Origin of the sequence: Pusillimonas caeni (genome assembly GCF_003545815.1) — a bacterium.
Taxonomy (GTDB): Bacteria; Pseudomonadota; Gammaproteobacteria; order Burkholderiales; family Burkholderiaceae_B; genus Pusillimonas; species Pusillimonas caeni.
This window is the reverse complement of record NZ_PDUW01000013.1, coordinates 1-56,292: the sequence shown is the minus strand read 5'-3', so window position 1 is coordinate 56,292 and position 56,292 is coordinate 1. Positions and strand designations below refer to the sequence as shown.

52 protein-coding genes and 2 pseudogenes (1 of these 54 only partly in view) are annotated in these 56,292 nt (G+C 63.7%); 22 read left to right on the top strand and 32 right to left on the bottom strand.

Translation table 11 applies throughout. The features are described 5' to 3' along the window. Together CSC67_RS20135 and CSC67_RS20130 are read left to right on the top strand one after the other, a co-directional pair. A protein-coding gene (locus tag CSC67_RS20135) for an ABC transporter permease (protein ID WP_245220314.1) crosses the window boundary here: on the top strand, positions 1-282 show its 3' portion. Its footprint begins 837 nt before the window's first position; 282 of the gene's 1,119 nt are visible here — the last part of the coding sequence; its start codon lies off the left edge, out of view; it ends in the stop codon at positions 280-282. A gap of 15 nt (positions 283-297) precedes the next feature. Beyond that, on the top strand, positions 298-1,809 hold the full coding sequence (locus tag CSC67_RS20130; protein WP_118996251.1) for an efflux transporter outer membrane subunit: 1,512 nt from the start codon (positions 298-300) through the stop codon (positions 1,807-1,809). Here CSC67_RS20130 and CSC67_RS20125 read toward each other — a convergent pair. The 4 genes from CSC67_RS20125 to glnE all read right to left on the bottom strand — a co-directional run bounded on the left by CSC67_RS20125 (position 1,791) and on the right by glnE (position 7,487). Then, entirely contained in the window at positions 1,791-2,444 is a 654-nt protein-coding gene (locus tag CSC67_RS20125; protein ID WP_118996250.1) for an epoxyqueuosine reductase QueH, read from the bottom strand. The genes CSC67_RS20130 and CSC67_RS20125 overlap by 19 nt on opposite strands. Positions 2,445-2,976: 532 nt before the next feature. Then, on the bottom strand, positions 2,977-4,344 hold the full coding sequence (gene gorA, locus CSC67_RS20120; protein ID WP_209304358.1) for a glutathione-disulfide reductase: 1,368 nt from the start codon (positions 4,342-4,344) through the stop codon (positions 2,977-2,979). Positions 4,345-4,347: 3 nt separating this feature from the next. Next, positions 4,348-4,608: a DUF2789 domain-containing protein gene (locus CSC67_RS20115; protein ID WP_118996249.1), complete on the bottom strand. Its 261-nt coding sequence runs from the start codon at positions 4,606-4,608 to the stop codon at positions 4,348-4,350. Between the two features lie 101 nt (positions 4,609-4,709). Beyond that, the gene (gene glnE / locus CSC67_RS20110) at positions 4,710-7,487 is read right to left on the bottom strand and encodes a bifunctional [glutamate--ammonia ligase]-adenylyl-L-tyrosine phosphorylase/[glutamate--ammonia-ligase] adenylyltransferase (RefSeq protein ID WP_118996248.1); all 2,778 of its coding nucleotides are present in this window, start codon (positions 7,485-7,487) and stop codon (positions 4,710-4,712) included. A gap of 89 nt (positions 7,488-7,576) precedes the next feature. Between glnE and CSC67_RS20105 the strand changes: the two genes are divergently transcribed. Next, positions 7,577-11,461 (top strand): YhdP family protein, encoded by a 3,885-nt coding sequence (locus tag CSC67_RS20105; RefSeq protein ID WP_118996247.1) that lies wholly within the window; start codon positions 7,577-7,579, stop codon positions 11,459-11,461. A gap of 53 nt (positions 11,462-11,514) precedes the next feature. On the opposite strand, the gene gdhA is transcribed toward CSC67_RS20105, so the two are convergent. The 3 genes from gdhA to trxA all read right to left on the bottom strand — a co-directional run bounded on the left by gdhA (position 11,515) and on the right by trxA (position 14,587). Then, entirely contained in the window at positions 11,515-12,861 is a 1,347-nt protein-coding gene (gene gdhA, locus CSC67_RS20100) for an NADP-specific glutamate dehydrogenase (protein WP_118996246.1), read from the bottom strand. Positions 12,862-12,928: 67 nt separating this feature from the next. Beyond that, positions 12,929-14,185 carry a transcription termination factor Rho gene (gene rho, locus CSC67_RS20095; protein WP_118996245.1) on the bottom strand — a complete coding sequence of 419 codons (1,257 nt, stop codon included), beginning with the start codon at positions 14,183-14,185 and terminating at the stop codon, positions 12,929-12,931. A gap of 75 nt (positions 14,186-14,260) precedes the next feature. Continuing rightward, positions 14,261-14,587, bottom strand: coding sequence for a thioredoxin TrxA (gene trxA / locus CSC67_RS20090; protein ID WP_118996244.1), 327 nt, complete (start codon positions 14,585-14,587; stop codon positions 14,261-14,263). Between the two features lie 392 nt (positions 14,588-14,979). On the opposite strand from trxA, the gene CSC67_RS20085 reads away from it, so the two are divergent. Genes CSC67_RS20085 through CSC67_RS20060 form a run of 6 tightly spaced genes read left to right on the top strand, consistent with a single transcriptional unit; the run spans position 14,980 to position 23,677 of the window. After that, positions 14,980-16,941 carry a DNA topoisomerase IV subunit B gene (locus CSC67_RS20085; RefSeq protein ID WP_118996243.1) on the top strand — a complete coding sequence of 654 codons (1,962 nt, stop codon included), beginning with the start codon at positions 14,980-14,982 and terminating at the stop codon, positions 16,939-16,941. Positions 16,942-16,950: 9 nt separating this feature from the next. Beyond that, the gene (gene parC, locus CSC67_RS20080; RefSeq protein WP_425337675.1) at positions 16,951-19,254 is read left to right on the top strand and encodes a DNA topoisomerase IV subunit A; all 2,304 of its coding nucleotides are present in this window, start codon (positions 16,951-16,953) and stop codon (positions 19,252-19,254) included. 30 nt (positions 19,255-19,284) lie between these two features. Further along, complete coding sequence (locus CSC67_RS20075; RefSeq protein WP_118996241.1) at positions 19,285-20,319, top strand: CDP-6-deoxy-delta-3,4-glucoseen reductase; 1,035 nt, start codon at positions 19,285-19,287, stop codon at positions 20,317-20,319. A 51-nt stretch (positions 20,320-20,370) separates the two neighbouring features. Next, on the top strand, positions 20,371-21,624 hold the full coding sequence (locus tag CSC67_RS20070; RefSeq protein WP_118996240.1) for a D-amino acid dehydrogenase: 1,254 nt from the start codon (positions 20,371-20,373) through the stop codon (positions 21,622-21,624). 9 nt (positions 21,625-21,633) lie between these two features. Further along, the gene (locus CSC67_RS20065) at positions 21,634-22,956 is read left to right on the top strand and encodes an extracellular solute-binding protein (protein WP_118996239.1); all 1,323 of its coding nucleotides are present in this window, start codon (positions 21,634-21,636) and stop codon (positions 22,954-22,956) included. Positions 22,957-22,963: 7 nt separating this feature from the next. After that, on the top strand, positions 22,964-23,677 hold the full coding sequence (locus CSC67_RS20060; protein WP_118996238.1) for a glutathione S-transferase N-terminal domain-containing protein: 714 nt from the start codon (positions 22,964-22,966) through the stop codon (positions 23,675-23,677). A gap of 147 nt (positions 23,678-23,824) precedes the next feature. Here the strand turns inward: CSC67_RS20060 and CSC67_RS20055 are convergent, their stop codons facing one another. Then, entirely contained in the window at positions 23,825-25,384 is a 1,560-nt protein-coding gene (locus CSC67_RS20055; RefSeq protein ID WP_118996237.1) for an alpha/beta fold hydrolase, read from the bottom strand. Positions 25,385-25,602: 218 nt separating this feature from the next. Between CSC67_RS20055 and CSC67_RS20050 the strand changes: the two genes are divergently transcribed. Together CSC67_RS20050 and CSC67_RS20045 are read left to right on the top strand one after the other, a co-directional pair. After that, complete coding sequence (locus CSC67_RS20050) at positions 25,603-27,171, top strand: phytoene desaturase family protein (RefSeq protein ID WP_118996236.1); 1,569 nt, start codon at positions 25,603-25,605, stop codon at positions 27,169-27,171. Between the two features lie 22 nt (positions 27,172-27,193). Continuing rightward, on the top strand, positions 27,194-27,415 hold the full coding sequence (locus tag CSC67_RS20045) for a SlyX family protein (RefSeq protein ID WP_245220313.1): 222 nt from the start codon (positions 27,194-27,196) through the stop codon (positions 27,413-27,415). Between the two features lie 107 nt (positions 27,416-27,522). Here the strand turns inward: CSC67_RS20045 and CSC67_RS20040 are convergent. Continuing rightward, positions 27,523-27,882: pseudogene (locus tag CSC67_RS20040) on the bottom strand (DUF2784 domain-containing protein); the annotation flags it as partial. Positions 27,883-27,932: 50 nt separating this feature from the next. On the opposite strand from CSC67_RS20040, the gene mnmH reads away from it, so the two are divergent. After that, positions 27,933-29,063 carry a tRNA 2-selenouridine(34) synthase MnmH gene (mnmH, locus tag CSC67_RS20035; protein ID WP_118996234.1) on the top strand — a complete coding sequence of 377 codons (1,131 nt, stop codon included), beginning with the start codon at positions 27,933-27,935 and terminating at the stop codon, positions 29,061-29,063. On the opposite strand, the gene CSC67_RS20030 is transcribed toward mnmH, so the two are convergent. The 8 genes from CSC67_RS20030 to CSC67_RS19995 form a co-directional block, all read right to left on the bottom strand. Next, positions 29,039-29,959 (bottom strand): ketopantoate reductase family protein, encoded by a 921-nt coding sequence (locus tag CSC67_RS20030; RefSeq protein WP_118996233.1) that lies wholly within the window; start codon positions 29,957-29,959, stop codon positions 29,039-29,041. The two genes, mnmH and CSC67_RS20030, sit on opposite strands and share 25 nt — an antisense overlap. A gap of 39 nt (positions 29,960-29,998) precedes the next feature. Continuing rightward, positions 29,999-30,544, bottom strand: a complete 546-nt coding sequence (locus tag CSC67_RS20025) for a TetR/AcrR family transcriptional regulator (protein WP_118996232.1) — start codon at positions 30,542-30,544, stop codon at positions 29,999-30,001. Positions 30,545-30,665: 121 nt separating this feature from the next. Further along, positions 30,666-31,613: a hypothetical protein gene (locus CSC67_RS20020; protein WP_118996231.1), complete on the bottom strand. Its 948-nt coding sequence runs from the start codon at positions 31,611-31,613 to the stop codon at positions 30,666-30,668. 131 nt (positions 31,614-31,744) lie between these two features. Further along, on the bottom strand, positions 31,745-33,901 hold the full coding sequence (locus CSC67_RS20015) for a xanthine dehydrogenase family protein molybdopterin-binding subunit (protein WP_118996230.1): 2,157 nt from the start codon (positions 33,899-33,901) through the stop codon (positions 31,745-31,747). Between the two features lie 60 nt (positions 33,902-33,961). After that, complete coding sequence (locus tag CSC67_RS20010) at positions 33,962-34,975, bottom strand: FAD binding domain-containing protein (protein ID WP_118996229.1); 1,014 nt, start codon at positions 34,973-34,975, stop codon at positions 33,962-33,964. Beyond that, positions 34,972-35,463 (bottom strand): (2Fe-2S)-binding protein, encoded by a 492-nt coding sequence (locus tag CSC67_RS20005; RefSeq protein WP_118996228.1) that lies wholly within the window; start codon positions 35,461-35,463, stop codon positions 34,972-34,974. Before CSC67_RS20005 ends, CSC67_RS20010 begins: the two co-directional genes overlap by 4 nt. A 199-nt stretch (positions 35,464-35,662) precedes the next feature. Continuing rightward, complete coding sequence (locus tag CSC67_RS20000; protein ID WP_118996227.1) at positions 35,663-37,669, bottom strand: BCCT family transporter; 2,007 nt, start codon at positions 37,667-37,669, stop codon at positions 35,663-35,665. Positions 37,670-37,841: 172 nt separating this feature from the next. Beyond that, positions 37,842-38,675: an alpha/beta hydrolase gene (locus tag CSC67_RS19995; protein WP_118996226.1), complete on the bottom strand. Its 834-nt coding sequence runs from the start codon at positions 38,673-38,675 to the stop codon at positions 37,842-37,844. Positions 38,676-38,900: 225 nt separating this feature from the next. On the opposite strand from CSC67_RS19995, the gene CSC67_RS19990 reads away from it, so the two are divergent. Beyond that, a complete protein-coding gene (locus CSC67_RS19990; RefSeq protein WP_118996225.1) occupies positions 38,901-39,476 on the top strand; it encodes a TetR/AcrR family transcriptional regulator in 576 nt (191 codons plus the stop codon). 57 nt (positions 39,477-39,533) lie between these two features. Here CSC67_RS19990 and CSC67_RS19985 read toward each other — a convergent pair whose 3' ends face one another. The 5 genes from CSC67_RS19985 to CSC67_RS19965 all read right to left on the bottom strand — a co-directional run bounded on the left by CSC67_RS19985 (position 39,534) and on the right by CSC67_RS19965 (position 44,055). Then, positions 39,534-40,685, bottom strand: a complete 1,152-nt coding sequence (locus tag CSC67_RS19985; protein WP_118996224.1) for an ABC transporter substrate-binding protein — start codon at positions 40,683-40,685, stop codon at positions 39,534-39,536. A 71-nt stretch (positions 40,686-40,756) separates the two neighbouring features. After that, a complete protein-coding gene (locus CSC67_RS19980) occupies positions 40,757-41,083 on the bottom strand; it encodes a non-heme iron oxygenase ferredoxin subunit (RefSeq protein WP_118996223.1) in 327 nt (108 codons plus the stop codon). An 8-nt stretch (positions 41,084-41,091) separates the two neighbouring features. Next, positions 41,092-41,589 carry an aromatic-ring-hydroxylating dioxygenase subunit beta gene (locus tag CSC67_RS19975; RefSeq protein ID WP_245220312.1) on the bottom strand — a complete coding sequence of 166 codons (498 nt, stop codon included), beginning with the start codon at positions 41,587-41,589 and terminating at the stop codon, positions 41,092-41,094. A gap of 2 nt (positions 41,590-41,591) precedes the next feature. Next, positions 41,592-42,842: an aromatic ring-hydroxylating oxygenase subunit alpha gene (locus tag CSC67_RS19970; RefSeq protein WP_118996222.1), complete on the bottom strand. Its 1,251-nt coding sequence runs from the start codon at positions 42,840-42,842 to the stop codon at positions 41,592-41,594. 67 nt (positions 42,843-42,909) lie between these two features. Further along, entirely contained in the window at positions 42,910-44,055 is a 1,146-nt protein-coding gene (locus CSC67_RS19965) for an FAD-dependent oxidoreductase (RefSeq protein ID WP_118996221.1), read from the bottom strand. A 111-nt stretch (positions 44,056-44,166) separates the two neighbouring features. Here CSC67_RS19965 and CSC67_RS19960 point away from each other — a divergent pair, with 111 nt between their 5' ends. Next, positions 44,167-45,111, top strand: coding sequence for a LysR family transcriptional regulator (locus CSC67_RS19960; protein ID WP_118996220.1), 945 nt, complete (start codon positions 44,167-44,169; stop codon positions 45,109-45,111). A 188-nt stretch (positions 45,112-45,299) separates the two neighbouring features. Here CSC67_RS19960 and CSC67_RS19950 read toward each other — a convergent pair whose 3' ends face one another. The 3 genes from CSC67_RS19950 to CSC67_RS19940 form a co-directional block, all read right to left on the bottom strand. Continuing rightward, positions 45,300-45,692: a CBS domain-containing protein gene (locus CSC67_RS19950; protein WP_167752979.1), complete on the bottom strand. Its 393-nt coding sequence runs from the start codon at positions 45,690-45,692 to the stop codon at positions 45,300-45,302. 193 nt (positions 45,693-45,885) lie between these two features. Further along, positions 45,886-46,287 carry a type II toxin-antitoxin system HicB family antitoxin gene (locus CSC67_RS19945; protein ID WP_118996218.1) on the bottom strand — a complete coding sequence of 134 codons (402 nt, stop codon included), beginning with the start codon at positions 46,285-46,287 and terminating at the stop codon, positions 45,886-45,888. A gap of 7 nt (positions 46,288-46,294) precedes the next feature. Continuing rightward, on the bottom strand, positions 46,295-46,477 hold the full coding sequence (locus tag CSC67_RS19940; RefSeq protein ID WP_118996217.1) for a type II toxin-antitoxin system HicA family toxin: 183 nt from the start codon (positions 46,475-46,477) through the stop codon (positions 46,295-46,297). A 192-nt stretch (positions 46,478-46,669) separates the two neighbouring features. On the opposite strand from CSC67_RS19940, the gene CSC67_RS19935 reads away from it, so the two are divergent. The 4 genes from CSC67_RS19935 to CSC67_RS19920 all read left to right on the top strand — a co-directional run bounded on the left by CSC67_RS19935 (position 46,670) and on the right by CSC67_RS19920 (position 49,791). Beyond that, entirely contained in the window at positions 46,670-47,059 is a 390-nt protein-coding gene (locus CSC67_RS19935) for a hypothetical protein (protein ID WP_118996216.1), read from the top strand. 372 nt (positions 47,060-47,431) lie between these two features. Continuing rightward, entirely contained in the window at positions 47,432-48,757 is a 1,326-nt protein-coding gene (locus CSC67_RS19930) for a FliC/FljB family flagellin (RefSeq protein WP_118996215.1), read from the top strand. Between the two features lie 481 nt (positions 48,758-49,238). After that, entirely contained in the window at positions 49,239-49,484 is a 246-nt protein-coding gene (locus CSC67_RS19925) for a type II toxin-antitoxin system RelE/ParE family toxin (RefSeq protein ID WP_245220311.1), read from the top strand. Beyond that, positions 49,477-49,791: a helix-turn-helix domain-containing protein gene (locus CSC67_RS19920; protein WP_425337674.1), complete on the top strand. Its 315-nt coding sequence runs from the start codon at positions 49,477-49,479 to the stop codon at positions 49,789-49,791. Before CSC67_RS19925 ends, CSC67_RS19920 begins: the two co-directional genes overlap by 8 nt. A gap of 40 nt (positions 49,792-49,831) precedes the next feature. Here CSC67_RS19920 and CSC67_RS19915 read toward each other — a convergent pair whose 3' ends face one another. Further along, the gene (locus CSC67_RS19915; protein WP_118996214.1) at positions 49,832-50,104 is read right to left on the bottom strand and encodes a BrnA antitoxin family protein; all 273 of its coding nucleotides are present in this window, start codon (positions 50,102-50,104) and stop codon (positions 49,832-49,834) included. Then, positions 50,076-50,366, bottom strand: coding sequence for a BrnT family toxin (locus CSC67_RS19910; protein ID WP_245220310.1), 291 nt, complete (start codon positions 50,364-50,366; stop codon positions 50,076-50,078). The genes CSC67_RS19915 and CSC67_RS19910 overlap by 29 nt, the downstream gene beginning before the upstream one ends. Positions 50,367-50,545: 179 nt before the next feature. Between CSC67_RS19910 and CSC67_RS19905 the strand changes: the two genes are divergently transcribed. Next, a complete protein-coding gene (locus CSC67_RS19905; RefSeq protein ID WP_245220309.1) occupies positions 50,546-50,806 on the top strand; it encodes a helix-turn-helix domain-containing protein in 261 nt (86 codons plus the stop codon). A 25-nt stretch (positions 50,807-50,831) separates the two neighbouring features. Here the strand turns inward: CSC67_RS19905 and CSC67_RS21790 are convergent, their stop codons facing one another. Continuing rightward, the gene (locus tag CSC67_RS21790) at positions 50,832-51,023 is read right to left on the bottom strand and encodes a HigA family addiction module antitoxin (protein WP_118996213.1); all 192 of its coding nucleotides are present in this window, start codon (positions 51,021-51,023) and stop codon (positions 50,832-50,834) included. A gap of 296 nt (positions 51,024-51,319) precedes the next feature. Here CSC67_RS21790 and CSC67_RS19895 point away from each other — a divergent pair, with 296 nt between their 5' ends. After that, entirely contained in the window at positions 51,320-51,697 is a 378-nt protein-coding gene (locus tag CSC67_RS19895) for an HVO_A0114 family putative DNA-binding protein (protein WP_118996212.1), read from the top strand. A gap of 10 nt (positions 51,698-51,707) precedes the next feature. Here CSC67_RS19895 and CSC67_RS19890 read toward each other — a convergent pair whose 3' ends face one another. The 3 genes and pseudogenes from CSC67_RS19890 to CSC67_RS21620 form a co-directional block, all read right to left on the bottom strand. Continuing rightward, positions 51,708-52,025 carry a helix-turn-helix domain-containing protein gene (locus CSC67_RS19890; RefSeq protein WP_118996211.1) on the bottom strand — a complete coding sequence of 106 codons (318 nt, stop codon included), beginning with the start codon at positions 52,023-52,025 and terminating at the stop codon, positions 51,708-51,710. Then, complete coding sequence (locus CSC67_RS19885) at positions 52,022-52,486, bottom strand: type II toxin-antitoxin system RelE/ParE family toxin (RefSeq protein ID WP_245220308.1); 465 nt, start codon at positions 52,484-52,486, stop codon at positions 52,022-52,024. Before CSC67_RS19885 ends, CSC67_RS19890 begins: the two co-directional genes overlap by 4 nt. Before the next feature lie 94 nt (positions 52,487-52,580). Next, positions 52,581-52,682 (bottom strand): annotated as a pseudogene (locus tag CSC67_RS21620) (GNAT family N-acetyltransferase); the annotation flags it as partial. A gap of 207 nt (positions 52,683-52,889) precedes the next feature. Here CSC67_RS21620 and CSC67_RS19875 point away from each other — a divergent pair. Next, positions 52,890-53,549, top strand: a complete 660-nt coding sequence (locus tag CSC67_RS19875; protein WP_118996210.1) for a carbonic anhydrase — start codon at positions 52,890-52,892, stop codon at positions 53,547-53,549. Between the two features lie 127 nt (positions 53,550-53,676). Here CSC67_RS19875 and CSC67_RS19870 read toward each other — a convergent pair whose 3' ends face one another. Beyond that, positions 53,677-54,147, bottom strand: a complete 471-nt coding sequence (locus tag CSC67_RS19870) for a CBS domain-containing protein (protein WP_118996209.1) — start codon at positions 54,145-54,147, stop codon at positions 53,677-53,679. A gap of 159 nt (positions 54,148-54,306) precedes the next feature. Between CSC67_RS19870 and CSC67_RS19865 the strand changes: the two genes are divergently transcribed. Then, positions 54,307-56,001, top strand: a complete 1,695-nt coding sequence (locus CSC67_RS19865; protein WP_118996208.1) for a class I adenylate-forming enzyme family protein — start codon at positions 54,307-54,309, stop codon at positions 55,999-56,001. The last annotated feature ends 291 nt before the right edge of the window (positions 56,002-56,292 follow it).

The following is a 56,292-nucleotide window of genomic DNA, read 5'->3' as shown; positions in this document are numbered from 1 at the left end:
GCGCTCTCCCTCACCATGCAGCAGGCCATGCTCTACACGTTTTTATTGATCATGCCACTGATGCTGTTGTCGGGCCTGCTGACCCCGGTGCGCAACATGCCCGAGGCGCTGCAGATCGCGACCTATGCCAACCCCTTGCGCTTCGGCATGAATATCGTGCGCCGCGTCTATCTCGAGGGCGCCACCCTGCGGGATGTGTGGCGCGACTTCATTCCCTTGCTGGCGCTGGCCTGCGTCACGCTGCCCATGGCGGCCTGGCTGTTTCGCCACCGTCTTTCCTGAGTCGGGAAATTTGACATGTCTGATTTGCATTTTCGTCGTAGAGCAAGCTCGTATGCCGGCCTGGCGCTGGTACTGGTGTTGGCCGGATGCACGGCGGGACCGGATTTCGCCAGGCCGGCTCCGCAGGCCCCGGACGACTGGACGAGCTGGCGCAGCGCGGATGAATCGCTTCGAACGCCTGTCGATACCGAAGGGACGCTTCCGGCGGAATGGTGGCGCGCGTTCGGCGACCCGGTGCTGGACACGCTGCAGGAGCGCGCCTTTCGGGCCGGCCCCGACCTGCAGACCGCCGCGCTGCATTTCGCCCAGGCGCGTGTCCAGCGCAGCACGGTCGCCGCCCAGCGGGGCCCGGACATTGGCGCAAGCGGCAGCGTCACCCGCCAGCGCCAAAGCGAATATGGCGCCGGCGTGCGCATGATCGATGCCATCGGCGGCGACCGCTCGGCGCTGGTGGATGTGCTGAGCGAACCCTTCACGCTTTACCAGGCGGGCTTCGATGCCTCATGGGAGCCCGACCTATGGGGGCGCGTGCGGCGCTCCGTCGAAGCCGCGGACGCCGACGTGGCCCAGCAGGCCGCGCTGTACGACCTGGCGCGGCTGAGCCTGGCCAGCGAAGTGGCGCGCAACTACATCGAGCTGCGCACCACGCAGCGCCAGATTCGATTGCTGCGGGAGGACGTGTCCGCCCTGGAGGGGCGCCTGCGGATACTGGAAGCCTGGGTGCGGGGCGGTGTCGCCGACCATCTCGATCTGGAGCGCCAGCGCACGGAGGTGGCGGCGAACAAGGCGCAGCTACCCGACCTGCTGGCCCGGGAAGGCGCAGGCATCAATCAGATCGCGCTTCTGCTGGGCGAACCGCCCGGCGCGCTGCGTGACCTGCTTGTGCCGCAGCCGGAGCGAGGCCAGGCGGCGGCATCGGCGCTGCCCGATCTATCCCTGGGGCTGCCTTCGGAGATTGCGCTGCGCCGTCCCGACATCAGGGCGGCGGAAGCCCGTCTGCATCGGGCCACGGCGAGCATCGGCGTTGCGCAGGCGGAGCTGTATCCCAGCATACGCCTGGGAGCGCGCTTCGGCTATGAATCCTATCTGAGCGGAGAGTTCGCCGACTGGGGCAGCCGAAGCTGGTCGGTCGGACCCAGCCTGAACCTGCCGCTCTTCGATCGCGGCCGGCGCCGCAGCGTCGTACGGCTGCGCGAACTGGAGCAGCAGGAGGCGGCGGTGAATTATCAGCGGACAGTGCTCGGGGCGTGGCAGGAAATCGACGACGCGCTCAGCGCCTATACCGCCGAGCAGCAGCGGGCGCGCCAGCTGGCGTCACGCGAGCGAAGCGCGCGCGAGGCCTATGAACTGGCCCAGGCGCGCTACGAGGGCGGCATGGTCGACTTCATGGCGGTGCTGGACAGCCAGCGCGGCTACCTGCAGGCGCGCCGCGACCTGGCGGTCAGCGAAGGGCGGCTCGCCACGCGCTATGTGATGATCAACAAGGCGGTAGGCAATGCGCCGGCCGTTCAGTCGTCTTTGCCGTAGAACTTCACGCCGATCTCGATCGCCTCGCGCCCCTGCGAGCGCCGGTGGCGATTGGTGTCGCGCAGCGAATAGATGCAGCCGCAGTACTCTTGCTGGTAGAACTCTTCGCGCTTGCTGATCTCGATCATGCGCGCCGAGCCGCCGCCCTTGCGCCAGTTGTAGGTCCAGTACACCAGGTCGGGGTAGCGCGCCGCGGCGCGTTCGCCGCAGCCGTTGATCTGGTTCATGTCCTTCCAGCGCGAGATGCCCAGCGAGCTGGTGATGGTATCGAAGCCGTGCTCGTGGGCATAGAGGGCGGTGCGCTCGAAGCGCATGTCGAAGCAGACGGTGCAGCGGGCCCCGCGTTCGGGTTCGTTCTCGAGGCCCTTGACGCGCTCGAACCAGTTGTCGCGGTCGTAGTCGGCATCGATGAACTCGATGCCATGCTCTTCGGCAAAACGGATGTTCTCGTTCTTGCGGATCTCGTATTCGCGGTCGGGGTGGATGTTGGGGTTGTAGAAGTAGATGGAGTAATCGATGCCGGATGCCGTCATGGCCTCCATGACTTCGCCCGAGCAGGGCGCGCAGCAGGAGTGCAGCAGCACTTTCTTGCGGGAGTCCGGCAGTTCGAGGGTGGGGCGTTTTAATTCGGTCATGGTGTTCGAAGCAGGCGATGCGGTCGGCACGCACAGTGAGCCTGGCGATGCCATTTATTTAGGGAGTATTAAGCGATTTTAGTCTGTTGTCGGGTTATACCCAAATGCGCGAGTGCAGCTTTGATCGGGTTTTTTCGGACGTGACTCTTGGGTCGGGACTTGGCGTTTGGGTTCTTGAGACGCCGCTGAAGGCGGGCATGCCCAGGCCGGGCGGTCGGGCGGTCCGAGGCAGCGCCCTCCAACGCCCGGCCTGGGCATGCCCGCCTCCAGCGGCTTACGTCTGAGAAAATAACGCGAGTAGGCAAATGACGCGAGTCTGGCAAATGACGCAAGCCGTTGAAGGAGCCCCGGGTTGTCCCCGGACGTTGGAGGGCGCTGCCTCGGACCGCCCGACCGTCCGGGGAAAACCCGGGGCTCCTTCAGCGGCGCTCAAGAACCCAATAACAGCATCGCAACAATCCCCAGCGGCGCTCAAGAACCCAATAGCAACATCGCAACAATCCCCAACGGCCCTCAAGAACCCAATTTAGCTCTACCGCATCGTCACGAACTCTTCAGAGGCGGTGGGATGTATCGCCACGGTGTCGTCGAAGTCCTTCTTGGTGGCGCCCATCTTCAGCGCCACCGCGAAGCCCTGCAGCATTTCGTCCATGCCGAAGCCGATGCCGTGTATGCCGACGATCTTCTCTTCCGGCCCGGCGCAGACGAGCTTCATGCGCGCGGGCTGGCGGCGCCGCGTCACCGCGGTGTACATGGCGGTGAAAGAAGACCGGTACACCTTCACCGCATCGTCGCCGTATTTGGCCCGCGCCTCGGGTTCGCTGAGGCCGACCGTGCCTATCGGCGGGTGGCTGAACACCACCGTGGGGACATTGCTGTAATCGAGGTGTTCGTCGGGCTTGTCGTTGAACAGCCGCTCGGACAGGCGGCGTCCGGCGGCAACGGCCACCGGCGTCAGTTCGACCTGCCCGGTGATGTCTCCCACCGCGTAGACGCCGGGCACATTGGTGTTCTGGTACTTGTCCACCGTGATGTAGCCGAGCGGGTTCACCTGTACGCCCGCCGCCTTCAGGTTCAGGTGGGCCGTATGGGGCTCCCGGCCGACCGCCCAGACCAGGCAGTCCACGGTGTGGCTTTCGCCGTTCTCGAGTTGCAGCGTCAGGCTGCCGTCGGCGTTCTTCAAAACCGCCTTGGGTACGGAGTGTGTGTGCAGCAGAGGGCCTTCGGCCTGCATCACTTCGACCAGGGTTTCGCTGATCAGGGGATCGAAATTGCGCAGCGGGGCATGCTGCCGCACGAAGAGATGGGTTTCCGAACCCAGGGCGTTCATCACGCCCGCCAGTTCGACCGCGATGTAGCCCGCCCCCACCACGGCGGTGCGCCGGGGCAATTCGGACAAGGCGAAGAAGCCGTCCGAATCGATGCCGTGTTCCGCGCCGGGAATGTCGGGGCGCACGGGCCGGCCGCCGGTGGCGATCAGGATGTGGTCGGCGGTGTAGCGCTTGCCGTCGACTTCGATGGTGCGCGCATCGACGAAGCTGGCCCAGCCGCGGATCACGTCGACCTGGTTCTTGCCCAGCACCGTGTCGTACGAAGCATGGATGCGGTCGATGTAGGCGCTGCGGTTCTCGACCAGGGTGTTCCAGTCGAAGCGGTTCACCGTGGCGTTAAAGCCGTAGTCCGGCCCATAGTGGTGAATGGCCTCGGCGATTTGCGCCGCGTGCCACATGACTTTCTTGGGCACGCATCCCACGTTGACGCAGGTGCCGCCGAGCTCTTTGGCTTCGATCAGCGCGCATTTTCTTCCGTGCATCGCTGCGCGGTTGGCGGAGGCGATGCCGCCGCTGCCGCCGCCTATGGCGATGTAGTCGTAGTGCTGTGTCACGTCTTGCCCGCTCATTGTTTATTCCAGCCCCGAACTGAGCTTGACCGCGTCTTCGTGCAGGGACTCGTTCAACTGGTCGACGATGATGGCCCAGGGCGCATCGGCCGCGATCTGCTCGGTCAGGAACTGGCGCTGGGCGTCATTCCAATATGGCGCGTCGGCAATCTCGACGTCCGTGGGCAATTGATGGTCCTTGATGAATTGCGCGATCGCTTCTTCGCTGGCGTCCAGCCCGAGTTGTAGGAACAGATTGGTCATGCGCGGGATGGCGTTGCTCATTGGGCGGCTCCAGTGTTGATGTCAAAGGCACACCGATTGTAATGCCTCGCACGGTCCGCGCCAGCCGCGCATGCAGCCCGGCGCCTGCCGGCCCGTCGGGCTCATTCGCCGATGACGGTGTTCCAGAGCAGGCGCACGCAGGCGCGCTCGGCAGCGAGCAGGCTGGGCGAGACACGGGCTTTTTCCGCGCCCTGCAGCCGCAGCGAATGCTGCATCCTGCGGAACACCCGATAGGCATCGGACACTTCGGTGGCCAGCTGCCGCGGAATCAGGCCGTGTTCGCCGGCGAGTTTCAGAAGCGTGATGTTGCCCAGGTTGTCGACCAGCACGGGGTGCTTGCTGGAGTATGCCAATACCAGGTACTGAGTGACGAATTCGACGTCGACCATGCCGCCGCGGTCGTGCTTGAGGTCGAAGTCCAGCGAGTGGTTGGGATGGCCCGCGCTGATCTTGTCGCGCATGGCGCGCACGTCCTGCTTGAGCTGCTGCGGGTCGCGCGGGGCCAGCAGGATTTCGCGGCGCACGGCCTCGAAGCGCTCGCCCACGGTGCTGTCGCCCGCGGCGAAGCGGGCGCGGGTGATGGCCTGGTGCTCCCAGGGCCAGGCATGGTTCAACTGGTACTGCGAGAACGCTTCCACGGATACGGCCAGCACGCCGGCGTCGCCGTCCGGACGCAGGCGCAGGTCGATGTCGTAGAGGCGCCCCGAAGAAGTCATGGTGGACAGCCACGAGGCCATGCGGCGGCCCAGCTTGGCATAGAGTTCCGGCGCGTCCTCGCGCGGGTCGTCGTACAGGAACACCAGGTCCAGGTCGGAAGCGTAGCCCAGCTCTTTGCCTCCCAGCTTGCCGTAGGCGATGATGGCGAAGCGGGGCGGCGGCAAGGCGCCGCCGGTAGGGGCGCCGCGGGGCTGGACGAGGGGCCAGACGCGGTGCAGGGTTTCTTCCAGCAGCATGTCCGCCAGCCCGGAAAGCTGATCGGCCAGTTGCTCGACGGTGAGCACGCCGGCCAGATCCTGGGCCAGCAGCTGGAAGCTGAGCTGGCGCTGCAAGTCGCGCATCAGGTTCATCTGCTGCTCGACGTCGGGCTTGCCGTCGGGCAACAGCGACGCGTCCAGTTCGTCGTGCAGGCTCTTGGCGTGGGCGGCCAGATCCAGCGGCGACATCAAGGAATGCCACTCGATCAGGCTGTCCAGCAGCAAGGGGTATTGGCAGAGGTATTGCGACGCCCAGGGGCTGGCGCCCACGATGCGCGACACGCGGGCCAGGATCTCGGGATACTCGGCCAGCAGCGCCAGGTAGGCGCTGCGCTGAGCGATGTGCTCGATCAGGTTCAGCAGCCGGATGGCGGTCTGTTCGGGATCGGGCGTTTTGGCGGCGGCATCGACGAGGGCGGGCAGCAGGGCGTCCAGGCGCTTGCGGCTGTTGGCCGGCAGGCTGCGGATGCGGTGCGTGTCGAGCAGGGCCTGGATGCGCTGGTTGAGCGCGTCGGCGTGCTCGCCCAGCTGGCCGTCGACATAGTCGCTCAGGCTGCAGTCCGGCGCCGGGCCGGAGGCGGTTTCGTCCTCGTCCTCGGCCTCGCCCATGCCGGCGAGCCGGAAGGCGTTGCGGAAAGTCTGGTTGACGAAATGCCGGTGCTCGGCCAGCGCCTGTTCGAAGTCGCGGGGCGCCATGCCCATGGCGTGGGCGAGCTGCTCGCGCAGGGCGGGATCGAAGGGCAGCAGGTGAGTCTGCTCGTCTTCGCGGTATTGCAGCATGTGTTCGGTGCGCCGCAGAAAGCAGTAGGCGGCCTGCAGCTTGTCGGCAATGGCCTCGGGCATCACGCCGGCGGTCTTCTGGCGTTGCAGGGCGGCCAGCAGGCCGCGCTTCTGCAGCGAAGGCATGCGCCCGCCCCGTATCAACTGGTTCAACTGGACAATGAACTCGATTTCGCGGATGCCGCCGTCGCCCAGCTTGATGTTGTGGGTGGCGTCCACGCCGCTGCGGGCCTGGGCGCGCCGCTGCCAGTCTTCGCGGATGCGCTCGCGCAGCTGCCGCAGGGCGGCCAGCGCATCGAAGTCGAAATACTTGCGGTACACGAAGGGAACGCGCAGCGACTCGAGCTGCGCCAGTTGGGGCCGGCGGTCGCTGCCCTGGAACGCCGCGCCGGGGATCGGGCGGGCCTTGAGCCAGGCGTAGCGTTCCCATTCGCGGCCCTGGGCCACCAGATAGTGCTCCAGCGCGTCCAGGCTCCAGGCCAGCGGGCCCGAGTCGCCGTCGGGCCGCAGGCGCAGGTCGGTGCGAAACACCTGGCCGTCCGCGTCCGGCTCGGACAGCACCGGCATCATGCGCTGCACGAGGCGCCCATAGAACTCATGGTGGCTGATCTTGCGGCGTCCCGTCGTCTCGCCTTCTTCGCCATACAGCATGATCAGGTCGATGTCCGACGACACGTTCAATTCCCTGCCGCCCAGCTTGCCCATGCCGATGATCAGCATCTCCTGGGGCTGGCCGGTGCCCGGGTCCAGCGGGGCGCCATGGGTGTCGGCCAGGTCGGCTGCCACGCTCTGGTAAGCCTGGGCGATGGCCAGGTCGGCCAGATTGCTGGTGGCTTCCACCACCTCCGCCAAGGGCGCTTCGCCATTGATGTCGCGCACCATCAGGGCGTAGAACACGCGCTGGCGCAACTGGCGCAGCACCCGGCGCGCGTCGGCGGTGGGCAGGGCCGGGCCGGGCGCGGCGCCGCCGCGCAGCTCGTCGAACCAGGCGCCGATGGCCCGGTCGTCCACCGGTTGTGCGCAGGCCTGTTCCAGCCATGCCGCGAAGGCTTGATTCGAGCCGGTCTTGCGGCGCAGGGCGCCGGACCATTCCAGGGCTTTGGACAGACGGGAACTTGCGGTCATGAGTAGGGGTTGGTCGCGACGATCGGTGGATTTTCAGGTATAAGGTCTGAAAAGATACTGCATATCCCCCCGTACTGGCTACTCAACCCGTGTTTCGAATTTCCGCATTCCTTCGCGTACTGGGCCGAACGGCGCTGGTCCTGTACCTGTCGGCCGCGGTGCTGTTTCTCGTCTTCCGGCACGGAGTCCTGCCCAACATCGATCATTGGCGGCCGCGCATCCAGGCCGAACTGTCATCCGCGCTGGATACCCGCATCGAACTGGGGCGCATCGAAGCGAGCTGGAAGGGGTTGCATCCGCGCCTCGAGCTCAACGACGTGGCGGTGTTCGACGAGCGGGGACAACAGGTGCTGAGGCTGCCGGTCATCCGCACCATGCTCAGCTGGCAGGGCCTTTTTTCCGGCTTGCCGAGGTTTTCCTACATCGAGGCGTCGGGGCTGGACATCGAGGCCCGGCGCGACGCGCAGGGGCGGATATGGGTCCTGGGCAAGGAGCTCGGCCTCGATGATTCCCGCGACTCTCCCGAGCTGGGATTGGACCATCCCCTAGTGCAATGGCTGGCCCGGCAACCGCGCGTGGCCTTGCGGGACGCCGCCATCACCTGGCGGGACGAAACGCGGGACGGTGCGGCGCTCAGGCTGGACGGGGTCACCCTGGGCCTGGCGTCCGAGCCCGGGAAACACAGCCTGCTGCTGACCGCGACGCCGCCCGAGGCGCTGGGCAGGGAGTTCGAGCTGCGCGCCCGATTCGAGCATGCCGATTCCAGCCTCGCGGCCACCGATCCCATGGCCTGGGAAGGCCTGTTCTATGTACAGGTCGAAGGCATGTCGCCGGCGCAATGGCGTCCCTGGATGGACATCCCGGGCCATATGACGTCGGGCCGGGTGTCGGCGCAATGGTGGCTGGGCTTCGCCCGGTCGGCCCCCAGCCGGGTGGCGGCCCAGGTCAGGGTGCGGGACGGCGACTGGCGGCTGGGCGACCGGAGCGGCGTGCGGGCGGGGACGGTCGAGCTGTTTCTGGACGGATCCTGGCCGGCCTACGCCGGCGCCCTGGAAGCGTTCGAGGCGCTCGTGGCGCCGACGCCGCCGGGGCTAGCAGATTCGGAGGCCGCCGATCCGGCTGTCCATGATGTCCGCCCTGATCAGGACGAGGGAAACGGCGCGGCGATCGAAGAGGGCGAGCCGGTGCGCTTCTGGTTCGACGCCCAGGGCATGGTGCTGGACGCTCCCGAGGTTTTCGATCACGAGCTGGCATTCGATCACATCGAGACGCGCGGCGGCCTGCGGCGCGCCGCAGGCGGACGGCTTGCCGCGCGCTTCGACAACACACGCGTGATCAACCGGGACATGGACCTGCAGTGGCGCGGAAGCTGGAAAGAAGGCGGCTCCGGCGCGGCCGGGCTGGCCGACATCCGGGGCGTGTTCCATCGCGCCACCCTGGACGGCATCGATCTCTACATGCCGAACAGCATCAACCTGGAAGCGCGCGAGTGGCTGGTCCATGGCCTGCTGGACGGCGAGATCGAGAACGCCGCTGCGCTGCTGCAGGGCGATCTGGAGGATTTTCCTTTCGGCGACGGAACGGGCCGTTTCCGCATCGAGGGCAGTTTCCGCGACGGCGTCATCGACTATGCCCCCGGCCGCGGCGGGGACGAGAGCTGGCCCGCATTGCGCCAAGTACGGGGCCGGGTAGCGCTGGACCGCGTGGATCTGCGTCTGGTGGCCGATGAGGCCCTCGTCGCGCCCGCCGAAGGCCATGTCATCGAGCTGCGCGACGTCCGGGCGCACATTCCGGATATCGAGCGGGATTCGATGCTGAACATCGAAGGCCGGTCCAAGGCGCCCGCCCCGGCCTATCTCGCCTTGGCGCGCCACTCGCCCTTGCATCGGCTGCTCGACGGGTTTCTCGATCCGGCCCGGGCAGAGGGCGACTGGGAGGTGCCGCTGCGCCTGACCATACCGCTGCTGGACGTCGACCATACCCGGGTACGCGGCGCCGTCCGCTTCGGCGGGGGCCTGGTCGCGCTGGAGCCGCAGGCGCCGCCTTTCGAGCAAGTGCAGGGGACGCTCGAATTTTCCGAGACGGGCTTCAGCGCAGAAGGGCTGAAGGCCCGCTTCCTGGGCGGTCCGGCCGACTTCCACGGCGGCATCGGGGGCGGCCGCAAGGGCCTGCAGATGAAGGGTCGAATCGGCGCCGAGGCGCTGCGGCGGTATGTGGGCCTGAAAGGCATGCAGCGCCTGGAAGGAGCGCTGGCCTACACGGCCCAGCTGCGCCGCCAGCCGTCGGGGCGCTATGCCATGACGGCCCAGAGCGACCTGCGCGAGCTCGCCATCGATCTGCCCGCGCCTGTCGGCAAGCCGGCGGGGACGCCGGTCAGATTGGAGGTGCAGTGGACTCCCGCGCCTGCGGCCCGGCAGATGATATTGAAGGCCGCGCTCGGCCCGGCGGTGAAGGCGCAGTTCCTGCGCAGACAAGGCGCCGCGGACGGGCCCTATTTCGTTGCGGGCGCCGTGGGCACGGCTTTGCCCCAGAAGCTGCCCGATGCCGGCCTGGTGGTCGACGCGCGCCACGGCCGCATCGACGTCAACGAGTGGAACGCCATCGTCGACGAATTCTCCGCGCCCCTGCAGGACGAAGGCGGGGATGCCCGGTCATCGCAGCGCGAGATCTTCCCGCCGCTGCAGCGCCTGCGGCTGCAGGCCGACAGCATGGCGATGTACGGGCTGCAGCTCGACGCCGCCACCTTGACGGCGCAGCGAGAGCAGCCGCTCCAATGGCGCATGGACGTCGCTTCGGCGCGTACGGCGGGCACGGTGTTCTGGAACCAGGCCGACGCGACGACCACCGGCAAGGTGGACGCCCGCTTCGATCGACTGGCGCTGGGCGACGACAAGCCGAGTCCGCAGGCTCGTCCCGAACCCGAGTCTCCCGACGCCCTGCTGGAAGCGACTGAAGAAGACGGCTCCTGGGACGGAGACGTGGATGTGCCGGCGGTCGATCTCAAAGTGGACAAGCTCATCCTGTATGGCCGTTCGGTCGGCAAGCTGGCGGTGGAGGGCGTGAACGAGCAGCGCGGCCGGTTCTGGCGCTTGAACAAGCTCAGCCTGACCAGCCCTACGGCCGAACTGCGCGGCTCGGGCATCTGGCGGCTGGCGGGCGGCCAGCGCGGGCTGACGCTGGACGCCGATGCGAGCTTCAGCGACATGGGCGCCTTCCTGGACCAGATCGACATGAAGAACATGATGGAGGGCGGTCAAGGTTCGCTGAAGGGCCGGTTCGAATGGCGCAACATGCCATGGCGCTTCGATCGTTCCGACCTGAACGGGCAGTTGCGCTTTGAACTGGAGAAGGGACGGCTGAGCACGCTCAATTCGCGTTCGGCCCGCCTGCTCGAACTGTTGTCCCTGCAGTCGCTCCAGAGGCTGGCCACCTTCAGTATGAATCCCGCATCCATCTTCAAGGAAGGCTTTCCCTTCGATCGCGTGGCCGGAACGCTGCACATCCGAGACGGCGTCATGACGACCAACGACTATCGCGTGACCGGTCCGGTGGCGACCATCAGCATCGGCGGCGACGTGGACCTGAAAACCGAAAAGATCGATCTGCAGGCCATGGTGGTGCCCAAGCTAGACGTCAGCGGCGCGACGGTGGCGGCGGGCATCGCCATCAATCCCATCGTCGGCCTGGGCGCCTTCGTGACCCAGTGGCTGCTCAGCAAGCCGTTGTCCAAAGCCATGACGGCGCATTACGACGTATCGGGCGACCTGAACGCGCCGCAACTGAAGGAAGCGCCGGCGCCCGCCGAGAAGGCGGGGGACAAAACGGCTCCGGCGGGGCAGATAGAGGGCCAGGGCATCGAACTGGACGGCGAGGCCGGGAAGGGACTGCACGACGCGGTCGAACTCAATGGCCGGGCGAAGGGCTCGGTCGCGAACTCGGGGGCGGGCCGCCGCGGCGCGGCGGCGCCGGAATGAAAAACGGCGGCCGGGCCGAGGCCCGCCGCCGATTTTAGTAAGGCCAGTACGGTTCAGTACACGCCTTGCTGCAGCATGGCATCGGCCACTTTGACGAAGCCCGCGATATTGGCCCCGTTCAGGTAGTTGACCGGCTTGCCGGGAGCCTGATTGCTGTAGCGCACGCAGCTTTCGTGGATGTCGCGCATGATGGAATGCAGGCGGGTCTCGACCTCGTCGCGGGTCCAGCTGAGGCGCAGGGCGTTCTGGCTCATTTCCAGGCCCGACACGGCGACGCCGCCGGCATTGCTGGCCTTGCCCGGGGCATACAGCACGCCGGCCTGGATGAAGGCGTCGACGGCATCCAGGCTGGTCGGCATGTTGGCGCCTTCGGCCACGCAGCGCACGCCGTTCTTGATGAGGGTGAGCGCGTCTTCGAGCTCGAGCTCGTTCTGGGTGGCGCAGGGCAGGGCGACGTCGACCGGAACGTGCCAGGGACGCTTGCCGGCTTCATAGACCAGGCCTTGCTCTTGTGCAAAGGTCTCGAGGCGTTCGCGGCGGGTGTTCTTGAGTTCGATGAGGGCCGCCAGCTTGGCCGGCGTGAAGCCCGCCTTGTCGACCACGCAGCCGTGCGAGTCGGAAACGGTGACCACCTTGGCGCCCATCTGCATGCACTTTTCGATGGCGTACTGGGCCACGTTGCCCGAGCCGGACACCGACACCGTCAGGCCGTCGAGCGACTGGCGCATGTGCTTGAGCATTTCTTCGGCGAAATACACGGTGCCGTAGCCGGTGGCTTCCGGGCGGATCAGGCTGCCGCCGAAGGTGATGCCCTTGCCGGTGAAGACGCTGGAGGCCGAGTTCGAGAGCTTCTTCATCATGCCGGCCATGAAGCCGACTTCGCGGGCGCCCACGCCGATGTCGCCGGCGGGCACGTCGGTGTCGGGACCCAGGTGGCGGTAGAGCTCGATCATCAGCGCCTGGCAGAAGCGCATGACTTCAGCGTCGGACTTGCCCTTGGGATCGAAGTCGGAGCCGCCCTTGCCGCCGCCCATGGGCAGCGTGGTCAGGGCGTTCTTGAAAGTCTGCTCGAAGGCCAGGAACTTGAGGATGGAAAGATTGACCGAGGGATGGAAGCGCATGCCGCCCTTGAAGGGGCCGATGGCCGAACTGTGCTGGATGCGGAAGGCGCGATTGACTTGCACCTGGCCCTTGTCGTCCACCCACGAAACACGAAACTGGATCACTCGCTCGGGTTCCACCAGGCGCTCGAGCAGCCCCATCTCGGCATAGCGCGGGTTCTGTTCGATGAAGGGCCACAAACAGCCCATGACTTCTTTCACCGCTTGCATGAACTCGGGTTGATGCGGGTCGCGGGCCTGTACGTGGTCGAGGAATTGATTCAGAGTAGTTAGTTTCATCAAGTGGTGCTCTGTGGTGCGCGCCGAACCCGCGCGGGCCCGGCGGTGTTGTCGAAGATTGTGGTGATTATTTTTTCATCATGTCGAAAAATTCGGCATTGGTCTTGGTGGCGCGAATCTTGTCGAGGATGAATTCCATGGCGGCGACGTCGTCCATGTCGTGGATGAACTTGCGCAGCACCCAGACTTTCTGCAGCAGTTCGGGCTTGATGAGCAGCTCTTCGCGGCGGGTGCCCGATTTGTTCAGGTTGATGGCCGGGTAGACGCGCTTTTCGGCCAGACGGCGCTCGAGGTGCACCTCGGAGTTGCCCGTGCCCTTGAATTCTTCGTAGATGACTTCGTCCATGCGGCTGCCGGTTTCGATCAATGCCGTGCCGATGATGGTGAGCGAGCCGCCTTCTTCGATGTTGCGCGCCGCGCCGAAGAAGCGCTTGGGGCGCTGCAGCGCGTTGGCGTCCACGCCGCCGGTCAGCACCTTGCCCGACGCCGGCACCACGGTGTTGTAGGCGCGGGCCAGGCGGGTGATGGAGTCGAGCAGAATCACCACGTCTTTCTTGAGTTCGACCAGGCGCTTGGCTTTTTCGATGACCATTTCGGCCACCTGCACATGGCGGGTGGCGGGTTCGTCGAAGGTCGAAGCCACTACTTCACCGCGCACGGTGCGCTGCATTTCGGTGACTTCCTCGGGACGTTCGTCGACCAGCAGCACGATCATGGTTGCGTCGGGGTAGTTGGTGGTGATGGCATGGGCGATGTGCTGCATCATCACCGTCTTGCCCGACTTGGGGCTGGCGACGATCAGCGCGCGCTGGCCCTTGCCCAGCGGCGCGAAGATGTCGAGGATGCGGCCCGTGATGTTTTCTTCGCTCTTGATGTCGCGCTCGAGCGTCATGACCTCGTCCGGATGCAGCGGGGTCAGGTTCTCGAACATGATGCGGTGCTTGATGGCCTCGGGCTGCATGCCGTTGACCTTGTCCACCTTGACCAGGGCGAAATAGCGTTCGCCGTCCTTGGGCGTGCGCACCTCGCCTTCGATCGAATCCCCGGTGTGCAGGTTGAAGCGGCGTATCTGCGAGGGCGAGATGTAGATGTCGTCGGTGCTGGCCAGATACGAGGTATCGGGCGAGCGCAGGAAGCCGAAGCCGTCGGGCAGGACTTCGAGCACGCCGTCGCCGAAAATCTGCTCGCCCTGCTTGGCGCGCTTTTTCATGATGGCGAACATGATTTCCTGCTTGCGCAGGCGGCTGGCGTTGTCGATGTCCAGGCTCGATGCCATTTCGAGCAACTGCGAAACGTGCAGCGCTTTTAGTTCTGTGAGATGCATGAGAAGAAAGAAGGGGATTCGTGCAAAGTGGGTGGCGGGCCCGTGAGGGGCCCGCGCGCAAGGCGGTGATTGCGATTAAACGGATTCGTCGAGGAAGGCGGCCAATTGGGATTTGGACAATGCGCCCACCTTGGTCGCGGCGGCCTTGCCGTCCTTGAACAGCATCAGGGTGGGGATGCCGCGAACGCCGAACCGGGCCGCGGTGTCGGGGTTTTCGTCGACGTTGAGTTTCGCAATGGTAACACGGCCTTCATACTGCTTGGCGGCCTCGTCCAGCAGGGGGGCGATCATTTTGCAAGGGCCGCACCACGCAGCCCAGTAGTCGACCAGAACCGGCCCGTCGGCCTGCAATACCTCGGCCTCGAAGCTGGCATCGCTTACGTTTCGTATTAATTCGCTCATAGTGATAAGGATGGATGTGGATACTAAAACTGTGCGGATGGACAAACCGTGTAATCCTCGTCCCGGTTTGCTTTCTGATTAGGAAATGCGCGCTGGCTGGAACGGCCGGAACGTTGTTCTATTGATGGGGCGCCGGTTTTTTGTCGATTTTTCCAAGCATACCACTCTCGAGCGGGCGCTGCATATGCCCGGACGCTGGAACCAAGGCGCTTTTGCGCCTATCCAACGCCTACCGATACAAGCGAGCGAGGTCCGGCGAGTCCCTCGAGGCGGACTCGCGACGGGCCGCCTTGGCGGACCGTTTTGTACGCGCTTCTTTTCACGCTGTTGACGTCCGGCCGGGCGATGTCCGTAAAATACTGTTTTTTCATCCACCGAAATTTGGGGACAATTTGGCTACATCACGTTACGACGAAGCGTCCATCCGGGTCCTGAAAGGCCTGGAGCCCGTGCGCCAGCGGCCGGGCATGTACACCCGCACCGACAATCCCCTGCACATGCTGCAAGAGGTCATCGACAACGCGGCCGACGAGGCGCTGGCGGGGTATGGCAAGCAGATCAAGGTCACCCTGCATACCGATGGCAGCATCTCGGTCGAGGACGACGGGCGCGGCATTCCGGTCGGCCTGCATCCCGAAGAGCAGGTGCCGGTGGTGGAAATCGTCTTCACCCGCCTGCATGCGGGCGGCAAGTTCGACAAGAAAAGCGGCGGCGCCTACGCCTTTTCCGGCGGCCTGCATGGCGTCGGCGTGTCGGTGACCAACGCCTTGTCCTCGCGCCTGGAGGTCACGGTGTGGCGCGACGGCAAAGAGCATCAACTGGTGTTCGCCGGCGGCAACGTGGCCCAGCCCCTGACCGAGACCGATACGGTCGGGCGCCGCAAGAGCGGCACGCGGGTCAGGGTCTGGCCCGATCCCAAGTATTTCGACAGCGCGGCCATTCCGGCGGCCGAACTGATCCACTCGCTGCGCAGCAAGGCGGTCCTGCTGGGCGGCATCAAGGTCGTGCTCGTCACTGAAAAGACCGGCGACACCCAGCAGTGGCAGTACGAAGACGGCCTCAAGGGCTATCTCAACGAGGCCCTGGCCGACGCCGAGAAGATCGTGCCCCTGTTCGAAGGGCGCCAGTACGCCGGCGAAGACGACGAAAACTTCTCCGAAGGCGAGGGCGCGCACTGGGCGGTGGCCTGGACGACCGAGGGCAACGTGGTGCGCGAGTCCTATGTCAACCTCATCCCCACCCCCGCCGGCGGCACGCACGAGGCGGGCCTGCGCGAAGGCCTGTTCAATGCGGTCAAGTCCTTCGCCGAATTGCACGGCCTGATTCCCAAGGGGGTGCGCCTGCTGCCCGAAGACGTGTTCGCCCGCGCCAGTTTCGTCCTGTCGGCCAAGGTGCTCGACCCGCAGTTCCAGGGCCAGATCAAAGAGCGCCTGAACAGCCGCGACGCGGTGCGCCTGGTCGGCGGCTACGTCAAGAATGCGCTTGAACTGGCCATGCATGCCAATGTGGACCTGGGCAAGAAGCTGGCCGAGACCGCCATCCGGCAGGCGCAGGCGCGTGCGCGTTCGGCCCAGAAGGTCGAAAAGCGCAAGAGTTCGGGGGTGGCGGTGCTGCCCGGCAAGCTGACCGATTGCGAGTCGTCCGACGCCTCGCGCACCGAAATCTTCCTGGTCGAGGGCGACTCGGCCGGCGGTTCGGCCAAGATGGGCCGCGACAAGGAATTCCAGGCCGTGCTGCCGTTGCGCGGCAAGGTGCTCAACTCGTGGGAGGTCGAGCGCGACCGCCTGTTCGCCAACAACGAGATCCATGACATTTCCGTGGCCATCGGCGTCGACCCGCATGGGCAGGACGACAAGGTGGACCTGTCCAATCTGCGCTACGGCCGCATCTGCATCCTGTCCGATGCCGACGTCGACGGCGCCCATATCCAGGTCTTGCTGCTGACGCTGTTCTTCCGGCATTTTCCGCGCCTGGTCGAGGCCGGCAATGTCTATATCGCCCGGCCGCCGCTGTTCCGGGTCGACGTTCCGGCGCTGGGCAAGCGGCCCGTGCGCAAACTGTATTGCCTGGACCAGGGCGAACTCGATGCGGCGCTGGACAAGCTGCGCGCCGACGGCGTGCGCGAGGGCTCATGGAGCATCAGCCGCTTCAAGGGGCTGGGCGAAATGAGCGCCGAACAGTTGTGGGACACCACCATGAACCCCGACACGCGCCGCCTGATGGCCGTAAGCTGCGGCGAACTGGGCGTCGAAGCCACGGTGCGCATGTTCGACATGCTGATGGGCAAGGGCGAATCGGGCCAGCGGCGCAGCTGGCTCGAAGAAAAAGGCAACCTGGCCGACGTCGACATCTAAGAGAGCATCATGGACACTACACAAGCAGGTTTATTCGACAGCGGCGACGACGGCGACAGCCTGGTGCTGGGCTATTACGCCGAACAGGCCTATCTGGACTACGCCGTTTCGGTGGTGCGCGGCCGGGCCCTGCCCGACGTGGCCGACGGCCAGAAGCCGGTGCAGCGGCGCATCCTGTACGCCATGGACGCCATGGGGCTGGGCCCCGGCGCCAAGCCCGTCAAGTCCGCGCGCGTGGTGGGCGACGTGCTGGGCAAATACCATCCGCACGGCGACCAGGCCGCCTACGACGCCATGGTGCGCATGGCGCAAGACTTCTCCCTGCGCTATCCCCTCATCGATGGCCAGGGCAACTTCGGCTCGCGCGACGGCGACAACGCGGCGGCCATGCGTTATACCGAGGCCCGCCTGACGCCTTTTGCGCGCGTGCTGCTCGACGAGCTGGGCGAGGGAACGGTCGACTTCATCCCCAACTACGACGGCAGCCAGCAAGAGCCCCTGCTGCTGCCGGCCCGCCTGCCCGTCATGCTTCTGAACGGCGCATCGGGCATCGCGGTGGGCATGGCCACGGAAATCCCTTCGCACAATCTGCGCGAGGTAGCGTCAGCTTGCGTGGCGCTGCTCAAGAACCCCAAGCTGCCCGACGAGGCGCTGCACGAACTGGTGCCCGGGCCGGACTTCGCCGGCGGCGGGCAGATCATTTCTTCGCCCGAGGACATCGCCCATATCTACGGCAGCGGCAGGGGCTCGATCAAGGCGCGCGCGCGCTGGCGCTTCGAAGAGCTGGCGCGCGGCCAGTGGCAGCTAGTGGTGTACGAGCTGCCGCCCGGCACATCGGCCCAGAAGATCCTCGAAGAAATCGAAGATCGCACCAATCCCAAGGTCAAAGCGGGCAAGAAGAGCCTGACCGCCGACCAGCAGCAGACCAAGGCCCTGGTGCTGGGCGTGCTCGATGCGGTGCGAGACGAGTCGGGCAAAGAGGACGCCGTGCGGCTGGTGTTCGAACCCAAGACCAGCCGGGTCGATCGCGACGAATTCGTCAATCTGCTGCTGGCGCAGACCAGCATGGAAGGCAGCGTGCCGATCAACCTGGTGTGCATCGGCACCGATTCGCGCCCGGCCCAGCGTCCCCTGCGCCGCATCCTGACGGAATGGCTGGGCTTTCGCACCGAGACGGTTACGCGCCGCACGCGCCATCGCCTGGACAAAGTCACCGATCGCATCCATGTGCTTGAAGGACGCATGGTGGTCTACCTCAACGTCGACGAAGTGATCCAGACCATACGCGAGTCCGACGAGCCGCGCGCCGCCCTGATGCAGCGTTTCGATCTTTCGGAAAGGCAGGCGGAAGACATCCTGGAGATGCGCCTGCGCCAGCTGGCACGGCTCGAGGGCTTCAAGATCGAAAAAGAACTGGCCGAGCAGAAGGACCAGCAGCAGCGCCTGCAAGAACTGCTGGACAATCCCTCGTCCCTCAAGCGCATGATCATCAAGGAGATCGAGGCGGACGCCAAGCAATACGGCGACGAACGGCGCACACTGATCGAGGTGGCCGAACGGGCCGTGCTCGAGAATCGCGTGGTCGACGAGCCGGTTACCGTCATCGTGTCGCAGAAGGGCTGGCTGCGCAGCCGGCAGGGGCATGGGCACGACGCCTCGCAATTCAACTTCAAGGCCGGCGACGCCATGTACGACGCCATCGAATGCCGCAGTACGGACAATCTGGTGGCCATGTCGAACACGGGGCGGGTCTACACCGTGGCGGTATCCAGCCTGCCCTCGGCCCGCGGCGACGGCCAGCCCATCACGTCCATGATCGACCTGGAGGCGGGCGCCCGCATCGTGCAGATGGTGGCCGGCAACGAGAACCGGCGCTATCTGATCGGCACGCGGCTGGGCTACGGCTTCATCACCACGCTCAAGGACATGACCACGCGCCAGCGCGCGGGCAAGCAGTTCGTCAACCTCGAGAAGGACGACACGCTGCTCAAGCCGCTGGTGCTGGCGGACGACGATCTGCACCTGGCCCTGCTGACCGGCAAGGGCCGCTTCCTGGTGGTCGAGCTCGCCGAGCTCAAGACCTTGTCGGGCGGCGGCCGCGGCACGGTGCTGATGGGCCTCGATGCGGGCGACGGCATTGCGCAGTGGGTGGCGGCGGGTCCGGATGGTATCGTGGCCGAAGGCGTGTATCGCAACAAGCAGACCGAACAGCTGCTGGATGCGGGCGAATTGGCGCCCTATATCGGCAAGCGCGCGCGCAAGGGCAGGGCGCTGTCGCTGAAGGTCAAGCAGCCGGTGTTGCGGCGCGCTTAAAATGGCTTTTTCTATGGATGAGTGCGTAGTATGAGTTTCAAGGTCAAGGTGCTGCCCAGCGAGCACGAGTTCCAGGTTGCGCCGGGGCAGTCCGTACTGGATGGCGCCATGGAGGCGGGCATCGTGCTGCCATACAGTTGCCGCACCGGGGCGTGCTCCACCTGCAAGGGCAAGGTGGTGTCGGGCGATTACGACGCCGGGTCCAGCCCGGCGCAGATTCTTTCGCCGGAAGAACTGGCGCAGGGCTATACCCTGTTCTGCCAGGCCAAGCCCACTTCCGACCTGGTGGTCGAGGCGCACGAGATCCGCATGGCCAGCGACATACAGATCCGCAAGATGCCCGCGCGCGTCATGGGGCTGGAAGACCTGGCGCACGACGTGAAGGCCATCCAGCTGCAGTTGCCGCCTTCCGAGCCGTTTCGCTATTACGCCGGCCAGTACATCGAATTCATTCTCAAGGACGGCAGCCGCCGCAGTTATTCGATGGCCTGCGCGCCCAACGAAAAAAACCTGGTCGAGCTGCATCTGCGCCATATGCCGGGCGGGGTGTTTACCGACCACGTATTCGGGGCCGGCGAAACGCAGATGAAGCTGCGCGAGATCCTGCGTGTCGAAGGTCCGCTGGGCTCGTTCTTTCTGCGCGAAGACAGCGACAAGCCAGTTGTGTTCCTGGCCAGCGGCACGGGTTTCGCGCCCATCAAGGCCATCGTCGAACAGATGATCGCCCAGGGCACGCAGCGCCCGGCCGTGCTGTACTGGGGCGGCCGCCGGCCGCGCGATCTGTACATGCACGACAAGGCGCAGGAATGGGCGCGCACGCTGCCCGGCTTCAGCTATGTGCCGGTGGTGTCAGAGGCCCAGGCCGAAGACGGCTGGACGGGCCGCGCCGGCTTCGTGCACCAGGCCGTCATGCAGGATCTGCCCGATCTCTCGGGCCATCAGGTCTATGCCTGTGGCGCGCCCATCATGGTGGAAAGCGCCCGCCGGGACTTCACGCAGCTCTGTGGCCTGCCGGATGAAGCGTTCTTTGCCGACGCCTTCACTTCGCAGGCCGACGTGCATTAAGCACGGGCCGCGCGGTCCGCGCAGCGGCTCGACGTTTATAAGGTGAAAGCCATGAAAGTAGCGGTACTGGGAAGCGGAATCATCGGCACGGCGACGGCCTGGTGGCTGTCGCAGGCGGGGCACGACGTGGTCGTGATCGAGCGTGAGAACGGCCCGGCGCTGGAAACCAGCCGCGCCAACGGAGGCCAGATCTCGGTGTCGTATTCGGAGCCCTGGGCCAATCCGCGCATGCCATTGCGGATGCTGAAGTGGCTGCTATCGGACAAGGCGCCCATTTCGTTCCGGCCCCGGCTCGACCTGCGGCAGTGGGCCTGGGGGCTGGCTTTTCTGCGCGAGTGCTTGCCGTCCCGGCTGGCGCCGAACATACGCGCCATGGTGGCGATGTCCGAATACAGCCTGGCCACGCTCAAGCACATGCGCGCCGAGCTGGGCATCGAGTACAACCACCTCGAACGCGGCATTCTCAATTTCTACCAGGATCCGGTCGAATTCGACGCTTCGCAGGACGCCGCCGACCTGATGCGCGATTTCGGCCTCGACCGGCGCATCGTCACCGCCGACGAGGTGATTCAGATCGAGCCTGCGCTGGCGCCGGCGCGCGCCACCATCGTGGGCGGCGACTACACCGCCGAGGACGAGTCGGGCGACGTCTACCTGTTCACCACCGCGCTGGCCCGCTTGGCGGAACAGGCGGGGGTGGAGTTCCGCTTCTCGACCCAGGTGAGCCGCCTGCTGGCGGCCGGCGGCGAGGTCCGGGCCGTCGAGCTCATCGACTCGCAGGGCCTGTACCAGACGCTGCGCGCGGACGCCTACGTCGCCGCGCTGGGCAGCTGGACGCCGCAGCTGGTCAATCCTCTGGGAGTGCGCTGCCCGGTGTATCCCGCCAAAGGCTATTCGGCCACGTTCGATGTCGTCGACGCCATGGCCGCACCCACCGTCAGCCTGACCGACAGCGCCCACAAGGTGGTGTATTCGCGCCTGGGCAATCAGCTGCGCATGGCGGGGGTTGCCGAACTGGGCGGCTATTCGCGTGCCCTGAATACAACTCGTTGCGAAAATTTGAGGGAGATGGCGCGCGCCTTGTTTCCAAGCGCGCTCGATTTTGATAATGTTCGTTTCTGGTCGGGACTTCGCCCGTCCACGCCATCCAACGTCCCTTTGATCGGCCGCACGCGCATCCCCAATCTCTATCTCAATACGGGGCATGGCACCCTGGGCTGGACCATGGGCGTGGGTTCGGGCCGCGCATTGGCCGACCTGATCTCCGGCAACCGTCCGGAGCCCGAGTTTCCTTTTCTAGGTTAGGTTAGTCATATGAAAGTACATCGTCTTTTCGGCACCCGGCTCCAGCGTATGCCGAAGGCGGTGGGCGGGGCGGCCGTGGCGGCCGCCCTGGCAGCCATGTCGCCGGCCGCTGCGGCAACCGACATCACGGTGTGGCACGCCCTCAACGCCCACAATTCCACGGTTTTCGAAAAGCTCGTCAAGCAGTTCAATCGCCAAAGCGGCGATGTCAAGGTGCGGCTCGAATCTTTCAACAGCCCCGAAGTGCTGGAAAGCAAGCTGGCGCGCAGCGCCAAGGGCGCCGCGCCCAACCTGGTGCAGCTCGAAGCCAGGCGCTCGCCCGACCAGAACGACGGCCACAGCAACGTCAAGCCCTTGTATTCGCTGCTGGCCAAGCATCCGATCAAGGATGCCAAGTGGTTCATCCACCCCGAAAGCGGCTTCGCCCGCGACGACAAGAGCCGCCTGCTGGCCTTCCCCTACATGGCCGAAGTGCCGGTCATGTATTACAACATCGGCGCTTTCAAGAAAGCCGGCCTGAAGCCCGAGGTGCCCAATCGCGCCTGGAGCGAGCTGCAGGGCCAGCTCGTCGACCTGGCCAACAAGGCCACCCGCAACTGCCCCGCCACCAGCGACCAGCCGGTATCGATCAATCTGGAGAACCTGGCGGCCGTCAACAACCAGTTCTTCACCTCGAACCAGAACGGCAAGGCCAAGGGCGCGCCGTCCTTCGCCTTCGATACGGTGTATGTGCGCCATCTGTCGCTGATGATAAGCTGGGTGCGCAGCGAACTGATGGTCAAGCCCGAGTTCGACAGCAGCGCCACGCAGCGCTTCGCCAACAACGAGTGCGCCGTGCTGCTGTCCGAGTCGGGCAACCTGGGCGCCTTCCGCGAGGCGCGTTCGCTCGACTTCGGCGTGTCGGGCCTGCCGTATTACCCGCAGGTCACCAAGCAGCCGGGCAATCCTTTCGTGGACGGCGCGGCCTTCTGGCTTACCGCAGGACAAAGCGCCGACCAGGAAAAAGCCGTGGCCGAATTCCTGGCGTGGCTGACCCAGCCCGAGAACGCCGCCGCCTGGTACCAGGAAACCGGCTTCCTGCCGCTGACCGAACAGGCGTTTGCGGCCACGGGCGACAGCTACTACCGCAATCTGGGCGACTGGCGCCATCTCGTCGCGGTCTACAATCAGAAGCCCGCGGTCACCGCCAGTTCGTTCAAGATCAAGAACTATCCCAAGATCCGCGCCATGTTCCATCTGACGCTGCAACGCGCCCTCAGCGGCGAGCAGTCCGCTCCGACCGCGCTCAACACCGCGTCGGCCCAGGCAACCAGGCTGATGCGCGAAAAATAGGATCTCCATGACCGATTTGTCCGCTTTCCCGATCACCAAGAAGTGGCCCGCCCGGCATCCCGACCGCATCCAGCTGTATTCGCTGCCTACTCCCAACGGGGTCAAGGTGTCGATCATGCTCGAAGAGACCGGGCTGCCTTACGAGGCGCATCGAGTGGGTTTCGAGAACAGCGACCAGATGACGCCCGAGTTTCTGTCGCTCAATCCCAATAACAAGATTCCGGCCATCATCGACCCGGACGGCCCCGGCGGCAAGCCCTTGCCCCTGTTCGAGTCCGGCGCCATCTTGCTGTACCTGGCGGACAAATCGGGCAAGTTCATTTCGCAGGACCCGGCCGCTCGCTACGAGACCATACAGTGGCTGATGTTCCAGATGGGCGGCATCGGGCCGATGTTCGGCCAGGTGGGCTTTTTTCACAAATTCGCCGGCAAGGACTACGAGGACAAGCGTCCCCGCGATCGCTACGCGGCCGAGTCCCGGCGCCTGCTGGGCGTGCTCGAGGGCCGGCTCGAGGGGCGCGACTGGATCATGGGCGAGGACTACACCATCGCCGACATGGCCGTCTGGCCCTGGGTGCGCAACCTCGTCGGCTTCTACGAAGCGGGCGAACTCGTGGGCATCAAGGATTTTCCCAACGTGACGCGGGTGCTCGCCACTTTCGTGGCCCGGCCGGCCGTCGCCAGGGGGCTGGATATTCCTCCCAGACAGGCTTCAAACTGACCCCGGCCCGCCATTCCGCCTGGTTTGGGCAAGGTTGGGCTCGCGGCTCGCCGGCGGGGACGCCTGGCAGGCCTATGACGATATCCTGGCGCGCCAGCGCCAGACGGAGTGGGCGGCATCCTGAATCATGCGAAGCTTATGCCGACGTTATGGATAGGCGTGGCATGGTGCCGCCTGTGGTTCGAGCACGGCGGTGAGCAGATAGTCTGATTGCACGTCCACGACGCAAGACTGGCGGTGGGGGCCGCCGCCCATGGCCACGTGCTGATCGGCGACAAAGGTGAACAACATGGCGTTTGCAAGCTGTCCGGCGGCTTCCACTGCGTTCTGGTAAGGCGTGGCGGGATCCCCAGTGGTGCCCCAGACCATGATAGGGGGCGCACCTTGCGCTTCGTAGTGGCGCGGTACTGGGTCGGGGTCTACCGGCAGGTAGGCGCAGGGTCGATTGATGTTGGCCTGTACGGCGCCGGTCAGCGGCGCTGCTGCGGCAGACTTGGCCACCAGCGCGTCATAGTCCGCTGGGCGGGGCAGGGGTTGATCCATACAGCCGGTCCATACTGTAGGGCCGAGCGAATCGGCGCTGGCCATGCTGGAAGCCGTGGCGATCAAGGGTGTCCAGTCGGGCACGGGTTGCAGCACCCCGTTTATCGTCCGGGCCATCGAGGGATAGCCGTCAGGGGAATAGATGCTGAGCACCGACAGCAGCGTCACCCACCCCGTCGATAGGGGCAAGGGCCTGCCCTTGTAGTCGAACATTGCCGGAGTGGTGCGGGCCAAGTCCAGCATGTGTTGAAACCGGGCCTGCGGATCGTCGCTGATCGGGCATTCGTCGGCGTTGTGCTTGCACCAGCGGAAGAAGGCCTCCAAGCCTTCCTGCCAGCCCACGGCTTGGCGAACGAGAATCTCTTCGGGCGATAGCGCGGGGTTGACCACGCCGTCGATGATCATGGCGCGCACGTGGGCCGGATAGAGGTCGGCATAGACAATGCCGATTTCGGTGCCGTAGGACACGCCCAGGTACGTCAGTTCAGCGTCGCCGACCGCGCGGCGCAGCACCTCAAGGTCGCGCACGACATTCAAGGTGCCCATGAACGGCAGTATGGGGTCGTCCCGGCAGGTGTCGGCGTATCGCGATGCCGCTGTCGCTAGTGTTGCGGCATTCCCCGGGCGGGTGTCGGCCAAGTCGTGGGAAAAGTATTCGCCCAGCCCTGCGCCGCATTGCAGGGCCGGCGCGCCTGGCGGCAGCCTGCTTGGCCGCGTGCGTCCCACGCCGCGCGGATCGAAGCCGACGATGTCAAAGCGGGCGAGCACTTCGGGCGACAGTTTGGACGCGAAGTCGGGAACGGCGTCCACCCCCGAGCCGCCCGGGCCGCCGGGTTCGATGAAAAGCGTGCCGATCTTGCGTTCGGGTGCATCGGCCGGCCGACGGCGCAAGGCCAGGTCCATTGTTTGGCCAGCAGGCCGGGCATAGTCGAGAGGAACGCTGACGACCGCGCAGTCCAGCGGCTCTTCGTCGGAGGCGGACAGGGCGGTATCGCCGGGGAAGACGACGATGCATGGCTGCCAATCGGGCGCCTGCACCTGGAAGACGGTGGCGGCATGATTTTTTTTCGCGTCGGCATTGGGGTTTGGCGAGTCGCCGCAAGCGCAAATCAGCCCCACCAGGCAAGCCAGCACGGCCAAGCGTGCCGCGTTCTTCGTGGTCATGATTCCCCCTATCTATGTTCGGGCATTTGGCCCGGGCCGTGATGGATTTTGAAAAAGCCTGCCGTGCCGCTGCCCGAATTTATCATTGCGTAACTTTTGTTTCAATAAGAGAGTGTCCGCGAGACAGGCCGCATGGCCGTGGCTCGATTCCGCAGGCCAGCGCTCGCGCTTTGGGCGTAGAATCCTTGCGAAATCGCGTGAATCATAAAGGAGACGCAATGAGCTATGAAGTCATCGTCGTGGGTGCGGGCCACAATGGCCTGGCGGCGGCCGTGCATCTGGCCGCCCAGGGCCGCAAGGTGCTGGTGGTCGAGGCCCGCGATGAGGCCGGAGGGGCCGTCAAGACGCAGGAACTCACGCTGCCCGGCTACCGGCACGACCTCTGCGCCATGAATCTTTCCAATTTCGCCGGTTCGGCCTTTTGCCAGCGCTACAAAGGCGAGCTCGCCGCGCATGGCCTGGAATTCGTGCCCGCGCAGCACTGCTTCGCCTCGGTGTTCCGCGATGACACTGCGCTGGGCGTGGGCGTGAACCTGGAAGAGACCGTGTCGGCGATCCATGCGCTATCGCCCAGGGATGCCGTGGCATGGAGCCAGATGGCGGCCCGCTTCAAAGAGACCGCGCCCCATCTTTTCGGACTGCTGGGGTCGCCCATGCCCTCGTGGGGCGCGGTGCGCACGCTGTTCAACGCCTGGCGCGGGCAGGGCATGGGCGGCTTGTACGAACTGCTTCGCCTGGTGCTGGCCTCGCCGCGCGATTTCCTGGACCGCCATTTCGAAAGCGACAAGCTCAAGGCCATGATGGCGGCCTGGGGCCTGCACGTCGATTTCGCGCCCGACGCGGCGGGCGGTGCCCTGTTTCCCTACCTGGAGTCCATGGCGAACCAGAATTTCGGCATGGTCATCGGTAAGGGCGGGGCGGACACCATCATCCGCGCCATGACCGGGCTGTTGCGCGCCAAGGGCGGTGACATCATCACCGGCGCGCCGGTGCGCAGCATCACCGTGCGCGACGGCGCGGCCACCGGCGTCGTGCTGGAGGACGGGCGCGAGTTTGCCGCGGCGCGCGCCGTGGTGGCCAACCTCAATCCCAGGCTGGTTTTCGGCGGCTTGCTGCCTGCCGGGTCGGCGCCTGAATCCTTCGAGTCCAGGGTGAGGGCCTTCCGTGCCGGGCCGGGCGCGATGATGATACACCTGGCCACCGACGGCCTGCCCGACTGGAAGGCCGGTGCGCACCTGCAAAAGTACGCCTATGTGCATGTGGCGCCGGACATGGCCATGATGTCGCGCGTCTATGCCGAAGCCGCCGCCGGCCTGCTGCCTGCCGAGCCCGTGGTGGTGGTGGGCCAGCCCACGGCTCTGGATCCGTCCCGCGCGCCCGAGGGCAGGCACGTATTGTGGCTGCAGGTACGCGTCCTGCCGGCGCAGATCCGCGGCGATGCGCTGGGCCGGATAGAAGGCGCCGACTGGGAGGCCTGCGGCCAGGCATACGCCGACCGCGTGCTCGAACTGCTGGAAACCTATGCCCCCGGCCTGCGCGGCAAGATACTGGCGCGCCGCGTCATGACGCCTGCCGATCTGGAGCGCGAAAACCCCTGCCTCATCGGAGGCGACAGCCTGGGCGGCAGCCATCACCTCGACCAGAACTTCCTGTTCCGGCCTGTGGCGGGCTATTCGCGCTATCGCACGCCGATCAAGTCGCTGTATCTGTGCGGCGCGTCCACCTGGCCCGGCGCGGGCACGGGGGCGGGTTCGGGCTTCATGCTGGCCAATATGCTGGCGAAGTAAAATGGTGCTTTGAATCGGCACCATGCATTGGCGCGATATGGATTACGAACAACGCTTCATCGACATCGAGATAAAGCTCACCGCTCAGGAAGACCTGACGCAGCAGCTGAGCGAACTGGTCTACGAACAGCAAAAGCAGATACAGGAGCTGCAAGCCTTGTACAAGGCGCTGGTGCGCAGAATGAACGAGGGCGAGGCCGAAGGCCCCGACCCGTATGCCCAGGAAAGGCCGCCGCATTATTGATCGGCATCGTTTATCCGTCCGTTGCCCCTTCTCCGCCGGAGGCCTCGGGCTATTGGCGTCCCTTCGAACGCTCGCGGTTCATTTCCATCTGGCGCCGGCGCTTCGGGCCTTTTGCGCCGCCGCCACAGGGTCAGGTAGACGGCGGTGTTTCCCGCGACCAGCAGCGCGGCCAGCCCGGCCTGCATGCCGCGAGTCAGGCCGGGTGGGTAGATCAGCGGCCACAGGTAATGCTGGATGAAGCCGCCGTCGTATGTGCCTTGGCCCGCCAAGGCGCGCAGATGATTCTCCAGCGGCGTCAGCGGGCATATCCATCCCATGGCGATGACGGTCGCGCCCCAGGCGAGGGCGGGCAGGTGCAGCCAGGCCAGGCGCCGGCGCCACAGCGCCAGCAGGCCGCCGAAGATCACGAAGGCGACGAAGAGGCCGTGGACGATCAGGACGGCGTTGGCGGCAAGGGCGTAATTCATATCGAGTGGACGTCGGGTTGCGCCGGTCGGGCGTTAAAATTGGCGGCATCATGACTCGTAACGATACCGACGATTACCGCGCGTTGTTTCTAAGCGGCCTACCCTTGATGGACGTGCGCGCGCCCGTGGAGTTCAACAAAGGGGCGTTTCCGGGCGCCGTCAACCTGCCGCTGATGAACGACGCCGAGCGGCACGAGGTGGGCGTGTGCTACAAACGCGATGGGCCCGAGGCGGCCGTCGCTTTGGGGCACCGCCTGGTCAGCGGAGAACTCAAGGCCGAACGCATTGCGGCGTGGGCGGATTTTGCCGCATCCCATCCGCAGGGCTACCTGTACTGCTTCCGCGGCGGCCACCGTTCGCGCATCACGCAGCAATGGCTGGCCGAGGCCGGCATACCCTACCCCAGAGTGGTGGGCGGCTACAAGGCCATGCGCGGCTTTCTGCTGCAGACCCTGGAGAGCGCGGTGGCCGAATGCGGGTTCACCGTGTTGGGAGGCATGACCGGCACGGGCAAGACCGACGTGCTGGCGCAGCTCGCGCATGCGCTGGACCTGGAGGGGCATGCCCATCACCGCGGCTCCAGCTTCGGCAAGCGCGCGTCGGCTCAGCCGGCGCAGATCGATTTCGAGAACCGCCTGTCCATCGACGTGCTCAGAAAGCGCGCCGCCGGCCATGCGGGCTTCGTCGTGGAAGACGAAAGCCGGCTCATAGGCAGCTGCAGCCTGCCGCTTGATCTGTACCAGGACATGCAGCGCCGTCCCGTGGTCTGGCTGGAGGACACGCTCGAGAACCGGGTGCGGCGCATTGCGCGCGATTACGTCGTCGACCTGTGCGCCGAGTTCACCGCGCTTCATGGCGAGGACCCGGGTTTCGATCTATACGCCCGGCGCTTGCGCCAGAGCCTGGACAATATCAAGCGCCGGCTGGGCGGCGAGCGCTACGCGCGCCTGGCGGCCATCATGGACGAGGCGCTGGCCGAGCAGCGGCGCGGCGGCGGTGTCGACCCGCACCATGGCTGGATAGAAGCCTTGCTGACGGAATACTACGATCCCATGTACGCTTATCAGCGCGAGCAGAAGTCGTCGCGCATCGTGTTTGCCGGCGACTTCGCTGCTGTGGTGGCGTATCTGCTCGATTCCAGCGCGGCGACGGGGTCTCAGGCCTCGCGCCTGGCGGTATAAGTCTGCAGCACGGCATTGGCGACGGCGAGCATGGGGCAGGCCAGGCCGGCTGCTTCGCCCCGGCGCAACATGTCGCCCACCAGGTGGTCGCCCTCGATGGGCAGGCCGGCCCGCATATCGCGATACATCGACGAATTGAAGCTGGAATGGGGATTGGTGAGCGCGCGCTGGAAGCCCGCGATGTCCTGCGGATGCATGGGGTGGCCGGCAGCCTGCGCGGTGTCGGTGCATTCGCGCAGCAACTGCAGGGCGATGGCGCCGCCCGCCTGGCTGCGCATGTATTCGCCCACGGTGCCTTGCAGCATGCAGTTGGCGGCGCCCAGCGCAGCCATGCGGCAGAATTTGTCCCACATATCGTCCATGATGCGTTCGCTGAGCTCGGCGTCCACGCCGGCCTCGGACATCAATTGCCAGACGGCCCTTGCCTTGGCCTGCTGGCTTGCGATGCGGGCGCCCACGGTCAGGCTGCTGTAGGCATTGCTGACGCGGATGCGGGTGGGCGACACCTGGGTGGCGATGGTTTTTGCAATGCCGCCCAGCACGCGTTCTTGTCCGAAAGCCTGATCCAGGCGATCGAGATGGCGCAGGCCGTTGAGCAGGGGCAGGATGTGGGTCGCCGGGCCCACGGCCGCGGAGATGTCGGCGATGACGCTGTCGAGCGCGGGCGCCTTGTTGGCGAGGACGACGAGGTCGTAGCCGCCCTCCAGCCGATCGGCGGTGACGGTGCGCGGCTGGATGCGGCGCGAGCCGGATGGCAGTTCGAGTGTCAGGCCTTCGGCGTCGACCAGCGCCTTGCGTGCCGGGCGCAACAGAAAGTGCAGCTCTGCGCCGTGCTGATGCAGGCTCGAGCCGAACAGCGCGCCGACCGCGCCGGCGCCAACAATCAAAGTCTTCATGTCGATACAGTAGCAGATGGAACTCGTGCCGGCGGACGCCTATCTGGACATGCCATGCCACAGAAGGCCGAAGACGCTTTGCACAGCATCGCGGCGCGCCAGCCTTCCAGAGCGTATCATGGTTGCGGCGCTGCGCAGCAGGGCCGACATGGATTCGACCAGCCAGGCGGCCGGAAGGTCGACACGCAATCGGCCCGAAGCCTGCCATTGCTGGAACAGGCCGATCAGCGACTCCCTGAAAGGCTGGGCCCGGGAAGCCACGGCATCATCGTCCCGCAGTTCTTGATCGATGTAGGCATACAGTTCGGCAATGGGCAGCAGCTCTTCGATCAGGCGCTTCACGCACTGTTCCACATCGCCCTCATCGGGGCGGGCGCGCGTCAACGCCTGCTCGGCCTGGCTGACGCCCGCTTCGAACAGGGCCAGCATCATGGCCTCGCGCGACGGAAAATGCCTGCACAGCGTGGCGCGGCTCAGTCCCACCATCGCGGCCAACTGGCCCATCGACGCACGCGGCTCGTCCGCCAGCGCATTGGCCAGGCTTACAAGCAATTGCTCTCGGTTCCGGAGTTTCGCTCCAGTCATATTCGCTCCATGCCGGCATTATTGAAGTTGGCCCGCGTGCCTCCGGCTTGCTGTCCGCGTCGCGGCCCGCACGCCGTTCGGAACATCCGGCTCACAGGCAGCAACGTTTCGCGTCTGGATTTTACTGAATGTTCCCGCGGATGGGGAGCCGCGGCTCGGGCCAGAAATCGTCGGGCAATGCCGGAGCCGGCATTTCGTCCAGCGGGCCGGGCGACTCTTCAGGCATGCATTGGCGCAGAGCCTGTTCCACGCGCTGCAGGGCTTCTGCCCCGTGGGCGCCCTCTGTGATGCGCTTCCACCATAGGCGGTGGACGTGGCGTACGCGCACGGGAATCGAAGGCAGGCCCAGGCGCTGGGCCATGGCCAGGCGATGCAGCCCGCGATCGATTTTAAGAATGCGTCCCTCGCGGGAAATCGCCACGTCCAGCGCGTCCTTGCCGCGCGCCGGGTCGAAGCCGTTGAGAGCCATGTCGTCCATGAAGCCGATATAGACGCGCAGGTAGTGCCGGATTTTTTCGGGTGTGTCGAGAAAGACGCCCTGCTGGTGGGAGGCCCATGGCTTGCCGGTCTCGATGCGGGCCAGAAGCTTTGCATACCGGGCGGTGTTTTCGAGGCGATGGCGGTTCTGGTCCAGTTCGCTGATCAATCGATAGCGGCTGCCCGTGCGCAGGTCTTCGCGGCGCTCGTCCCAGGAGCCGTCCCAGATGAAGGCGAGGGGGGAGGGGCGCTTTTCGACATGCAGGGGCGCGTGGATGGCTTCCTGGATGAGCTTGCGCGGGTCGACGTGCAGCGTCAGGGCTTCTTCGCCCATCACTTCGCTCAGCACGTGGCGGGGCAGCCCCCAGTCTTCGACGAGACGGCCGCCGATCTTGCCGCGCATCCAGCGCTCGAGCATGGCGCGGCCGAACGGCAGGCCGATGTAGTGCTGCGAGGCATGGCGCAGGCGGGCAAAAAAATGGGCGATCAGGACGCGCTGTCTGATTTCAGGCGCCGCCAGGGGCGCGAGCGCTTCGTCGGCGCCCGGGCCCAGCATTCCCAGGCCTGCATGTTCCTTCCAGAAACCTTGCATGGCTCATCCATAGAATTTGACCTTATTCGCGCCCGGCTCGTCGTAGAGCCGGCGGCACGGCGGATAGCCATAGCGGCCATTGAGACAAAATCATATCATTTCAGACATTATTGTCTGTAACGATATGTATGTCACAACAGCTTGTCGAGGGTGATGGGCAGTGTCCTGATGCGTTTTCCGGTGGCGTGATAGAGGGCGTTGGCAATGGCCGCCGCGGTGCCCACGATGCCGATCTCGCCGACTCCCTTCACGCCCAGAGGGCTGGCCTGGCCGTCGGGTTCTTCGACGAAGATCACCTCCATGTCGTGCACGTCGGCATGGCAGGGTATGTGGTATTCGGCCAGGTTGTGGTTCATGATGCGACCGAGACGATGGTCGAACAGGGCTTCCTCCTGCAGCGCCATGCCCATGCCCATCACCAGGCCGCCCAGCACTTGGCTGCGGGCCGTCTTGGGGTTGATGATGCGGCCGGCGGCCACAGAAGCCAGCAGGCGGGTGACGCGCACCACGCCCAGCCTTTCGTCCACGCACACTTCGGCGAATACCGCCGAATGCGTGTTGCGGGCCTTGCCGTCTTCCTGCGGCGGCTCGACGGTGGCGGAGCATTCGATGCGTCCGTCCGGGGCCTGGGCGGCGAGCTGCCCGAGATCGATGTCGCGGTTCCGGCCGCCGGCCCGGTCGGAGAGCTGCCGGGCCACGCCTTTGCACGCGCGGTGGACCGCCGCGCCCACCGAGGCGGCCATGGCGGAGCCGCCCGCGAAGGGCGAGTCGGGCAAGCCGGATTCGCCTATTTCCACCCGCACGCGATCCAGGGGCAGGCCCAGCGCGCCGGCGGCGATCTGCGCCATGATGGTATAGGTGCCGGTGCCGATGTCCGAGGCGGCGGAGCGAACGGTCAATATGCCTCCGGCGTCCAGCGTGGCGGTGGCGCTGGCGTGCAGGACCAGTGCTTCCCAGATGCCGGTGGCCATGCCCCACCCCATCAGTTCCTTGCCTTTGCGCATCGAGCGGGGCTCCAGGCTGCGCCTGTCCCAGCCGAAGCGCTCGGCGCCGGCCTCGTAGGCTTTCTTGAGCGCCTTGCTGGTAAAGGGGTGGCCGGTGATGCCGTCCACGTCCGAACAGTTCACCAGGCGCAGGGCGAGCGGGTCCATGCCGTTGGCATAGGCCAGTTCATCCAGCGCCATTTCGAGCAGATTGACGCCGGTGGCCGCGCCGGGTGCGCGCATATTGCCAGGCGTGGGCGTGTCGATGGGGGCGACGGCGTAATCCAGCCGGACGTGGTCGGAAGGGTAGGCGATGGCGCCCCATTTGACGAGGTTCTCGGTATAGGTCTCGATCCGCGCCGTGCTGGTGGTGGCGGTGACATCCATGGCCTGCAGCCTGCCGCGCGTATCACAGGCCAGGTGCATGTCCTGCATGGCGGCGGGGCGGTGTACGTGGGTGAACATCTGCTGGCGCGTCATCACCACGCGCACCGAACGCTTCAACATCAGGGCGGCCAGCATGGCCAGATAGGCTTGATAGCCCGGACGCAGGCCCGAGCCGAAGGCGCCGCCGACGTGATGATTGGCGACCTCGATCGAATCGGGGTCCAGGCCGAAGGCCTGGGCGAGCTGGCGCTGCGCGTTTTGCGACCCCTGGTTCTTGTCGTACACGGTCAGCCGTCCCTCGCCATGCCATTGCACGGTGGTAGCATGCATTTCCATCGGGTTGTGATGCTCCATGGCCAGCTCGTAGCGGCAATCGATCCGGGCCGCGCTCTCGGCCAGCGCGGTGTGCGTGTCGCCGCGCACGATGTTGCCCTGGGCCTTGTCGGCGGGGGTAAAGCGTTGCGCCAGCGCGGTATCGAGCAGGGTGTTGTGCGGTTGGGTTTCATAGGCGGCTTCGACCTGCATGGCGCCCTGGCGCGCCGCCTCGAACGTCTCGGCCACGACCAGCGCGATAGGCTGGCCGCTGTACATGATGACGTCATTGAGCAGCAAGGGAACGGGCGGCTTGGCATTGCCGGCCGTGTCGTCGTCTTCGGTGGTTTCATACCAGGGCACGTGGGGCCGGTTCTCGTGGGTCAGCACCTGAACCACCCCCGGCGTCTTCATGGCGCCGGCGATGTCCAGCGACTGGATGCGGCCGCGCGCAACGCCCGCGCATACCGCCACGCCGTATAGCAGTGCCTCGCTCGGATGTTCGGCGGCATAGCGCGCTTGTCCGGTGACCTTGGCGATGCCTTCGATACGGTCTATGGCCGCGCCGATGCCGGGAATCGTGCTGTTGCCGGGTGATTGGGTCATGTTGCCTCCTTAGCCTGCCGGCGTGGCGCTTCCCATGGCAGCATGGGGCGCCGCGCCTTGTCATGCAATGCGCTTGTCCACCTGCGATTGCGGTGTGCCGTTGGCGGCCTGCTCGAGGGCTCGCACGATTGCGCGGCAGGCAAGCTCGATCTTGAATTCATTGTCGCCTTGTCCCGTTGCGCCCTCCAGCAGGGCGTCGGCAAAGCGGGCGAATACGCGGCTGCCCGGAGTTTCGCCGGCCAGCATGCGCTCGGCATCGGGCAGGCGCCAGGGCTTGTGGGCCACTCCGCCCAATGCCACGCGCGCCTCGGCGATGCGGCCGTCGTCTTCCAGGCGCAGGGCGGCTGCGACCGAGACCAGGGCAAAGGCATAGCTCAGGCGGTCGCGTATCTTCAGATAGCTGTAGTGCCCGGCAAAGCCTTCGGCGGGAAGGTCCACGCCGGTGATGAGTTCGCCTTCGCCCAGGGTGTTGTCGTACTGGGGCGCATCGCCGGGCAGGCGATGAAATTCCTCGAAGGGTATGGTCCGCCGGCCCTGAGGCCCCGCGACGTTGATGGTGGCTCCAAGCGCCGCCATGGCGACGCACATGTCCGAAGGGTGGACGGCGATGCAATGTTCGCTGGCGCCCAGAATGGCGTGGATGCGCGTACAGCCGCCCACCGCGCCGCAGCCCGAGCCGGGCGAGCGCTTGTTGCAAGGCGTGGCGGTGTCGTAGAAGTAATAGCAGCGCGTGCGCTGCATCAGGTTGCCGCCCGTGGTGGCCATATTGCGCAGCTGGGGGCTGGCGCCCGCCATCAGGGCGCTGCTCAGCAAAGGATATTGCCGCAGCACCTGCGGATGGCCCGCCAGGTCGGCATTGCGCGCCAGCGCGCCGATGCGCAGGCCCCCGTCGGAAAGCGGCTCTATGCGGTCCAGATTCAGGCGGCTGATGTCCACCAGCCGCCGGGGCCGTTCGACATTCTCCTTCATCAGGTCGAGCAGATTGGTGCCGCCGGCGATGAAGCGGCCGCCCTGGCTGGCGGCCTGCACAGCGTGATCGACGTCGAGCGCGCGTTCATAGCGGAATGGGTTCATCGCGCAACCCCTTTGCGGTGCACCGCTTCGATGGCGTCGGCGATATTGACGTAGGCGCCGCAGCGGCACAGATTGCCGCTCATGTATTCGCGGATGGCGGCGCGCAAATCGCCTTCGCCGCCATCCAGCCGTTTCTCATTCAATAGGCCCTGGGCCGAGCAGATCTGCCCCGGCGTACAGTAGCCGCACTGGAAGGCATCATGCTCGATGAAGGCGCGCTGCAGTTCATGCAGGTGGTCATCCTGCGCCAGGCCCTCGATGGTGGTGATGTGGCGGCCTTCCTGCATGACCGCCAGCGTCAGGCAGGCGTTGATGCGCCGGCCGTCGACCAGCACCGTACAGGCGCCGCACTGCCCATGGTCGCAACCCTTCTTGGTGCCGGTAAGCTGCAGATGCTCGCGCAGCGCGTCCAGCAGGGTGACGTCGGCGCCCACGGAGAGCCGGCGCTCCTGGCCGTTCACGGTGATGCGGAGGGGCTGGGTGGTCATGGCGTTCTCCGAAGCTGCATAGGCTTCGCAGGCAGCAAATAATGTGCCCCGCAGCGGGGGTGCGCCGGTTGAGGCCCGGCCCTGCCTCCGGGCAGGGCCGCATTCTATCGCAAGCGCATTGCAGGGCGGCCGGGCGCGCCGCTACGCCCGCCTTTGCGGAGCCATGGGAGCGGCCCTGATCGATGAGGAGCGCCGCCTGTCAGTCGCCGGACTCCGGCTCGGGCTTGGACCGCGTCGAGCCGTGCACCATGTGCAGGTATTGGCGATGACGCTCGTACTGGTCCAGGATGTCGCCAATGACCTCGTCGTTGCTCCAGCCCATGATGTCGTAGTCCTGGCCGCCTTCGCGCAGGAAGACCTCGGCCCGGCAATAGCGGCGTTCTTCCTGGCCGCTGTCCTCGTCCATGGCCAGGCTGGGCTGCATCTGCTCGAGCGGGCGCACCGCATAGCTGAAGTCCAGGTATTCACCGTGATGCTCCACGTGCAGATCGGCCTGGCCGTTTTCGGCGTCGCGGCCGACGTTCACTTCGTACCCCTGGCGCCGCAGTTCGTTCGCCACAGCCTCCATGGCAGGCACCACCACATCGTCGATAAAGCGCAGCACATGTCTGCGGGTGGGCATCATGACAATGTTGCGCAGCCTGCGCTGCCAGCCTTGTCCGCCGACCAGCGGCTGGGAGCGCGTAATGGTCTGGTAGCGGATGCGCCGTTTGGTGGCGTCGAGTTTCAGGGCCTTGAACAGCCCCCATATCGCCACCAGCAGAATGATGGAAAACGGCAGGGCGCTGGCGATGGTGGCCGTCTGCAGCGCGGTCAGCCCGTCGGCCAGCAGCAGGGCGATGGCCACGACGCCCATCAGCACCGACCAGAATATGCGCTGCCAGACAGGCGAGTTCCTGGCCTCGTCGGACGCCAGCAAGTCGACCACCAGGGCGCCCGAGTCGGCCGAGGTAATGAAGAACACGACCACCATCACGATGGCGATGAAGGACGTGATGCTGGCCAGCGGCAAGGTCTCGAAAAACGCGAAGAGGGCCAGTGAACTGTCCGCCCTCACGATTTCGGCCAGATTCTGCGCGCCGTCGACCAAAATCAGATAAATGGCGCTGTCGCCGAACACCGTCATCCAGAACAGGGTGAAGCCGGCCGGCACCAGCAGCACGCCGCGCACGAATTCGCGTATGGTGCGGCCGCGCGAAATGCGGGCGATGAACAGGCCCACGAAGGGCGACCAGGCGATCCACCAGCCCCAGTAGAAGAGGGTCCAGCCGCCTATCCAGTCGTTGGGTTCGTAGGCATAGAGGTTGAAGGTCTTGTGGACGATGTCGGACAGATAGCTGCCGGTGTTCTGGACGAAGGCCTGGAGCAGGAACACGGTCGGCCCGAGCACCAGCACGAACAACAGCAGCAGCACGGCCAGAATCAGATTGAACTCGGACAGCATGCGTATGCCCCGGTCCAGGCCGCTGGCGACCGAGATGGTGGCCAGCCCGCAGGCGATGGCGATGAGGCCGATCTGCACGGGGATGGTGACTGGCAGGTCGAACAAATGGTTCAGGCCGCTGTTGATCTGGGACACGCCCACGCCCAGCGAAGTGGCCACGCCGAACACCGTGCCGATGATGGCGAAGACGTCCACGGCATGGCCTATCGGCCCATGGATGCGATTGCCGATCAACGGATACAGCGCGGAGCGGAGCCGCAGCGGCAGTCCGTGCCGATAGCTGAAGAAGGCCAGGATCAGCCCCACGATGGCGTAGATGGCCCAGGCGTGCAGCCCCCAGTGAAAGAAGGTGATGCTCATCGCTTCGCGGGCGTCGAATACCGTCGAGCCCGCGCCGACCGGCGGATCGATGAAGTGCATGACGGGCTCGGCCACGCCGAAGAACATCAGGCCGATGCCCATGCCGGTGGAGAACAGCATGGCGAACCACGTGACGTCGCGGTAGTCGGGCCGGCTGTGGTCGGGCCCCAGCTTGATGTCGCCGTAGCGGCTGAAGGCCAGGAAGACCACCGCGATGAGGATGATGGCCACGGTCAGCACGTAGAACCAGCTCGCGTTGGTGAGTATCCAGTCCTGGACAACGCTGAACAGGCGCTGGGCCGATTCGGGCGTAAGTATGGCGAAAAGGACGAGGGCCAGGATGAAGAAGGCCGATGCGGCGAAGACGGGACGGTTGATGGTGGTTCTTGGGCGAGACGGCATGCTTGCTCCGTACGTGGCTGCGGCAGCGCTTATTAGTACCATGAAGCAGCACCGGGACGCCAGGGCCCCCCTGCGTTCTGAACATTTCTGGACATTATCAGTTTAGCGCCGCGCGCGCCGTTGCCATGCGCAGGCAGGCCGGTGGATACCCCGCGCAGCCCCGTCGCAGGTTCTATCCGGTAATGGACAGCATCCACGAATGAAGACGGTTCGGCCACAATCCGCCCGCTTCGCCGGCCGCGTAGCTGGCCGTGAAATGATCCTGCCCGGGAAGCACCAGAGTGTCGACGCGGGTGCCGTGCTGCTGCAACGCGTCGGACATTTTCCGGGCTTGAGCGATGAGATGGGGAAAGTCGTTTTCGCCCCAGGTCAGAAGAAATGGGCAGGCGGGGCCGGATAACCGCCACAGGGGAGCGGCATGCCGCTCGTTGCCGGCTTCGGGCGCGCCCAGAAAGCGCGGCCGCACCGCCATGCCGGAGTCTTCGCCAAAGTAATAGCTGCCCGACACCGGCGCGCAGCCGCGTATCAAGGAACGCACGTCGCCGCCGTCGGGCAGGGCTTCCGCGGTGGCCAGCAGGGCGGCATAATGGCCGCCCGCCGAGTGACCGCCGACGAAGATCTGTTCCGGGTCGCCGCCGTACTGCGCGACATTGTTGGCCAGCCAGCGCAGCGCGTCGCCGCAGTCTTGAAAGCCGGCGGGAAACACATGCTGCGGCGCCAGGCGATAGCCCACCGTGGCGAAGGTGACGCCCAGCGCATTGTGGGCCGGCGCCATGAACGCCATCCATTCCTTGTAGCCGTTGGTCCAGCCGCCGCCGTGCATATACATCAGCACCGTGCCGTCGGGCTGGTCGGCCGGATACACCATGAGGCTCTGGTAGGGATCGGCGCCATACTGGATTTCGTGGGCGCGGCTTTCGTCGGCCTGGCTGACCAGTTTCTTGTGGTAGGCCAGCATATTGGCCGACATGGGTTCCTGGGGAGGGTAAAGCTCTATTTTCATCATCGGTCCAGATAGGGGATGCTTCGGCAAGCGTGGCCGCGCCCGTGGATGATAGAGAGTTCGATCTTCTCGAACCACGGCCGCCACGGCAACTGCGACAATAACGAACAATATTCGGTTTTATGGGCAATAATGGTAGATTGCACCGAGAGCGTATATTGTGGTTTTCCCTGAAGGGGCCGGCACGCCTGCGGCGCCCGAAAAACAGCGCCATCACAAGGACAGGAAGTGGTACAGATCAGAAAGGCGGAAGTCGAGCAGGCCATCGTCTGCGCGGCCCGAGAACTGTTCATGCAGCACGGCTATGCCGGCACCCGCGTTCCGCAGGTGGCCAGGGCCGCCGGCGTCTCGCCCGCCAATATCTACGTGTATTTCAGTTCCAAGCTCGAATTGCTTGCCCGGGTGTACGAGCAATGGTTCGCCGAAAGGCTGGACGAGCTGCGCGCCGCGCTGGCGCACTGCGCCACCCCAGACGACAAGCTGCGCAAGATCGTCATGGCTGTCTGGCGCGACCTGCCCGCCGCCGACAACGGCTTTTGCAACAGCCTCATCGAGGCTCTCTCCGCGCCCGGCAGCAAAGAAAAATACAGCTCCAGCCTGCGCGTGGTGGTCGAGCGCGGCCTGGCCGACATGCTGGCGGAGTGCCTGCCGGCGTTGGCGCGCGAACAGCACCGCGCCCTGGCCAGGTTCTTGTTGATGGCGTTCGACGGATACGCCTTGAACTACCATTTGAACGACGGCGAAACCGCGTCGGAAGAGGACGTGGCGTTCTTGTGCGCCATGATGCGCGGCTACGCACCCTAACGCGCATTCCCCTCCCGGCGGGGCGGGAGGGGAATGCGGCCGCCGCGGGCCGGCGGCTTATTCGACGATGTCTATCTTGCCGTTGTCGATCTTGACCAGATAGGTGTTGGGCACGCTCTGGCCGCTCTCGCGTCCTTCGGGTCCCGCTTTATTGAATTTGATCTGGCCGTTCAGACCGGTGAGCTCGACGTTCCAGAGCGCTTCCCGGATCTTCTCGGGATCGGCCTCGCCGGCCTTCTCGATGGCGGCCGCCACCGTGCGCACGGCATCATAGCCCCGGAAGCTTTCCGTCAAGCCCGATTTGTCCAGCTTGCGATTGTTCCACTCGTCGACGAAGCGCTTGGCGGTTTCGGGATCGGAAGAGGCCTCCAGCACCCATGGCGCGAACATCACGTTGTGCATCGTGCCTTCGGCCGCGGCGCCGGCGTGGGCGATCAGCTGATCAGGGCTTTGCGAGCCTCCGAGGGTGATGATTCTATGCTTCACCGCCAGGGACTCGGCCTGCTTCAGCACCAGGGTAAGCTGCTCGACGGCGGTCACGATGAACAGGGTGTCGGCGTCCGACGAGCGGATTTCCGAAAGCTGCGAGGTCATATCCTGGGCATTGTGGTCCATGGTAAGCGTCTTGCCGACCGCCAGGCCCTTTTCTTTCAATATGCGCTGTATCGACGCCGAAGAGCCCAGCCCCCAGTCGTTGTTCACGACCAGGATGTCGGCCTTCTTGATGCCCAGCGGCTCGATATGGCGGGCGAAGCTCTGGGCCTCCATATCGTTGGTGGGGCAGATGCGGAATACGTAGGGGTTGCCCGACGTGGTGATCTTGTCGGCGCCCGCCGTTTCGACCACCATGGGCACCTTGTATTCCATCAGCTTGGGCAATACGGCCAGGGTGAAGGTGGAGCCCCATGCGCCGATCAGCACCGGCACCTTGTCGCGTACGATGAGTTTTTCGGCGGCATTGGACGCTTCGGTCGGGCTGCTTTTATTGTCTTCGGCGAGCAGCTGAAGCTTCTTGCCCAGCACGCCGCCCTTGGCGTTGATCTGGTCGACCGCGATGCGGGCTCCGTTGAGCACGAAATTGCCCGAGGCCGCCACCGAACCGCTCAAGGGCTGGATGATGCCGATTTTTATGGTTTCTTGCGCCTGAGCAGCGGCGCCCAGCAAGATACAGCCTGATAGAAGAATGCTCTTTAGTAGTACATTGCGCATGGTAATGCCTCCTTTATGGCGGAGCCGGCGTCGCGATGCCGGTCCGCTTATTTAGAATTACGTTGCCGGCTTCATACTTTTACAAACACCTCGTTTCCTACGACTTTGACGGGATACACTGCGATGCCTTCGGTGGCGGGCGAGCACATGGCCTGTCCCGTGCGGATGTCGAAGCGCGCCTGGTGCAAGGGGCATTCGATCTCGCACCCCTCCAGGAATCCGTCGGCCAGATGCGCATATTCGTGGCTGCATATGCCGTGCGTGGCATAGAACCGGCCGTCCACTTTATAAAGGGCCACGGCCTTGCCTGCGGCCTGGACGCCCAGGACGTCGTCGTCCATCACGTCTTCGGCCAGCGCCACGCGCTCCCATTCGGTTCCGATCTCTTCGCTGCTCATGGTTCTCCTTACAAAGGGTAGATGATGGAGTTGGGCACCAGGTCGCCATCGAAGACGCAGACCCGCTCCTTGAATTTCAGGCCGTCGCCTTGCCGGACGATGATGTCCAGGTAGCGGCCGGTATTGAAGACTTCAGAGAAGAAGTCCACGCGAGACCTGATCACGACGTAGTTCGCCTCGGCGTGGATGGTGTCGCCTTCGATGCGGTGCAGGCGCGGCGGGCTGACGACGTGCCGCTGATGATAGGGAACGTGCAGAATGGTGTCGTTCATGCCATAGACGCGGTCCAGCAGCATGGCCTTGCTGTCCAGGAATAGCGTGGACATGCGCGAGCCGGCGTCGAAGTTCTCGCGCGAGACGATGCGATAGCGGCATTCGTCGGCGAAAAAATCGGGCCACTTCTCGAACTTGGTGTTGTCGACACAGGTGGTGTAATCGTTGTACAGGTTCTGCACCGCAAGATTCAGCGCCACTTCCTCCAGCCTCTGGTCCATTACCTCTTCCATTCCTAGATCTCCATGATTTTGCGGTAGTAGTGATACATGCCCCGAAGCAGCGTCTCGGAAATGTGCGTGTCGGTGTCGGCGACGTCGCGCCCGCCCAGCTCGCACAGGACTTCCCCGTCCTTGTCGGTGTGCATGTTGTCCTCCACCATGCCGATGATTTCGCTGTCGTCGCCGGACACGAAGCCCGCCGGGCCGAACAGGTTGGCCTGGGTGAGCCGGCGTTCGGTCATCTCGGGCGTGTCTTCGGTGAAGCCGAGGTGGGTCCAGATGTAGTCGAAGTTGCGCGGGCCGCGCGGTATCACCTGGCGCATGGCGATCGAGTTGATCTGCTGCTGCACGATCAGGCTGGGAAAGATGCTGTGTATGACGGCCGAGGGGCCGCCCCACCAATACTCGTCCTCGACGTCGAGAAAACGGCCGTCGTTCAGCTGCATGTTCTCCCGGAAGCTGGAAACGCCTTCGGTCGCTTCCCCCTTGCCGCCCTTGTTGCGCACGGTGACCATGGCCGAATGGCAGAAGTTCTCGTCCATCACGTTCAGCGACTCATTGTCGGCGCGCCACAGGCCGAAATTGATGAACCAGGTATGCAGCAGGCCGGGGTGGTAGCAGTCCTTCAGGTTCTCGTGGATCAGCTTCCAGTTGCCCGGCACCCGCTGGCGGTTGTAGCCCAGCACCGTCAGCTCGCGGCCGTCGAAGACCCGTTCGAAGTACTTCAACATGGTCGGACCGAGAAACTCCTTGAAGTCGGGCACCTTGGGATCGAAGCTGGCGAAGATGACGCCGTTGTAATCGACCACCCGCAGCTTGCGCAGGCCGTGGTCTTCGCGCTTGAAATCCTGCGGCATGCCGCCCTTGCCCTTGATGCCGCGCATGTAAGGCACGCCCAGCAGATTGCCCTTGAGGTCGTAACTCCACTGGTGGTAGGGGCAGACGAAGCCCTTGCGATTGCCCTGAGGCTCTTTGCAGAACTGCACGCCGCGGTGCGCGCAGCGATTCTCCACCGCGTTGACGCTGCCGTCCGGATCGCGCACGATCAGCACGCTGCGTTCGCCGATCCAGGTGCGCTTGAAATCGCCGGGCTTGGGAATCTCGCAAGACAATCCCACATAACTCCAGTGCGGGCCATAGAACAGCCGCTCGAGTTCGCGCTGGTAGATGTCCTCGTCGGTATAAAGCCAGAACGGCAGTCTCGCCGTGCCTTCCCGTTTCCATGCGGGGGCCGGGACGAATGGCAATGGACGTGGATCGTTCATTTCTTGTCTCCTGTGAATCATGATGTTGCCGGCGCCGTAAGCAGCCGGAGAACTGCGTGAAACCGAATCAGTGCAGCAGAGCGGGCAGGGCGGGCGCCAGTTCGGCGGCCCGCTCCGCATAGGCGCCGCTGAGCGCGAAGCCCAGCAATTGGCCGTTCGAGTCTTGAAACAGGGATTGGACGCCGTCGTCGGCGACGATGCTGTGCCACCGGCCTTCCGCCCGGGGAGCGGGAGGACAGGCGACGGTGGGGCAGGCCGGGGTTTTTATCGTGACCGGCATACAGGGGTAGCTGATGGACTGCGGGCCGCCGGCCAGCGACGCCGCGACCGCGCGGGCGGCGGGGGCGATGGGCGCGATATAGGGCAGCCATAGGCCGCCTATCTCGGCGCAATCGCCCAGGGCGTAGATGTTCCGATCACTGGTGCGCAGTTCCCGGTTCACGGCGATGCCGTGCGCAACCTGCAAGCCGGCCCGCCGCGCCAGTTCGGTCCGGGGCCGCAGGCCGGTGGCCGCCAGCACCAGGTCCACTGTCAATTGCGTACCGTCCGACAGGGCCACCGCAATGGAGTCGCCCCGACGCGAAAGCGCGGCGACGCCGGTGCCGAGATGCCACCGCACCCCCAGGCCTTCGAGCGCGGCATAGGTGTATTGGCCGTTGGCGTCCGGCAGCAGGCGGGGCAGGGGCAGGGGGGCGATGTCGATCACGGTGACTGCATAGCCGGCGCGCACCAGATCGTTGGCGAACTCGCAGCCTATCAGGCCGGCGCCGATGATGGCGATCGTCTTCTTGCCTTCGGCCAATTGGCGGAAGCGCCGATAGTCGGCCAGGCTGTTTACCGTGACGAGGCAGCCGAGCGACTCGCTGTCCAGCGGCAAGGCCGCCGGCTCGGCCCCCAGGGCCAGCACCAGTTTGTCGTAGCCCAGGCTGCCCCGATCGAGGGCAAGGGTCCGGGCGGCGGGATCGATGGCCAGCACTTTCGTATCGGCCAATACCCGGCCCTTGAACTGACGGGCCATCTCTTCGGCGGTGCGCGAAACCAGCTCGTTGACGGGGATGCCCAGACGGTATACTTCAGACAGAACAGGCTTGGAATAAAAGTGCCCGTCATCCTGCGTCACCACAATAATTTCGTCGGCCTTGTTGCGCTTGCGCGCTTCCCGAGCCACTGTATAGCCTGCCAGGCCGCTGCCTACGATCACTGTTGACGCCATATCCGCCGCCTTGTTCTATTGTGCGTGAAACAGATACATTCGATGTGTTCAATGTAGTGAAGCGTCCACCCCCTGTCCATGTCGCATCAGTAATGTCATGTATATCGAAAAATGAATATTACGGACTTGAACATCAGGTTCCTGCTGGTCTTCGAAGCCATGATGACGCACCGCAACGTGACCGCGGCGGCCGAATCCATCGGCCTCACCCAGCCCGCGCTCAGCGTCTGCCTGAAGAAGCTGCGCGAGCTGCACAACGACCCGCTTTTCGTGCGCACCTCGCATGGCATGGAGCCCACGGTGCTGGCGCAAGAGCTCAAAGAGCCGATCCTGCAGGCCCTTAACCTGCTGCGCCAGACGCTGAACCACACGCACGATTTCGACCCCAGCACGTCGACGCGCACGTTCCACATGGTCATGACCGACATCGGCGCGCGGGTATTCCTGCCGCCTTTGCTGGGACAGCTCAGCCGCATCGCGCCGAACGTCGATCTGAACACCGTGCAGCTGCCTGTGAAAGACATGCGCGACGCCCTCGAGTCGGGCGATATGGATCTGGCCCTGGGCTTCATACATGGCCTGTTCGCCGACTGCTACCAGCAGCAGCTGTTTCGCCGTTCGTATGTGTGCATGGTGCGCCGCGACCACCCCAAGATCGGCGACACCATCAGCCTGGAAGACTATCTGGCCATGCCGCACGCCGTGGTCTCGGCGCCGGGCTCGGGGCACGACATCATTGAAAACACCTTGACCAAAAAGGGGTACCAGCGCCGCGTTGCGCTGCGCTTATCGCACTTCCTGGCGATTCCGCTCATCGTCGCCAGCACGGACCTCATCGTGACCATCCCCACGATGCTGGCCGAATCCTATGTGCCGGTCACCAACCTGAAAATCATCGAGCCGCCCATCGCCTTTCCCGAATACACCATCTCGCAATACTGGCATGGCCGCTACCATAACGACGCCGGGCACCGATGGCTGCGCGAACTGATCTACAAGATGTTCCGCGACAACGAGACCGACTTCCTGCCTGCCAGGTTCGAGAGGGGGTTGTAGGGCGCCCGACCCATTGAAGAAGTAGAGAGATTCATCGAGCACCAGCCGCTTTACAGTCTGGGCATCGGCTATGTCGATGCCCATCTGCTGGCCTCGGTTCGTCTGACGCTCGGCGTAAAACTATGGACGCGAGACTGCCGCCTGTATGAAACCGCTTTGCGCCTGGACCTTGCCGCCGACTCGGAGAGCTAGCCGTCCAGACTGGCGAAATACCGCAGCACGTCGGTGCGGGTAACGATGCCGACCAGTTGCTTGCCGTCCATGACCGGCAGGCAGCCGATGCCCTTGTCGACCATGAGCAGCGCCGCCTGTTTCAATGGCGTGCCCTTGTCGACCGTGACGACGTTCTTGCTCATGATGGTCTGGATCGTCACTTTATCCAATAGATACAGTAATTCATGCACCTCCAGCGTCGTCGCATCGGATGCCGAAGCCTTTTTCAGGTCGCGGTCCGTCACGATGCCCACCAGCGAGCCCGAACGGTCGACCACCGGAAGGTGCTTTATCTTGTTGTCCTTCATCATGCGCGTCGCATGAAGGAGGGTGTCGTCCGCGTCGATGGTGACGACCGTACTGCTCATGGCTTTTTCGATTGTCATTTCGTCCTCTCACTGTAGATGGAACAACGATGGTCTTGAGGAAATGTTAATCAATCGGGTGGGGCGGGTATTGATTTTGGTCAAGCGGGCTGCGGCCGGGCTCGTATCAACGATGCGCTCAAGAAGGCCATTGAAGCCGGTATTGCGTAGGAGCGGCGTGTCGGTTGTCGATCGCCTAATCATGCCCTTCCATCACTCGGCGTGCCGCTTCTACGAGGAATCCGCTGCGTGTCGCGCCGTGCGCCTTCGCGTAGCTGTCGATCTTCGCCAGCATGCGGCGCGGCACGGTGATGTTGATTTTTTCGGCCCGTCCATCGAAGCGCGACACATCGACGTCAACCAGCGCCCAGATGCCGTTCGCCAAATCGGGATTGGTGCGATGCTGTGCAATCGGACGGGGTAGTGGTAGATCGTGGCCTTCTTCCACCAGGCCTTCCAGGTGAAGATCGATGGCTTCTTTTACGTTTTCCAGCGCTTCTTCCAGCGCATCGCCCGCCGAAAAGCAACCGGGCAGGTCGGGCACCGAGACGCCGTAGCGGATGCCATCATCTGTATGCAGAACCACGGGAAATCGCATGTGTTTCCTACTTCCATCCCGCCTGTTTCCTGATGTTGTTCAGCGTGCCGGCAGGTAGATCGCTGTCAGGATGTTTCACAGTCACCAGGCCGGACCTGAAGGGATGCTTGAACTGGTGATGCGAGCCGCGCACGCGCGTCAAATACCAGCCTTCAGCCTCCAGTCGCTTGATGATCTGTTTGCTGTTCACGGTGGTTATTGTACCTACTTATAGGGACGGATATGAGAGCTCTCGGCGTGCTGTTACTTGCGGTCGATGCAGGAGCCAAGAGACAATGATGACGGCAGATAAAGAGGACGACTATTCGTGAAAGCCGAAGGGAGCGGACTGCTGCTCCGTCAGATAAATCGGTCCGTCATAGTTTGATTGAAAGGGGGCGATATGGACCTGCAACGATGCACAGCCTTGATTGCCCTGCTGGTTGCCGGCAGCATGCCGGCCTTCGCCGCGCAGGCGTCGCCGCCCGACTCACCGCAGGCATACAGTGTGGCTCAAGCGGGGAAGGGCGTGTACAGCAACGGCAGGGGCGACGACTCGGCCCGAGGGGACCACAAAGGTTCGTATAAGTCGCTGAGCACGCATGGCGGCAGCCAAGGCGCTGGGAGCGACGCTGGCGGCAAGGTTCTACGTACGCCGCCCGCCTATTACCACGACGCCCGCGGCGACAGCGGCCGGGCCGGATATGAAAACTACTCCCTGGGCGGGTTCATCTCCATAGAACGAGGCGGTCGGCAACCGGAAAGCCGCTCGCGCGACGACAATAACAGATAAACATGCCAAATATTGGCCTGCCGCCGAGCGGCTAGCATGGTGTTCAAGCGGCCGGGCCAATGCATTCGCCCGATATCGCGCAATTTTTTAGCGCCCGAGCTAAATTTTCCTCTTCCAGGGCCGTCAACCCCAATATCGGGTCGTCGGTATCACTTCGGCACCACCGTTTTGCAAACCGCCGCAAAGCGTGTTGGTCGCCTCAAAAACCGGTCTTCCCACCCCTAAATTAAGCACCGCGGGCTCCGTAATCCAGGATGTACAGGAAATACCGGGCCTGCCCAACACCCAGGTGAAGGGCCAGGATTCCACCCGGAAACGGGCTTTCCTGGTCAACCGGCGGTAGATGCCGCCTTTTCCCTACAGGAGTAATCCATGTCAGTCATCAACACCAACTACCTGGCTCTGGTTTCGCAGAACAACCTGACCCGCTCGCAAAGCGCTCTGGGCACCGCTATTGAGCGCCTGTCCTCGGGCTTGCGTATCAACAGCGCCAAGGACGACGCTGCCGGCCAGGCCATCGCCAACCGCTTCACCGCCAACGTCAAGGGCTTGACCCAAGCTGCTCGTAACGCCAACGACGGTATCTCCATCGCTCAGACGACCGAAGGCGCACTGAACGAAATCAACAACAACCTGCAGCGCGTTCGTGAACTGACCGTGCAGGCCGCCAACGGCTCGAACTCGGCCGAAGATCTGCAGTCCATTCAAAACGAAATCAAAGAGCGTCTGGACGAAATCACCCGCGTCTCTGACGAAACCCAGTTCAACGGCAAGTACGTGCTGGGCAAGGACGGCGGCAGCCTGACGATCCAGGTGGGTGCGCACGACAACCAGACCATCACCATCAACCTGCAGGAAATCAGCGCCGATACGCTGCAGTTGGCCGACTTCAACGTCACCGAAGCTTTCGGCACGCCGTTTGCGACTGTTAGCCAAGTTAATGAAGAGGTTGCTGTTGGCGATCTTAGCGGTATCAGTGTTACCGGTCTTGACGACAACGCTGCAGTAGGTGCGGCTGTAACCAAGGGCGACGATGGCAACTATTACGTCGAAGTAACGACTAGTGATACGCCTGCAGAAAACGGCTTTTATCAGGTCACTTTCGACAGCAACGGTGACGCTAATGCGATCGTACTTGACGCAGCCAACGTGAGGACGGCCGCTGAAGTTGGCGGTGCAACGACTACGACGGTGGCCACGGGTAACCGTGTCGATGTAGATCTTGAAAGTCTTACTGTACCCGCCGGTGGTACTGCCACTTTGGTACACGACACTGAAAACGACAGCTACTATGTTCGTGTTTCGGGTGCTACCGATGCAGCTCAAAATGGTTACTATGCAGCGACCGTTGATGGCGACGGCGTTGTGGCAGTTGCTGACTGGTCCGCTCCTTCTACACCTGCCGGAGCCCCTACCGGTGCTAATGCAAACCCGCTGGCAGCCTTGGACGACGCTTTGCAGCAAGTCGACGACCTGCGCAGCCACCTCGGTGCGATTCAAAATCGTTTCGAATCCACCATCGCCAACCTGAACAACACCGTCAACAACCTGTCCGCAGCCCGCTCGCGTATTGAAGACGCCGACTACGCCGTCGAAGTCTCCAACATGACTCGCGCGCAGATCCTGCAGCAGGCCGGCACCTCGGTTCTGGCGCAAGCCAACCAGGTTCCGCAGACCGTGCTGTCGCTGCTGCGTTAATACACAAGCCGCGAGTTTCGAATAGCCGGATTCAAGCTGTTTTATTTCCGGCTCGTTTGGAACCGAAGGTCCATGGTGGCATCGCCGCCATGGATCGACAAGAAGCCCCAAGGTCAACGATCGCGGGGCTTCTTTTTATGTGAAGGCGATGGGTCATGAACTTTGACGTGATCTTTACCTGGGTGCGTTAATCGCCGTTTCGCCGACGGAATTAGTGGCTTCCACCGTGATAAATCCATTCACTCATTATGCCGCTATGCATAGGCATAGCTCATGATTGACTTCTTTGTTCAAAGGAGATCGATCATGGGCCGGCACGCTGTCTCTGTCCGATACCTGTTTACACAGCATCTTACCCGCGTGGGACTCAGATTCTCCTTCTATGGTTTAATACGTCATTGACGTATATCTGTGTACACAGTCGTCGAAACGCCGCTCTTCAGTGCGGATGCGGGCGTCATCTGGCGGGAGGACGAGCGCGGTGAGTTTTGTGCTTGGCATGGCACGCCATGCCGAGGCAGGCCGCGTCATTCCCGGATCCGGCGGCTGCCGCAAGGTGCGCTGGGCGCGTCCGGGAACGGGGAAACGAGGCGGGGTGCGGGTGATTTACTTTAACCGTTTGGAATTCGGAGTGATCTACCTGCTGGTGATCTACGCCAAGCCAGTGCGGGGCAGTATCCCGGCGCACATTCTGCGGGCTATCAAAGAGGAACTGGACCATGGCTGAACTTGGCGGCATGACTGGAAAAGGCAACATGACCGGTGAAGAACTGGGCCAGAAGCTGCTGGCCTCGGTCAGACAGATGAAGGCGGGCGCGGGGACGGTTGTTCATTCGCCGACGGCTCAGGCGCGGATTGCGTCCGGCTTGTCACAAACTCAGTTTGCCGGACTCATGGGCGTCTCTGTGCGTACGCTTCAGGAATGGGAGCAGGGCCGCCGCAGACCGTCCGGCGCGGCGCAAACGCTGCTGGCGGTCGCCATTCGGCACCCCGACGTATTGCGCGAGTTGGCGATGGAGCATCATGGGTCGTAGTTCGCCTGCGTCTGCAGCCGCATGATACGGTTGAGCGCCGCTATTTTCCTTGTTGTGCATCCACGTATTCCAACAATACGGCGTTCATGCGCGCTTGCCATCCCTTGCCGCCTGATTTGAAGAACCTCACCACTTCGGGCGAGTAGCGGATGGAGATTTGGACCTTGGGCTGGTCCTTGAGCGGGCGTCCACGGCGCGGGCGCAGTGAGGCCAGCTCGGTGTCGGTTAGCGGAGGGTTGTCGGGGTCTTGAAGGGCGGCTGCGGTGATGGCTGCGTCTTCGGCGTCAGTCGGCCGGATCAATTTGCGAGACATAATATAAAAACTCCCGGCGGTTGGCTTTGCGCAGGCTGATCAGGCGTATGGCGTCTGATCGCCGGCTGTATACCATGACATGAAGGCGCCTTTTGATGAGGCCCAGGGCAATCCAGCGTAGCTCTCCGTAGTCGCGTCGCGTATCGATCTTGACCAGAGCGTTATCCCAATCGAAGGCCGCTACCTCATGAAAATCCACGCCATGTTTGAGAAAATTTGCCCGGCGTTTTGACTCATGCCAGTCAAGACGTTCTTGCATCATTATTGTAGCCCCAATAATTATGGCCGGGCAAAAGAAAAGGGGATGCGCCGGTCCCGTCAGCTTGCCTCAGAGCGTCCACGCAGACAGCTTCGGAAACTACGGTGTTGCATGTTTTCCCAGCCGGAGAAAAACCTCATTTCTCTCCGCTCGGAAAGCCAATCGACGCCAGGTTCGATGCTATGAAAACCGTACGAATGAAAATTGATGCATCCGTACCGGCCTCGTTGCGGCAAGGAAGGGTCGATCTTGCGCGGATCGATGCCACGACAGAACGAGATATCGCCAAGCATCAGTTGGCGGACGACAAGAACGGCTTGCAAGATGCCGCAAAGTTCGCGCAGCGTGATCGTATCCGTTTGGGCTTGAGCCAAGCTCAATTTTCCGAGCGCATCAATGTGCCCATCGAGACGATACGTAATTGGGAGCAGGGCAAGCGCTAGCCGATAGGCGCGGCAAAGGCTTTGCTCACAGTACTGGATCGCGAGCCGGAGGCTGCGTTGAGGGCCTTGGGAAGGTTAACTCGGGAGTGTCGCCAAGTGCCGCGGCCAGCTTGATGGCCATGGGAGCGGTTAGGGTTCCCTTGTCGTGCACGATTCTGCTGAGCGTGTTTCTGTGCACGCTCATCGCGTCAGCCAACTCGCTGATCTCGATATACATAAGCTCTTGAGGTGTTGACCTGCGAAAATCCCGAGCTGGATAACACCTGCCGGCGCTCGTCCTGCGTCTAGCTCCCGAACATACATTGAGATTTTGTTGGAGAGGAATTAATATGGCCTCTAATACCATAACCCATCATGAGTCAATAGACTCATGAGTTCCGTCTTGCTGCTTCGTCGCAGGGTGCTGTATCGGCAGGGTTTTATCGAGATGGTGATATGGCGTTTGCATCGTTCGGTGCCGGCGTCGTCTCATTGCTATAAGTATCGTCTGGCTGATATCGAAAAGGCGGCATTATGAAACCCCGTACATTACATGTGAAGGTCGGTGAAGACCCGCAGACGGCGCTTAAGCAATTCGCAAGCACGTTGACTGCCCTAGAGCAAGGCAAAACGCCTCGGCCATATTTTGGACTAGGGTTCGAAAATGTTGGGCAGCTGTTTGCTGTATTCACGCCCCGTCGATGGGAGCTTTTAGCGGTTTTACGCCAAAGCGGCCCTGTGTCGGTCGCTGAGCTGGCCAGGCGGCTGTCGCGCGACTACAAGAACGTTTATAACGATGTCGCGCAGCTTATCGAGTGGCAAGTCATTGAAAAAAACTCGAAGGGCAAGGTGTTTGCGCCTTATTCGGAGATATCTGTAGACGTACGGCTGCCGTGCCAGAATGCAGCGTAAGGGGGGGAGGTTACAGAGTCGCCAGCCTGTCGACGGTGTCGGGATAGCGTTCTACCAATCGAATCAGCAGCGCGGCTTGGGCATTGGGCTTTGCGCGCCCTTGTTCCCAGTTTTCGAGTGTGCGCGGGTTGGTGCGCAGATAGCGTGCGAACACGCTTCGCGAAAGGTTCAGGCGTTTGCGCAAACCGAGCAGTTCGGCGGCTGATAGTTCAGGAGCAGGGGGCAACTCTATTACATGTTTTCGCAAGGTGACCTTGCCCTCGCGTTCGGCGGTCAGCGCTTCGAATCCTTCAGTCAATTCGGCAAATAGATTTCGTTTGCTGTTCATAACGTTCTTGCTTCCAGCTCGTTTTGCAAAAGTGTTGCCAAGATAGCTCGTTCTTTGGCGGACAAATCGTTCATTTCGCCTTTGTCGTACACAGTGAACAGCCAGAACTGACGGCCCGCAACCCATTGGTAGTAAATTACTCGCAAACCGCCTCGCTTGCCTTTTCCTCTGCGTAGGTCGATGAAACGTGCCTTGCGCAGGCCGCCCGTACCTGCCATGACATCGCCCGCTTCGGGCTGCTGAAGCAGCATGGACTGGAAGTTACGCAACGTAGCGTCGTCCATATAGTGTTCACGATGCCTTTGAAATGCAGGCAACTCGATAAAGCTGGCTTTCATTTTTATTGTATACGTAAATTGCGTATGGATAAAGGAACGCACGACTCCGGAAGTCTGCTGGAAACTGGAAATGTAGTATGCGCGAGGCCGTAGTTGTTTATCTACGAGTTTGGACGTTTGCATCCTATCGCCATGACGAGGACGCCAGTGCGCGTATCGCCATGAGAAGCAGCTCCGCGCCGCGAAGCAATGGAAGCCGTCGCTTAGCGGCTGGGCATCAATCTTCCATCGGCCGCTCCGGCGTGCTCAGTGTCTTCTGATAGAAAGCCAGGTCCGGCCATTTCCCGAACTTGTATGCGGCTTCCTTGATGACGCCAGCCTTTTATGAGGCCAACGTGGGCGCGTCAGCAGGGCATCATCGGGCGTGTGGGTAAAATTCTGTTTTGCCGTCCCTGTTCATGCATTGCCAAATTGTGGATAATGGATCGGTTTATAGAAACATAGTACCTATATGGTTGCTCGCGCGAATGGCTTCTATGGTTCGTGCGGCAGGCCTGGTCCCGTCGAAAACACAAAAGGAAATCTCATGTTGCCCCAACGATTAGCCGCAGGTTATCAAAGCTTTCTAGATGGCCGGTTCAAAACCGAAAGCACGCGATACCAGCAGCTCGGCGAAACGGGGCAAAGCCCGGAGATCATGCTGATCGGCTGTGTCGATTCGCGGGTGTCGCCGGAGGTGATCTTCGATGCGGGGCCGGGCGAAATGCTGGTGGTGCGCAATGTGGCCAATCTGGTGCCGCAATACGAGACCGACCCCACGGCATCGCATCACGGCACCAGCGCGGCGATCGAGTTCGGCGTGAACGGGCTCAAGGTGAAGCACATCGTGGTGCTGGGCCATGCGTCCTGCGGCGGCGTGCGCGCGTTTCACGACCACGCGGCGCCGCTCAGTCAGGGCGATTTCATCAGCAAGTGGATGGCGCAGATCGAGCCCGCCGCCGAACGCATCGGGCCTTTGACGGGCGATCTCAAGACCGATATCAGGCGGCTCGAGCTGGCGGTGGTGGAGCAGAGTCTGCTGAACCTCATGACTTTTCCGTTTGTGCGCCGCGCGGTCGAGAACGGCGAGTTGGAGTTGCACGGCGCTTATTTCGGAGTGGCCACCGGCTTGCTGTTCATGCGCGACCCGGCCACGGGCGAATTCAAGCCCTGCCTGGACGAGGATGCGAACGGCCACGCTGCCTGAGAATCCATGCACCCTCAGCGGTTATGGTGACAAGCGACCTCAACAGCGTCGCCACTGCCCCGGTCTCCGACCGGGGCTGTCATGGACCTTGGCGCCGTTGCGTCCTCGTCCGCGTTGAGCGGTCAGTCTAGGCGTAAACCGGCGCCGGCTGATCGTTGATGTAGGCCTTCAGCAGCAGGTTCTCGGATTCCTGAGCATCGTGCACGGCTTTGGCCACGTCGTAGAAGGACAGCACTCCCAGCACGACGTCCTTGTCGACCACCGGCATGAAGCGCTGGCGCACCTTGATCATCAGCCCGCGCAGGCTGTGTATGTCCATGTCCGGATGAACCACGATGGGGTCGGCGTTCATGACGTCCTTTATCTTGAGCTGTTCCAGCACGATGGGCGGTTCGCAACTGGGCTGGGCCTGCTGCCGGGCAAGGATGTTGATGACTTCGCGGAACGACAGCAGACCGACCAGGCGGTTGTGGCGCATGACCAACAGCGAGCCCGAGTCCTGGCTGGCCATGGTTTGTATGGCGTGCGTCAGAAGCGTGTCCGGCGTCGTCGTGTAGAGAATGCCTGTTTTGTTCTTGAGGATGTCCATGACGCGCATATCAGTCTCCTTGAGGGTGGTATGGCTTAGGTGTAGAATAATCCTGTCATACCATAAATAGGATCTTATCAGCGGTGTCGGGTGGAGTAAAGACAATCCAACGGCGGGCCCAGGCCGCCCCGACGCCGTCAATCGCCGCGTGCGAAGGGACACGACTCAATGAGCGCTTTATTGACTTTGCATAATCCGCGCGCGGCACGCGACTTCTACGCGCGCGGCATCTGGAAAGACGATACTTTTTATACCTTGACGGCGCGCAACGCCGAACGCAATCCCCTGGGCTATGCGGCGCGGGACAAGCGGCGCCGCCTTACCTGGCCCGAGCTCGTCCGGGAAGTGGACAGGGTGTCGGGCGTGTTGCACGGCATGGGCCTGCGCCGCGGCGATCGCGTGGCGGTATGGCTGCCGAGCTGCATCGAGAGCATCGTGGCGTTTCTGGCCTGCTCGCGAAACGGCTATGTGTGCTGCCCTTCGCTGCACAAGAACCATACCGTGCAGAACATCGTCGATCTGCTCACGCAGGTGGGCTGCAAAGTGCTTTTCACGCGTCCGGGCTATGGTTCGGACGTCACGGGCAGGTCCATCGTCGAGCGCATGGCGGACGTGCCCGCGCTCAAGCAGGTGATCCTGGTGGGGCAGGATGCTTCGGCATCCTGCGAGCCGGGCCGGCCGGTGTCGGCTTATCCACAAGCCGATGCCGACGTCCCGCCGGCTCCGGTCGATACCGATCCCGACAAGGTCCTGTATCTCGCCTTCACCTCTGGAACGACGGGCAATCCCAAGGGGGTGATGCACAGCGACAACACGCTGCTGGCCAATGGCCGCAGCATGGTCGAAGACTGGGGGCACACGGCCGACACCATCATGCTGACGCTCAGCGCCATGAGCCATCACATCGGTACGGTGGCGCTCGAGCAGTCCGTTGTCGCCGGCTCCGAGCTGGTGGTCAGCGATTCGTCCGTGCCCGCGCAATGGCTGGACTGGATCGTCGAGTCGCAAGCCGCTTATCTGCTGGGCGTTCCCACGCATGGCATAGACTTGCTGAAAGAGGTCCACCAGCGCGGCATGAACGCCTTGGGGCGTGTCAAGGTGTTCTATCTGTCGGGCTCGGTGATTCCGCCCTGGGTGGCGCAGGAATTTTTCAACCTCGGCGTCGTGCCGCAGAACGGCTTCGGCATGAGCGAGAACGGCACGCATCACTACACCGTGCCGGCGGACGCCGAGGCGGTCATCGTCGGCACCTGCGGCCGCAGCTGCAACGGCTATGAAACCCGCATCTGGAAGCAGGACGACCCCGACGCCGAAGCCGAACCGGGCGAGATCGGCGAGCTGGGCGGCCGGGGCGGTCTGCTGATGCTGGGCTACTTCGACAACCAGAAGGCGACCGAAGAGTCTTTCAACCAGGACGGCTGGTTCCTGACCGGCGACCTGGGCACCATCGATGAAAGCGGCTGCCTGCGCATCGTGGGCCGCAAGAAGGAAATGGTGATTCGAGGCGGGCGCAACATCTACCCGGGCATCATCGAAGACCTGGCGCACAGCCATCCCCACATCCGCAAGGCTGCCGTGTTTCCCGTGCCCGATCCCCGGCTGGGCGAGAAGGCCTGCCTGGGCATGATCTGGGAGGGGGCGGAGAGCCCCGACTACGCCTCGGTGCTGCAGTATCTCTATGAAAACGGCTTGTCGAAGTACGACATGCCCGAATACGTGGTGCTGATCGATGCTTTCCCCATGACGGCCAGCGGCAAGATTCTCAAGCGCGAGTTGACGCGCGCGGTGGTGGCGGGCGAACTGGTTCCCGAGCCGGTGGTCTGGAAGGCCAGGCCGGTCGAGGCGGGGGCGGTGCTGTCGTAGGACTTTTTGGCTTACGCATTTGAACCAAGAATGCTGTGGCGTGGCTTTGATCTTGGATTCTTCTTGGGCCTTGAAGTTGGCTGCTCCGCTTGGATTCTTGAGCCTCGCTGCTGTTGAGTAATGAGATGGTCAGCCCGCCCCCGGCCGGGGGCGGGTACGCTGTAGGGGATTTCCCCCTGGAGATAAGGAGACCATCATGGCGACGATCAAGCTGATAGGCATTGACCTGGGTAAGCGCTGTTTTCATCTTCACGGTCAAGATGAGAGCGGCCGGCAAGTACTGCGCAAGAA

Coding starts and splice junctions, on each gene's coding strand:
- CSC67_RS20130 (WP_118996251.1), top strand. CDS start 298: ATGTCTGATTTGCATTTTCGTCGTAGAGCAAGCTCGTATGCCGGCCTG.
- CSC67_RS20125 (WP_118996250.1), bottom strand. CDS start 2,444: ATGACCGAATTAAAACGCCCCACCCTCGAACTGCCGGACTCCCGCAAG.
- gorA (WP_209304358.1), bottom strand. CDS start 4,344: ATGAGCGGGCAAGACGTGACACAGCACTACGACTACATCGCCATAGGC.
- CSC67_RS20115 (WP_118996249.1), bottom strand. CDS start 4,608: ATGAGCAACGCCATCCCGCGCATGACCAATCTGTTCCTACAACTCGGG.
- glnE (WP_118996248.1), bottom strand. CDS start 7,487: ATGACCGCAAGTTCCCGTCTGTCCAAAGCCCTGGAATGGTCCGGCGCC.
- gdhA (WP_118996246.1), bottom strand. CDS start 12,861: ATGAAACTAACTACTCTGAATCAATTCCTCGACCACGTACAGGCCCGC.
- rho (WP_118996245.1), bottom strand. CDS start 14,185: ATGCATCTCACAGAACTAAAAGCGCTGCACGTTTCGCAGTTGCTCGAA.
- trxA (WP_118996244.1), bottom strand. CDS start 14,587: ATGAGCGAATTAATACGAAACGTAAGCGATGCCAGCTTCGAGGCCGAG.
- parC (WP_425337675.1), top strand. CDS start 16,951: ATGGACACTACACAAGCAGGTTTATTCGACAGCGGCGACGACGGCGAC.
- CSC67_RS20075 (WP_118996241.1), top strand. CDS start 19,285: ATGAGTTTCAAGGTCAAGGTGCTGCCCAGCGAGCACGAGTTCCAGGTT.
- CSC67_RS20070 (WP_118996240.1), top strand. CDS start 20,371: ATGAAAGTAGCGGTACTGGGAAGCGGAATCATCGGCACGGCGACGGCC.
- CSC67_RS20065 (WP_118996239.1), top strand. CDS start 21,634: ATGAAAGTACATCGTCTTTTCGGCACCCGGCTCCAGCGTATGCCGAAG.
- CSC67_RS20060 (WP_118996238.1), top strand. CDS start 22,964: ATGACCGATTTGTCCGCTTTCCCGATCACCAAGAAGTGGCCCGCCCGG.
- CSC67_RS20055 (WP_118996237.1), bottom strand. CDS start 25,384: ATGACCACGAAGAACGCGGCACGCTTGGCCGTGCTGGCTTGCCTGGTG.
- CSC67_RS20050 (WP_118996236.1), top strand. CDS start 25,603: ATGAGCTATGAAGTCATCGTCGTGGGTGCGGGCCACAATGGCCTGGCG.
- CSC67_RS20045 (WP_245220313.1), top strand. CDS start 27,194: ATGCATTGGCGCGATATGGATTACGAACAACGCTTCATCGACATCGAG.
- mnmH (WP_118996234.1), top strand. CDS start 27,933: ATGACTCGTAACGATACCGACGATTACCGCGCGTTGTTTCTAAGCGGC.
- CSC67_RS20030 (WP_118996233.1), bottom strand. CDS start 29,959: ATGAAGACTTTGATTGTTGGCGCCGGCGCGGTCGGCGCGCTGTTCGGC.
- CSC67_RS20025 (WP_118996232.1), bottom strand. CDS start 30,544: ATGACTGGAGCGAAACTCCGGAACCGAGAGCAATTGCTTGTAAGCCTG.
- CSC67_RS20020 (WP_118996231.1), bottom strand. CDS start 31,613: ATGCAAGGTTTCTGGAAGGAACATGCAGGCCTGGGAATGCTGGGCCCG.
- CSC67_RS20015 (WP_118996230.1), bottom strand. CDS start 33,901: ATGACCCAATCACCCGGCAACAGCACGATTCCCGGCATCGGCGCGGCC.
- CSC67_RS20010 (WP_118996229.1), bottom strand. CDS start 34,975: ATGAACCCATTCCGCTATGAACGCGCGCTCGACGTCGATCACGCTGTG.
- CSC67_RS20005 (WP_118996228.1), bottom strand. CDS start 35,463: ATGACCACCCAGCCCCTCCGCATCACCGTGAACGGCCAGGAGCGCCGG.
- CSC67_RS20000 (WP_118996227.1), bottom strand. CDS start 37,669: ATGCCGTCTCGCCCAAGAACCACCATCAACCGTCCCGTCTTCGCCGCA.
- CSC67_RS19995 (WP_118996226.1), bottom strand. CDS start 38,675: ATGATGAAAATAGAGCTTTACCCTCCCCAGGAACCCATGTCGGCCAAT.
- CSC67_RS19985 (WP_118996224.1), bottom strand. CDS start 40,685: ATGCGCAATGTACTACTAAAGAGCATTCTTCTATCAGGCTGTATCTTG.
- CSC67_RS19980 (WP_118996223.1), bottom strand. CDS start 41,083: ATGAGCAGCGAAGAGATCGGAACCGAATGGGAGCGCGTGGCGCTGGCC.
- CSC67_RS19975 (WP_245220312.1), bottom strand. CDS start 41,589: ATGGAAGAGGTAATGGACCAGAGGCTGGAGGAAGTGGCGCTGAATCTT.
- CSC67_RS19970 (WP_118996222.1), bottom strand. CDS start 42,842: ATGAACGATCCACGTCCATTGCCATTCGTCCCGGCCCCCGCATGGAAA.
- CSC67_RS19965 (WP_118996221.1), bottom strand. CDS start 44,055: ATGGCGTCAACAGTGATCGTAGGCAGCGGCCTGGCAGGCTATACAGTG.
- CSC67_RS19960 (WP_118996220.1), top strand. CDS start 44,167: ATGAATATTACGGACTTGAACATCAGGTTCCTGCTGGTCTTCGAAGCC.
- CSC67_RS19950 (WP_167752979.1), bottom strand. CDS start 45,692: ATGAGCAGTACGGTCGTCACCATCGACGCGGACGACACCCTCCTTCAT.
- CSC67_RS19945 (WP_118996218.1), bottom strand. CDS start 46,287: ATGCGATTTCCCGTGGTTCTGCATACAGATGATGGCATCCGCTACGGC.
- CSC67_RS19935 (WP_118996216.1), top strand. CDS start 46,670: ATGGACCTGCAACGATGCACAGCCTTGATTGCCCTGCTGGTTGCCGGC.
- CSC67_RS19930 (WP_118996215.1), top strand. CDS start 47,432: ATGTCAGTCATCAACACCAACTACCTGGCTCTGGTTTCGCAGAACAAC.
- CSC67_RS19920 (WP_425337674.1), top strand. CDS start 49,477: ATGGCTGAACTTGGCGGCATGACTGGAAAAGGCAACATGACCGGTGAA.
- CSC67_RS19915 (WP_118996214.1), bottom strand. CDS start 50,104: ATGTCTCGCAAATTGATCCGGCCGACTGACGCCGAAGACGCAGCCATC.
- CSC67_RS19910 (WP_245220310.1), bottom strand. CDS start 50,366: ATGATGCAAGAACGTCTTGACTGGCATGAGTCAAAACGCCGGGCAAAT.
- CSC67_RS19905 (WP_245220309.1), top strand. CDS start 50,546: ATGAAAACCGTACGAATGAAAATTGATGCATCCGTACCGGCCTCGTTG.
- CSC67_RS21790 (WP_118996213.1), bottom strand. CDS start 51,023: ATGTATATCGAGATCAGCGAGTTGGCTGACGCGATGAGCGTGCACAGA.
- CSC67_RS19895 (WP_118996212.1), top strand. CDS start 51,320: ATGAAACCCCGTACATTACATGTGAAGGTCGGTGAAGACCCGCAGACG.
- CSC67_RS19890 (WP_118996211.1), bottom strand. CDS start 52,025: ATGAACAGCAAACGAAATCTATTTGCCGAATTGACTGAAGGATTCGAA.
- CSC67_RS19885 (WP_245220308.1), bottom strand. CDS start 52,486: ATGCAAACGTCCAAACTCGTAGATAAACAACTACGGCCTCGCGCATAC.
- CSC67_RS19875 (WP_118996210.1), top strand. CDS start 52,890: ATGTTGCCCCAACGATTAGCCGCAGGTTATCAAAGCTTTCTAGATGGC.
- CSC67_RS19870 (WP_118996209.1), bottom strand. CDS start 54,147: ATGCGCGTCATGGACATCCTCAAGAACAAAACAGGCATTCTCTACACG.
- CSC67_RS19865 (WP_118996208.1), top strand. CDS start 54,307: ATGAGCGCTTTATTGACTTTGCATAATCCGCGCGCGGCACGCGACTTC.